Annotated in this window: 48 protein-coding genes and 1 tRNA gene (2 of these 49 cut by a window edge); 16 read left to right on the plus strand and 33 right to left on the minus strand. The window is 39.5% G+C overall.

Features of this window, described 5'->3' with window-relative positions:
• A protein-coding gene (gene asnB, locus I6F41_RS10560) for an asparagine synthase B (RefSeq protein WP_086996100.1) crosses the window boundary here: on the plus strand, window positions 1–1,483 show its 3' portion. It extends 191 nt beyond the left edge of the window; 1,483 of the gene's 1,674 nt are visible here — the last part of the coding sequence; its start codon lies off the left edge, out of view; its stop codon occupies window positions 1,481–1,483.
• On the plus strand, window positions 1,467–2,306 hold the full coding sequence (locus I6F41_RS10565; RefSeq protein ID WP_197108365.1) for a PhzF family phenazine biosynthesis isomerase: 840 nt from the start codon (window positions 1,467–1,469) through the stop codon (window positions 2,304–2,306). Before asnB ends, I6F41_RS10565 begins: the two co-directional genes overlap by 17 nt.
• A 4-nt stretch (window positions 2,307–2,310) precedes the next feature.
• On the opposite strand, the gene egtD is transcribed toward I6F41_RS10565, so the two are convergent.
• Window positions 2,311–3,297, minus strand: coding sequence for an L-histidine N(alpha)-methyltransferase (egtD, locus tag I6F41_RS10570; protein ID WP_197108367.1), 987 nt, complete (start codon window positions 3,295–3,297; stop codon window positions 2,311–2,313).
• Window positions 3,294–4,568 carry an ergothioneine biosynthesis protein EgtB gene (gene egtB / locus I6F41_RS10575; protein WP_197108369.1) on the minus strand — a complete coding sequence of 425 codons (1,275 nt, stop codon included), beginning with the start codon at window positions 4,566–4,568 and terminating at the stop codon, window positions 3,294–3,296. The genes egtD and egtB overlap by 4 nt, the downstream gene beginning before the upstream one ends.
• A 496-nt stretch (window positions 4,569–5,064) precedes the next feature.
• Here egtB and I6F41_RS10580 point away from each other — a divergent pair, with 496 nt between their 5' ends.
• Window positions 5,065–6,645 (plus strand): BCCT family transporter, encoded by a 1,581-nt coding sequence (locus tag I6F41_RS10580; RefSeq protein ID WP_011328116.1) that lies wholly within the window; start codon window positions 5,065–5,067, stop codon window positions 6,643–6,645.
• A 90-nt stretch (window positions 6,646–6,735) separates the two neighbouring features.
• Here the strand turns inward: I6F41_RS10580 and I6F41_RS10585 are convergent, their stop codons facing one another.
• The 3 genes from I6F41_RS10585 to trhO form a co-directional block, all read right to left on the minus strand.
• Window positions 6,736–7,446 carry a 3'-5' exonuclease gene (locus tag I6F41_RS10585; protein ID WP_011328115.1) on the minus strand — a complete coding sequence of 237 codons (711 nt, stop codon included), beginning with the start codon at window positions 7,444–7,446 and terminating at the stop codon, window positions 6,736–6,738.
• 7 nt (window positions 7,447–7,453) lie between these two features.
• Window positions 7,454–9,349: a putative nucleotidyltransferase substrate binding domain-containing protein gene (locus I6F41_RS10590; protein WP_011328114.1), complete on the minus strand. Its 1,896-nt coding sequence runs from the start codon at window positions 9,347–9,349 to the stop codon at window positions 7,454–7,456.
• Window positions 9,350–9,506: 157 nt separating this feature from the next.
• Complete coding sequence (gene trhO / locus I6F41_RS10595) at window positions 9,507–10,514, minus strand: oxygen-dependent tRNA uridine(34) hydroxylase TrhO (protein ID WP_011328113.1); 1,008 nt, start codon at window positions 10,512–10,514, stop codon at window positions 9,507–9,509.
• A gap of 196 nt (window positions 10,515–10,710) precedes the next feature.
• On the opposite strand from trhO, the gene I6F41_RS10600 reads away from it, so the two are divergent.
• On the plus strand, window positions 10,711–12,033 hold the full coding sequence (locus tag I6F41_RS10600; protein WP_011328112.1) for a DEAD/DEAH box helicase: 1,323 nt from the start codon (window positions 10,711–10,713) through the stop codon (window positions 12,031–12,033).
• Window positions 12,034–12,035: 2 nt separating this feature from the next.
• Window positions 12,036–12,866 (plus strand): CvfB family protein, encoded by an 831-nt coding sequence (locus tag I6F41_RS10605; protein WP_058373336.1) that lies wholly within the window; start codon window positions 12,036–12,038, stop codon window positions 12,864–12,866.
• 65 nt (window positions 12,867–12,931) lie between these two features.
• Here I6F41_RS10605 and I6F41_RS10610 read toward each other — a convergent pair whose 3' ends face one another.
• From I6F41_RS10610 to gyrA, 10 genes are all read right to left on the minus strand, one after another.
• Complete coding sequence (locus tag I6F41_RS10610) at window positions 12,932–13,306, minus strand: hypothetical protein (RefSeq protein WP_197108371.1); 375 nt, start codon at window positions 13,304–13,306, stop codon at window positions 12,932–12,934.
• 93 nt (window positions 13,307–13,399) lie between these two features.
• On the minus strand, window positions 13,400–14,104 hold the full coding sequence (gene pyrF, locus I6F41_RS10615) for an orotidine-5'-phosphate decarboxylase (protein WP_011328109.1): 705 nt from the start codon (window positions 14,102–14,104) through the stop codon (window positions 13,400–13,402).
• Window positions 14,105–14,149: 45 nt separating this feature from the next.
• On the minus strand, window positions 14,150–15,286 hold the full coding sequence (lapB, locus tag I6F41_RS10620) for a lipopolysaccharide assembly protein LapB (RefSeq protein ID WP_086996072.1): 1,137 nt from the start codon (window positions 15,284–15,286) through the stop codon (window positions 14,150–14,152).
• Between the two features lie 2 nt (window positions 15,287–15,288).
• The gene (locus I6F41_RS10625) at window positions 15,289–15,570 is read right to left on the minus strand and encodes a lipopolysaccharide assembly protein LapA domain-containing protein (RefSeq protein WP_086996069.1); all 282 of its coding nucleotides are present in this window, start codon (window positions 15,568–15,570) and stop codon (window positions 15,289–15,291) included.
• Between the two features lie 22 nt (window positions 15,571–15,592).
• Window positions 15,593–15,880, minus strand: coding sequence for an integration host factor subunit beta (gene ihfB / locus I6F41_RS10630; RefSeq protein WP_011328106.1), 288 nt, complete (start codon window positions 15,878–15,880; stop codon window positions 15,593–15,595).
• 63 nt (window positions 15,881–15,943) lie between these two features.
• Window positions 15,944–17,611 carry a 30S ribosomal protein S1 gene (gene rpsA, locus I6F41_RS10635; protein ID WP_011328105.1) on the minus strand — a complete coding sequence of 556 codons (1,668 nt, stop codon included), beginning with the start codon at window positions 17,609–17,611 and terminating at the stop codon, window positions 15,944–15,946.
• A 95-nt stretch (window positions 17,612–17,706) separates the two neighbouring features.
• The gene (cmk, locus tag I6F41_RS10640) at window positions 17,707–18,417 is read right to left on the minus strand and encodes a (d)CMP kinase (protein WP_011328104.1); all 711 of its coding nucleotides are present in this window, start codon (window positions 18,415–18,417) and stop codon (window positions 17,707–17,709) included.
• A 105-nt stretch (window positions 18,418–18,522) separates the two neighbouring features.
• Window positions 18,523–19,800, minus strand: a complete 1,278-nt coding sequence (aroA, locus tag I6F41_RS10645) for a 3-phosphoshikimate 1-carboxyvinyltransferase (RefSeq protein WP_011328103.1) — start codon at window positions 19,798–19,800, stop codon at window positions 18,523–18,525.
• Window positions 19,800–20,882: a 3-phosphoserine/phosphohydroxythreonine transaminase gene (gene serC, locus I6F41_RS10650; RefSeq protein WP_011328102.1), complete on the minus strand. Its 1,083-nt coding sequence runs from the start codon at window positions 20,880–20,882 to the stop codon at window positions 19,800–19,802. Before serC ends, aroA begins: the two co-directional genes overlap by 1 nt.
• Before the next feature lie 324 nt (window positions 20,883–21,206).
• Window positions 21,207–23,906, minus strand: a complete 2,700-nt coding sequence (gene gyrA, locus I6F41_RS10655) for a DNA topoisomerase (ATP-hydrolyzing) subunit A (protein WP_011328101.1) — start codon at window positions 23,904–23,906, stop codon at window positions 21,207–21,209.
• A gap of 177 nt (window positions 23,907–24,083) precedes the next feature.
• Here gyrA and ubiG point away from each other — a divergent pair, with 177 nt between their 5' ends.
• The 6 genes from ubiG (at window position 24,084) to I6F41_RS10685 (ending at window position 32,282) form a co-directional block, all read left to right on the plus strand.
• Window positions 24,084–24,794 (plus strand): bifunctional 2-polyprenyl-6-hydroxyphenol methylase/3-demethylubiquinol 3-O-methyltransferase UbiG, encoded by a 711-nt coding sequence (gene ubiG / locus I6F41_RS10660; RefSeq protein WP_086996055.1) that lies wholly within the window; start codon window positions 24,084–24,086, stop codon window positions 24,792–24,794.
• The gene (locus tag I6F41_RS10665) at window positions 24,794–25,474 is read left to right on the plus strand and encodes an HAD family hydrolase (RefSeq protein WP_182683310.1); all 681 of its coding nucleotides are present in this window, start codon (window positions 24,794–24,796) and stop codon (window positions 25,472–25,474) included. Before ubiG ends, I6F41_RS10665 begins: the two co-directional genes overlap by 1 nt.
• A 412-nt stretch (window positions 25,475–25,886) precedes the next feature.
• Complete coding sequence (gene nrdA, locus I6F41_RS10670; RefSeq protein ID WP_011328098.1) at window positions 25,887–28,169, plus strand: class 1a ribonucleoside-diphosphate reductase subunit alpha; 2,283 nt, start codon at window positions 25,887–25,889, stop codon at window positions 28,167–28,169.
• Between the two features lie 67 nt (window positions 28,170–28,236).
• A complete protein-coding gene (gene nrdB / locus I6F41_RS10675; RefSeq protein WP_011328097.1) occupies window positions 28,237–29,367 on the plus strand; it encodes a class Ia ribonucleoside-diphosphate reductase subunit beta in 1,131 nt (376 codons plus the stop codon).
• Window positions 29,367–29,636 (plus strand): class I ribonucleotide reductase maintenance protein YfaE, encoded by a 270-nt coding sequence (yfaE, locus tag I6F41_RS10680; RefSeq protein WP_011328096.1) that lies wholly within the window; start codon window positions 29,367–29,369, stop codon window positions 29,634–29,636. The genes nrdB and yfaE overlap by 1 nt, the downstream gene beginning before the upstream one ends.
• Before the next feature lie 279 nt (window positions 29,637–29,915).
• Window positions 29,916–32,282 (plus strand): TonB-dependent receptor, encoded by a 2,367-nt coding sequence (locus tag I6F41_RS10685; protein ID WP_182683309.1) that lies wholly within the window; start codon window positions 29,916–29,918, stop codon window positions 32,280–32,282.
• Between the two features lie 230 nt (window positions 32,283–32,512).
• Here the strand turns inward: I6F41_RS10685 and I6F41_RS10690 are convergent, their stop codons facing one another.
• The 6 genes from I6F41_RS10690 to I6F41_RS10715 form a co-directional block, all read right to left on the minus strand.
• Window positions 32,513–33,133 (minus strand): FKBP-type peptidyl-prolyl cis-trans isomerase, encoded by a 621-nt coding sequence (locus I6F41_RS10690; RefSeq protein WP_011328094.1) that lies wholly within the window; start codon window positions 33,131–33,133, stop codon window positions 32,513–32,515.
• Between the two features lie 69 nt (window positions 33,134–33,202).
• Entirely contained in the window at window positions 33,203–33,589 is a 387-nt protein-coding gene (locus I6F41_RS10695) for a hypothetical protein (protein WP_011328093.1), read from the minus strand.
• Between the two features lie 50 nt (window positions 33,590–33,639).
• Window positions 33,640–33,730: transfer RNA gene (locus tag I6F41_RS10700), tRNA-Ser, on the minus strand.
• 151 nt (window positions 33,731–33,881) lie between these two features.
• Window positions 33,882–34,259: a hypothetical protein gene (locus I6F41_RS10705; protein ID WP_011328092.1), complete on the minus strand. Its 378-nt coding sequence runs from the start codon at window positions 34,257–34,259 to the stop codon at window positions 33,882–33,884.
• Between the two features lie 324 nt (window positions 34,260–34,583).
• Window positions 34,584–35,132, minus strand: coding sequence for an NAD(P)H nitroreductase (locus tag I6F41_RS10710; protein ID WP_182683308.1), 549 nt, complete (start codon window positions 35,130–35,132; stop codon window positions 34,584–34,586).
• A 220-nt stretch (window positions 35,133–35,352) separates the two neighbouring features.
• A complete protein-coding gene (locus I6F41_RS10715; RefSeq protein WP_182683307.1) occupies window positions 35,353–37,314 on the minus strand; it encodes an oxidoreductase in 1,962 nt (653 codons plus the stop codon).
• A 316-nt stretch (window positions 37,315–37,630) separates the two neighbouring features.
• Here I6F41_RS10715 and sppA point away from each other — a divergent pair, with 316 nt between their 5' ends.
• Window positions 37,631–39,496 (plus strand): signal peptide peptidase SppA, encoded by a 1,866-nt coding sequence (gene sppA / locus I6F41_RS10720; RefSeq protein WP_182683306.1) that lies wholly within the window; start codon window positions 37,631–37,633, stop codon window positions 39,494–39,496.
• A gap of 71 nt (window positions 39,497–39,567) precedes the next feature.
• A complete protein-coding gene (gene ansA, locus I6F41_RS10725; protein WP_011328088.1) occupies window positions 39,568–40,578 on the plus strand; it encodes an asparaginase in 1,011 nt (336 codons plus the stop codon).
• Between the two features lie 83 nt (window positions 40,579–40,661).
• On the opposite strand, the gene gndA is transcribed toward ansA, so the two are convergent.
• A complete protein-coding gene (gene gndA / locus I6F41_RS10730) occupies window positions 40,662–42,035 on the minus strand; it encodes an NADP-dependent phosphogluconate dehydrogenase (protein WP_011328087.1) in 1,374 nt (457 codons plus the stop codon).
• A 337-nt stretch (window positions 42,036–42,372) separates the two neighbouring features.
• Between gndA and pyk the strand changes: the two genes are divergently transcribed.
• The gene (pyk, locus tag I6F41_RS10735) at window positions 42,373–43,809 is read left to right on the plus strand and encodes a pyruvate kinase (RefSeq protein ID WP_011328086.1); all 1,437 of its coding nucleotides are present in this window, start codon (window positions 42,373–42,375) and stop codon (window positions 43,807–43,809) included.
• 81 nt (window positions 43,810–43,890) lie between these two features.
• Here the strand turns inward: pyk and I6F41_RS10740 are convergent, their stop codons facing one another.
• The 10 genes from I6F41_RS10740 to thrS form a co-directional block, all read right to left on the minus strand.
• A complete protein-coding gene (locus I6F41_RS10740; RefSeq protein ID WP_089368227.1) occupies window positions 43,891–44,715 on the minus strand; it encodes a LytR/AlgR family response regulator transcription factor in 825 nt (274 codons plus the stop codon).
• Window positions 44,715–45,785 carry a sensor histidine kinase gene (locus I6F41_RS10745; protein ID WP_011328084.1) on the minus strand — a complete coding sequence of 357 codons (1,071 nt, stop codon included), beginning with the start codon at window positions 45,783–45,785 and terminating at the stop codon, window positions 44,715–44,717. Before I6F41_RS10745 ends, I6F41_RS10740 begins: the two co-directional genes overlap by 1 nt.
• 195 nt (window positions 45,786–45,980) lie before the next feature.
• A complete protein-coding gene (locus I6F41_RS10750; protein WP_011328083.1) occupies window positions 45,981–47,537 on the minus strand; it encodes a SulP family inorganic anion transporter in 1,557 nt (518 codons plus the stop codon).
• Between the two features lie 133 nt (window positions 47,538–47,670).
• A complete protein-coding gene (locus I6F41_RS10755; RefSeq protein WP_011328082.1) occupies window positions 47,671–48,129 on the minus strand; it encodes an Lrp/AsnC family transcriptional regulator in 459 nt (152 codons plus the stop codon).
• Window positions 48,130–48,223: 94 nt separating this feature from the next.
• On the minus strand, window positions 48,224–48,865 hold the full coding sequence (locus I6F41_RS10760) for an MBL fold metallo-hydrolase (protein ID WP_011328081.1): 642 nt from the start codon (window positions 48,863–48,865) through the stop codon (window positions 48,224–48,226).
• Window position 48,866: 1 nt separating this feature from the next.
• A complete protein-coding gene (locus tag I6F41_RS10765) occupies window positions 48,867–50,684 on the minus strand; it encodes a M14 family metallopeptidase (protein ID WP_086996030.1) in 1,818 nt (605 codons plus the stop codon).
• A gap of 273 nt (window positions 50,685–50,957) precedes the next feature.
• The gene (gene rplT / locus I6F41_RS10770; protein ID WP_011328079.1) at window positions 50,958–51,320 is read right to left on the minus strand and encodes a 50S ribosomal protein L20; all 363 of its coding nucleotides are present in this window, start codon (window positions 51,318–51,320) and stop codon (window positions 50,958–50,960) included.
• Between the two features lie 15 nt (window positions 51,321–51,335).
• Window positions 51,336–51,536, minus strand: a complete 201-nt coding sequence (gene rpmI, locus I6F41_RS10775; protein WP_004587840.1) for a 50S ribosomal protein L35 — start codon at window positions 51,534–51,536, stop codon at window positions 51,336–51,338.
• 212 nt (window positions 51,537–51,748) lie between these two features.
• The gene (gene infC, locus I6F41_RS10780) at window positions 51,749–52,309 is read right to left on the minus strand and encodes a translation initiation factor IF-3 (RefSeq protein ID WP_080516827.1); all 561 of its coding nucleotides are present in this window, start codon (window positions 52,307–52,309) and stop codon (window positions 51,749–51,751) included.
• Between the two features lie 61 nt (window positions 52,310–52,370).
• Window positions 52,371–54,281, minus strand: coding sequence for a threonine--tRNA ligase (thrS, locus tag I6F41_RS10785; RefSeq protein ID WP_089368226.1), 1,911 nt, complete (start codon window positions 54,279–54,281; stop codon window positions 52,371–52,373).
• 382 nt (window positions 54,282–54,663) lie between these two features.
• On the opposite strand from thrS, the gene I6F41_RS10790 reads away from it, so the two are divergent.
• Together I6F41_RS10790 and I6F41_RS10795 are read left to right on the plus strand one after the other, a co-directional pair.
• Window positions 54,664–55,110, plus strand: coding sequence for a DUF3010 family protein (locus I6F41_RS10790; RefSeq protein ID WP_011328076.1), 447 nt, complete (start codon window positions 54,664–54,666; stop codon window positions 55,108–55,110).
• Between the two features lie 182 nt (window positions 55,111–55,292).
• Window positions 55,293–57,026: an AMP-binding protein gene (locus tag I6F41_RS10795; RefSeq protein WP_182683305.1), complete on the plus strand. Its 1,734-nt coding sequence runs from the start codon at window positions 55,293–55,295 to the stop codon at window positions 57,024–57,026.
• An 85-nt stretch (window positions 57,027–57,111) separates the two neighbouring features.
• Here I6F41_RS10795 and hflX read toward each other — a convergent pair whose 3' ends face one another.
• Window positions 57,112–57,671: the final stretch of a GTPase HflX gene (hflX, locus tag I6F41_RS10800; RefSeq protein ID WP_011328074.1), read on the minus strand. It continues 793 nt past the right edge of the window; only the last 560 of its 1,353 coding nucleotides appear in the window; its start codon lies off the right edge, out of view — the gene reads right to left on this strand; its stop codon occupies window positions 57,112–57,114.

The raw sequence follows: 57,671 nt of genomic DNA on the forward strand, positions 1-57,671 counted from the left end.
TAATCCAGAAAAAACACATATTTTAGCGGTAAACGGTGAAATTTATAATCATAAAGAATTAGCGGCAAATTTAACCACCGATTTTACCTTTCAAACAGAATCTGACTGCGAAGTTATTTTAGCGCTTTACAAACAAAAAGGTGCCGACTTTTTAGATGATTTAAATGGCATTTTTGCATTTTGTTTATACGATGAAGAAAATGACAGTTACCTTATTGGCCGCGATCATATTGGTATTATTCCGCTTTACACCGGTCACGATGAACACGGTAACTTTTACGTAGCTTCAGAGCTAAAAGCCCTTTCACCAATTTGTAAGCACATTGAAGAATTTCCGCCTGGGCATTACCTAAGCAGTAAAGATGGCGAGCTTAAAGCGTATTACAAACGCGATTGGCAAAGCTTTGACGCCGTTAAAAATAACAGCGCAAAGGCCGAAGATGTTAAAAGCGCACTAGAGGCTGCCGTTAAACGCCAGCTTATGTGCGACGTGCCTTATGGCGTATTACTCTCTGGTGGCTTAGATTCGTCGCTTATATCGGCTATAACCCAGCGTTTTGCGGCAAAACGAATTGAAGATAACGACGAAAGCGATGCATGGTGGCCTAAATTGCATTCTTTTTCTGTTGGCCTTGAGGGCTCACCTGATTTAGCCGCGGCTAAAAAAGTAGCCGATATGATAGGCACTATTCATCACCCTATTATATTTACTATTGAGCAAGGTATAGATGCCCTGCGCGAAGTGATTTATCACATAGAAACATACGATGTAACCACTATTCGTGCCTCTACTCCTATGTATTTAATGGCCCGACAAATTAAAGCCATGGGTATTAAAATGGTGCTATCGGGCGAAGGGGCAGATGAACTGTTTGGTGGCTATTTGTATTTTCATAAAGCGCCGAATGCACAAGAGTTTCATGAAGAGCTTAACCGTAAAGTATCTAAACTGCATATGTTTGATTGCCTACGTGCCAATAAATCGATGGCAGCATGGGGAGTTGAAGCACGCGTACCATTTTTAGATAAAGAGTTTGTGGATGTGGCAATGCGTATTAACCCACAAGCTAAAATGTGTACAGAGGGAAAAATAGAAAAGCATATTTTACGCGAAGGCTTTGCAGATTATTTACCAGAGGAAGTATTATGGCGTCAAAAGGAGCAGTTTTCAGACGGTGTAGGTTATAACTGGATTGATACCTTAAAAGTGTTTGTAAACGAGCAAGTGAGCGATCAAGAGCTTGCCAATGCAAAGTTTAAATACCCTATAAATACCCCCGATTCTAAAGAAGCATATTATTACCGCGCTATTTTTGAATCTCACTTTCCTGGTGATGCCGCCGCTAAATGTGTGCCTTATGGCAAATCGGTAGCGTGCTCTACGCCCGAAGCGCTGGCATGGGATGCGTCGTTTCAAAATAATGCTGACCCTTCTGGACGTGCCGCGCTTATTCATAACGATGCGTATGCTAGCAAAAGCTAAGCGAATTTGCTTAGCGCCACACAAGCCTGCATGGCTTGTGTGGCGCTTTATAACACTCACATCGTCTCAAGCTGTTTTTTATAACCACACAGCTAACTTAGCCGGTTCAAGTGCTTTAATTGTTATTTATAAAAAGGGCTTAACCTCTAAATTGATGCAATATATTGCGTCAAAATCGAATCATCCTGCGACTGTATTTTTAAATCAAAATGAGATAACTCAACCTTATTGTAAAATTCGCTGGTTTAACCAAACAAATGAAATTAAGCGCTGTGGGCATGGCACTTTGGCTGCAGCTAACTTTTTACTTCATTATTTTTCTTATTGCCCACAGGTATTTATTACAAGCTGTAATGAGCGTTTTAAAATAAAAATTAACAGGCAACAAGCTCAGCTGGTATTAGCAAGTATTGAGTCGATAAAATCCCCCTGCTACTGTAAATTACAGCAAGTATTTTCATTATCAATAAAAGCCGCGTACAGCAGTGCCAATAAAAACGGTTACACCTTGTTATTGCTCAATGCACAAGACGATTTAACACGCTTACAAGTTGATTTTAAAGCCCTAAGTCACCTGCATAAAAATGCGGTTATTGCGCTAACAGTACAAAATACTCAAGCACAAAATGCCATTGCACATTTTAGATACTTTGCCCCGCAGTTTGGTGTAAACGAAGATACCGCAACGGGTTCAGCAGTATCGGTTATTGCACCCTTATTATTTAGACTATACGGTTTAAATAAAGTTACGCTTATACAGCAATCGCCTAATGGCGCGTTGTTAAACTATGAACTTAACAACGGCCAAGTTGTTATTTACTAATAATTTATAGCGGCCTTAATAGGCATAAGGCAAAGTAATTATTATCGTCTTGCCATGTTTGCTCTAAACTTAAATTAGCTTGTGCCGCAAGCTGTTTAAACGATTCTAGGGTGTACTTATGAGAATTTTCGGTATGAATACTTTCACCTTGTTTAAAATTAATTTGTTGGTTATTAATTATCACTGTTTGCTCGCAAAGGCTCACTAAGTGCATTTCTATGCGGTTATGCTGCTCGTTATAACGTGATTCATGGTTAAAATTGGCTAAGTTAAATGATCCATTTAGTTCGTCATTGATTCGTTGTAATAAGTTTTTATTAAATGCAGCGGTTACACCGAGTTTATCGTCGTATGCATCTAACAGTACTTGGCGCTGTTTTACCAAGTCAATCCCGATTAAAACATAGCCATCTACACCACATAAATGCTGAAAGTTTCTCATTATTTCAATGGCTTTAAGCGTGTTAAAATTACCTAAGGTGGAGCCCGGGAAATACACTAAATTAGTTTGGCTATCGAGGGCGGTTTCTTTAATAAGCTGTTTAACCATTGCGCTATCGGTAAAGTCGCCTAATAACGGATCAATAACCAGTTCAGGGAATAATGGCGATAAATGCGCTAATGAATAGTTAAGCATTTCTGTAGATATTTCGAACGGTACAAACGTTTTTACTTTGCTCATATGAGCTAATAAGTGGGCAATTTTTTTGCCTGAACCACAACCGGGTTCTATTATTGATAAGCTTTCAGGTAGGATTTGTGCAATCTCTTTTGAGTACCTTTCTAAAATAGCCAGCTCAGTACGGGTTACGTAATACTCTTGCAGCCTTGTTATTTGCTCAAATAATGCAGCCCCCTTGTCGTCATAAAAATATTTACAGGGGAGTGATTTTTGTTGCTGGGTTAAGCCACTTATTACATCTGTTAAAAACTCACAGTTGCTTATAGAGGTATTTATACTGCACTGCTTTATTGTTGTCATTTGGCTCATGTTTTATCCTTAGCGAGTCTTATACCACTACACATCCAGGCTTGATGGGGATAATAAAAGTTTCTGTAGGTTGTACGTAAATGATTAGCAGGAGTTAACACACAACCGCCACGTAATACCATTTGATTGCTCATAAACTTACCATTGTACTCTCCTGCCACGCCTGCAATTGGCTTAAAACCTGGGTAAGGTAAATAAGCACTGTTTGTCCATTGCCAGCAGCTATCTGTAAGCTGCCCAATAGCAGCGCTACTATCGGCCATATTTGGCAATAAAAGTGACGTGTGCGCTGTATTACTTGGTGCGTGTTGCTGGGCTGCATATTCCCATTCAAATTCTGTGGGCAGGCGTGCATTAACAAAACTTGCATAAGCGCTGGCCTCATAATAACTAACATGACAAACCGGCGCGGCTAAGTTAAGGGGTAATAATCCGTAATGGGTAAACTCAAACCACTCCCCGTTTATATAATGCCAATACAATGGCTGTGTTAAATTATTAGCCTGTATATGTGCCCAGCCGTCACTTAGCCAATGTTGCGGGTTGCTATAGCCTGAGCTATTAATAAAGCCTAAATACTCTGCATTAGTCACTAATCTATTAGCAAAGCTAAATGGATGAACCAGCACAGAGTGCTTAGGTTGTTCGTTATCGTAGGCAAATTGGTTTTCAGCATTGCTCCCTATATTTATAATTGCTTGGTCAAAGTTTATAAACTTTATAGCGGCACTGGATTGCTGGTTTGGTACTTGAGTTGGCTTTAGTGATTGGTACGCAGGAAATATTGGGTTAATAGAAAAGTTATACTTAATATCCATCAACATTAGCTCTTGGTGTTGTTGCTCGTGATTTAGGCCAAGAGTAATTATTTGCTCTATTTCTGGGGTTATTGCAGTATTTAACACGCTTATAACAGCTTCATCAATATATCGTCTGTATGCTATTACGTCATCAAGACTCGGCCTCGATAGGCTGCCTCTGTTACCCCGCTTAAATTGCTCACCAATTCCGTTGTAGTAAGAATTAAATAATATTTTAAACTCAGGGTTAAATACTTTGTAATTACGGCTATGAATGCAGAGTAAAAATGTTTCAAAAAACCAACTGGTATGCGCAAGATGCCATTTACTTGGGCTTACGTCGGCCATTGCTTGTAATTGACAGTCTTCTGCACTTAACGCACTAATGAGTGATAGGCTATATTTACGTACCGATTTAAAATGCTCAATAAGCTCATTTTTTCCAACTAAATGTTTAATATCATTAGTCATAGTCGCAATTTACTCCTTTAACTACTTTACTGTTAAAATATAACCTAATGTTAAGTCATATACTAAGTATTCCTAGATTAAAGGGGCGTTTATATTAGGCACCTTTAATTAGCAGCTTATTAGTATTTACATACTCCGTGACAGTAATTATTTACCTATGTGTTTTTATAATTCTGATTTCGGATAATATGCGCTGATTTATAAGTGTTCTCGTATATGTATTAGTAAATAGTAAACTAATTTAACAAGTTAGAGAGTGTTTGTTTTTTATACTTAAAAGCAACAAATATCATCATTTTGACTATAATATCAGCAGTCTAAATACAAAATCATTTACATTTAGTATTTAACTCATACACTAGTAAAGTTAATGATCAAAAATCAGATTAGTTAGTCTTCTAATTATTTGTGTTTAAACTAATATAATTACAAGACTAATATAATTAATTACGACACTGGGTAACATCCAGGGTTAGAACAACAAATGAGGTATTGCATGAGCGAAGAGCATGACAAATATAGTATTGATAGTACGGACTATACCGTAGGTCAAGACAACGTACAAAAATGGGGGTTAGATATACATAACTCTGTTTTCGGCATAAGTGCTGGTCTGATTGTCATCTTTTTGATCGCTATTTTAGTTACCGATCCACAAACAGCTAAGTCTGCACTTGATAGTATAAAAACAGATATTATTAATAACTTTGACGCCTTATTTATGTGGGCTGCTAACTTTTTCGTTATTTTTTGTTTAGCACTTATTGTATCGCCTTACGGTAAAATACGTTTAGGGGGAGATGATGCAGTACCTACTCACTCTCGCCTTTCATGGTTAGCTATGTTATTTGCTGCAGGTATGGGTATTGGCTTAATGTTTTGGGGTGTTGCAGAACCGCTTGCTTATTATACTGGCTGGTTTGAAACACCTTTAAATGTAGCTCCTAATACACCAGAGGCAGCAAAACTAGCAATGGGCGCAACTATGTTCCATTGGGGTCTACATCCGTGGGCTATTTATGCAGTTGTCGCACTTTCACTTGCGTTCTTTACTTATAACAAAGGCTTACCACTGTCTATCCGTTCTATTTTTTATCCTATTTTAGGTGATAGAGCGTGGGGATGGCCTGGCCACCTTATCGACATTTTAGCTGTGCTTGCAACACTCTTTGGTCTTGCAACTTCACTAGGGCTAGGAGCACAACAAGCCTCTGCAGGTATAGATCATGTATTTGGTACCTCTGGCGGTGTTGGTTCACAAATTTTAGTTATTATTGGGGTTTCACTTTTAGCTATTATTTCGGTAGTTAGAGGGATTGATGGCGGAGTAAAAGTACTTAGTAATGCCAATATGTTAATTGCCTTGGTTTTACTTGTGTTTGTATTTTTAGTTGGCTTTGCTGTTGCTATAGGTAATGTTCCTACTACCATAATGGGCTATGTAGAAAATATTATTCCTTTAAGTAATCCCCATGGTCGTGAAGATGAAACCTGGATGCATGGCTGGACTGTATCGTACTGGGCGTGGTGGATTTCCTGGTCACCGTTTGTAGGTATGTTTATTGCGCGTGTTTCTCGTGGTCGTACTATACGTGAATTTTTAATTGCGGTATTACTAGTGCCTACTGCTGTTACTATTTTATGGATGTCTATATACGGCGGTATTGCTATTGATCAGGTGGTTAATAATGTAGGTGAGCTAGGTACTAACGGCCTTACTGAAGTACCACTTGCTATGTTCCAAATGTTTGATGCATTACCTTTGTCTAACATTTTATCGTTTGTAGCGATTATATTAGTATTGGTGTTTTTTATTACGTCATCGGATTCTGGTTCATTGGTAATTGATTCGATCACGGCTGGTGGCAAAATTGATGCACCTGTACCACAACGTATCTTTTGGGCTGTAACCCAAGGTGCGGTAGCTGCCGCACTACTTTGGATAGGTGGAACTGAAGCTATACAAGCGCTGCAAGCTGGCGCTATATCTGCCGGGTTACCTTTTACTATTGTATTGTTGTTTATGTGTTTAAGCTTACTCTTGGGCTTACGTACTGAGCCTCGTACTAAAAAGTAACCGTACTTATTGCCCTTACTGGTAATTATAAAAAGTACTAATAAAAACGCCGCAAATTATGCGGCGTTTTTTATAGCTATAAAATAAAGTTTATATCCACAAATCATCTATCGGCGTATCTAAGCGATAATGATGACTCAGCTGCGCTTGTAACAACTCAGCTGTGGCCAATGCATCGGTTAGGGCATTATGGTTATTATACGCAGGAAGTGAGTAGCGCTTACGACAATCATTTAATCGCAACGAGCCTATTTTAGAGTTAAATAACCGCCCTATTAAACCCTGGCGTGCTGTTAATGCTCTTTTTTCAATATCCATAGTGTCAACTAACGCAAACTCTATGCCTTCGTGCAGCCTAAGTAACAACGCATTATTTAAAAATGGCCGCTCAATTGCTGCATAATGTACCACCACGACTTTACCGCTTAGCGCGGCAAGCAAAGGCTCAATAATACGATTAAAGTCTGGTGCATCATCAACCTCTGAGTGCGTAATACCATGAATGATTATTGATTCTTCATGTAAGTTTCTGCGCGGTTGTACTACCCAATGGCGGCTGTGCTTGCAGTATATTCGCTGTAAGTTAAAAGGCACTAAACCCACACTCACTATGTCATCTGCTTCGCTATCTAAGCCGGTGGTTTCAAAATCCATCGCTACAAATGGCACATCAGCTATTGCTGCAGCAGGCTGATTAAAAGCCGATGCATAAAACTGCTGTAACAAGGCATTTTCACTGCTATTTGCTAATTGCTGATACCTAAGCGACCAGTCAACTATTGCTTGCTTTTGCTTGCTCATAGAAAAATCACTTCACATTTGTATTTGAAATAAAGCTAAATTTTAGATAGTTTTGCGCTTTTTCAAGAATCGCAAATGCCTCTTTTAAATTACGCTGCTCAAACGGTGAAAGTTGATGCGGATCTAAATTATTATCGGGCTCTTCACCTTGCTCTATTTGTAATGCTTGATGACGAATTCGCATCATAGCTATATACTCCAGCGCATCTCGTAAATCTTGTGCTTTACCCTCGGGTAAACTTTTTGCGGCAATTATATCCTCAAGGCGGTCAAACGAGTTTTGTTTGCGTGAACCAATCGCTAATGCATGCACCCGTATAACATCCGAAAGTGGTGCGGTACCACGGCGTTTTAAGTTCATTGAGTGCTTATGCTGGCCGTTATGCTCTAAAACAAAACCTTTGAAGAACCCAAGAGGCGGCGTTCGATTACGTGCATTAGCAGCCATATTTGCCAAAAACACCCTATTTGCTTTACTTTGTTTAGCAACAAAGACTTTGAGCTCATCGGCCCATTTTGTTTTACCCCAAACGCCGTCCAAATCAAAAAATATAGAGCTGTGTAATAACGTTTGTGGTTTTGGTTTTGCTATCCAATCTGCAAATTGCTCAAACCATTGAGAGCGAGTTTTACGCCACTTTTTAAATGACGCCATAATTTCGCCATCACAATAGGTGTAGCCGCATTGTGCTAAACCATCACAAACAAAATCAGCAATGTTTTGAAAGTACTCGTTATGTAACTCATCGTTGTAACTGTCATCTAAAATAAGCGCATTATCTTGATCCGTTACTATCAGTTGCTCATCGCGCGCCATGGAGCCTAAAGCAATAAAACAATAAGGCACGGGAGCTGGCCCATACTTTTCTTCAGCTAATATTAATAACCTTTGCTTAAAAGTACGGCCAATCACTGCCATGGCTGTACCAACCATATGAGAGTTTGCATCTTCGTTAACCATACGCACAAATACATTAGGTAACTGGCGGGCATAATGGGTTAAGTCTTCCACTGATTGCTGGGCCAAAATACCACGCACTAATAACAAGCTACTTTGCGACTCGTAACGTAAAATATCAGACAGTGATATTACCCCAATCGGCCTGCGTTTTTGCACTACCGGCAAATGATGCAGGCTGTCTCTTAACATAGCTAATACAGCTTCGAAAACGTAGGCATTAGCATCTAAAATCACTAAGTTAGTAGACATAATGTGCTGTGCTTGAGTGTCAAACGACAATCCTGGCGCAACCACTTTATTACGTAAATCTCGGTCGGTAATTATGCCAACTACTTGGCCATCATCCTCTTCCGGGTCGTCGTTAACGGGCTTATTTATATCTGTAACCAGTACTGATGAAACCGCTTCTTCACTCATTAATTTAGCAACATCTTGCACCGTAGAAGTGGTTAATACTGTCACTACATCGCGATGAATAAGCGACTTTACTTTTGCTGTCGTTAAATCGTTACTGTCGGCTTGCTCAACAATAGCTTGGTGCAAACGTACATTGCCATCGGTTTCAAAGTAATCAGCAAATGCATCAAACTCATCGCAATAACGATTAAACAGTTCAACATTAATGCAGTAAACCAATGTGTCTTCTAGTGCAGTGGCCGGAAAACGCACTTTGCGGTTCATCAATAGGCCCATTTGGCCAAATATTCCACCCACGGCTAAACGATTATAAAGCTCGCCATTACGGCGATACATTTCTACCGAGCCGCTTCTTATAACGTACAAGTCGGCAATATCTTGGCCTAACTGTAAAATCTCTGTTTGCGCTCTAAAGTATGCAACTTCAACTTGTTGCGCCAGCTCGTTAAGCGCTTTAATGGGTAAATCGTTAAAAGGGGGATGCTGTGCTAAAAACTGCGCTATTTCTATTTGTTCGGCTTGCATAGTTGCTTCCTACATAGCGATATTATGATGTGTTTTATACTAATTTAATGCAATTGGTATTACCTAAAGACTAACATTACCAATCTTAGGTTAAAACATATAGTGGATACAAAAAAAGAGTCAATAATGACTCTTTTTAAATTAATTTAATAAAATATTATTTACTACGTTGTGCTTGTTTTTTAGCGTTTTTAGCCTCTTTACGTTGCTGTAAAATAGCTTGTGCTTCATTACCAATGTGGCCTTCGCCACGCGCTTGTGCAAGCTCTATTTGCTTTTGTCGCTCAGCAAAACGTTCTCTCTGCTCATCGCTTACATTATCAATACAATGGTGACACGACACGCCTTCCATATATTCAGCTTTTAACTTTTCGTCTTCGGTGATCGGCATACGACACGCATGACATTGGTCATACGAGCCTTTTTGTAAGTCGTGATTAACCGCTACACGATTATCAAATACAAAACATTCGCCTTCCCACATGGTTTCATCTTTTGGTACTTCTTCAAGGTATTTTAAAATACCGCCTTCAAGATGGTACACTTCATCAAAGCCTTGCTCTTTCATATACGCTGTTGATTTTTCACAGCGGATACCGCCAGTACAAAACATAGCTACTTTTTTATGCTTGCTTGGATCAAGGTTTTCTTTAGCCCACTGCGGAAATTCACGGAATGTTTTGGTGTTAGGATCAACTGCGTTTTGAAAGGTACCTATTTCAATTTCGTAATCGTTGCGGGTATCTATAAGTATCACTTCTGGGTCTGAAATTAATGCGTTCCATTCATTTGGCTTAACATAACTACCCACTACTTTTAGCGGATCGATGCCCTCAACCCCCATAGTCACAATTTCTTTTTTTAGTTTTACTTTGGTGCGGTAAAATGGGCATTCGTCATCGTAAGATTCTTTAGTAACAATGTTATTAAGGCTTGGCTGTTGTTCAAGCCATTTAAGAAGATTATCTATGCCAGCACGTTTAGCTGAAACCGTACCATTAATACCCTCAGAGGCGATTAGTAAAGTACCGCGAACTTCATTTGCCTCCATTACATCTAGTAATGGTTTTCTAAGCGCTTCAAACTCAGGTAATGCTACAAATTTATACAGTGCACACACTATAAAGTGCTCGCTGGTTAAATTGTCTTTATGAACAGCCGTCATATTTATTCCTATTTTGCTTTTTAATATATACCGAATCGTAAATCCGGCGCATCTTGGGCGCGTATTTTACGCTTTTTGTGATTAAATGCAAAAATTAGCCTTATAATTTGCATTTTACTGTTAGCCATACGACTCTGTGGGCTATAATGCGCCGATAGAATTAAGATATAACTTGCTCATTTTGGAGAAACACACCTTGCACTTTACTGATCTTGGGATTGATAATCGCCTTGAAACACAACTAGCACATCAAGGGATCACCCAGCCTACCGACATTCAAGCACATGCAGTGCCTACAGCACTTGCAGGGCATGACATTTTCGCCCAGTCTAAAACAGGGTCAGGCAAAACCTTGGCGTTTTTATTACCCGCTGTTCAACGAGTAATGAAACAAAAAGCACTCAGTAAACGCGATCCTCGGGTACTTATTGTTGCTCCGACACGTGAGCTTGCTACGCAAGTATTTACACAACTGCGTTTATTAATCGCAGGTACAAACATTAAAGCCGTAAAAATACTCGGCGGCGAAAATTTTAATGACCAAATTAAAGCGCTTAGAAACGATCCGCAGTTTGTAGTTGCAACACCAGGTCGTCTAGCCGATCACCTTACAAAGCGTACGTTACAATTGAGCGGTCTTGAGCTGCTTATTTTTGATGAAGCAGACCGTATCCTAGATTTAGGCTTTACCGAACAACTTAAAATGATTAATGACTTGGCCGATCATCGCCTGCGCCAAACATTATTGTTTTCGGCTACACTAGATCATGCACAAGTAGATGCACTATCACGCAACTTATTAAAAAAGCCTAAGCAAATAATGCTCAGCGCTGCAAACGAGCAACACTCAGATATTAAACAAAGCTTATATCTTGCTGATCATCTTGATCATAAAGAAGCCTTACTTGAGCACTTTTTGAATCAAGACGATGTTGGCCAATGTATTATATTTACAGCTACCCGTGCAGATACCAGCCGTTTGAGCGAAGCGCTTTGCGCTAAAGGTTTTAAAGCACAGCCATTAGCAGGTGATTTAGCACAAAATAAGCGTCTCGATATTATGGATGCGTTTAGCCGTGAAAACTTCAAAATATTAATAACCACAGATGTTGCGTCACGTGGCTTAGATTTACTCAGTGTTACCCATGTTATAAATTTTGATTTACCTAAACACGCTGAAGAATATGTTCACCGAATTGGGCGAACAGGTCGAGCTGGTTTTAAAGGCAGCGCACTGTCGTTAGTAGGCCCTAAAGATTGGCCAAGTTATTTAGCAATTAAAGCATTCTTAAATGATGAATTAAAGTTTGATAGCGTTGATGGTTTAAAAGCTAAATTTAAAGGGATTAAAGAAAAGAAACCAGTTGCAGTTTTAGCCACAGAAAAAACAGTAGCAGCTAAAAAGCCAGTGTTTAAACGCAAAGCTAAGCCTAAAAAACCATCTGCACCCATTAAAGCCCCTATTAATATTGATGGCGATACTCCTATGCGCCGTAGAAAAAAGCCTGAACAGGAATAATTATGAGTTACCTTGGAACCACACAAACCTTATTTGTAAAAGAAGTTAGTAACGAAGGTGCTTACCTAGACGGCCACGATTTAGGCGAAGTATTTTTACCAAAACAAGAAATAAAACATGAGCTTGAAGCTGGAGATAGCATTAGCGTATTTATATTTTTAGATAATGCTAATTTACCTACAGCAACAATTAAAAAGCCTCATGCACAAGTAGGTGAATATGCCCTACTGCGTGTTAAAGAAATTAATAGTATTGGTGCCTTTTTAGATTGGGGCTTAGAAAAAGATGTACTAGCGCCGTTTAATGAGCAAAAACCGCGTATGCAAGAAGGTCATTCGTATTTAGTGCGTTTGTACTTAGACAATGCCAGTAAGCGTATTTGTGCATCAAATAACTTTAATCGTTTTTTATCTAAAGATGAGCCGCAATACACCCATTTACAAGAAGTCGATTTGATCATAGCAGGTAAAACTGACATTGGTTACAAAGTCCTTATTGAAGAATCTCACTTTGGTGTTATTTTTTACAATATGGTATTTAAAAGCTTATTTGTAGGGCAAAAACTAAAAGGCTTTATTCAAAAAGTGCGTGAAGATGGCAAAATTGACGTTGTATTAGAAAAACCAGGTATGGCTAAAGTTAGTAATCTTGGCGATGTTATAATGGAAAAGCTAAAAGAGGAAGGTGGCGTTATTGCTTTAGGTGATAAGTCTGATCCTGAAACAATTAAGAAAATATTTTCGACCAGTAAAGCTAATTATAAAAAGGCAATTGGTGGATTATTTAAACTAGGATTAATAGAAATTGAAGCGAAATCCATTCGCTTAAAATAACAATTTATTATTATGCGTTGAGTGTAGCCTAAGTGCTGCACTTAGCGCTTATAACTAACCTTTCACTACCCAATAATATATTTATACGGCAAAGTACATTGTGTATATTGCTTAGAGTAATTGAGCACTTCTTCTTTATTTTGCAAATTTAATGGCGCTAAACGAAATACTTTATCTTCACATTCTCGTTTAAGGCTATCATGGCTATCTACACATTCGTGTGAAGTTACATGCTGTTGACTTAACCTATCCTCATTTTTATAACAAAGGTGATAAGCGTAATTTTGCAATGTTTGTTTAAAATCGAATATATTTACGGGATATATAGCAACAATATCCGTAACTGTCGTTACTCCATCATACACTTTACTAGAAAAAACATATTTGTTTACTGAAAATCCAGCAACAATAATCACTATAGAACCTAACATTAGTCTCAAAATAAAACCCTTACTGCATTTTGATTTTATTAATGTAACATAAAACAAACATCTCGCAAGGGTTCTGGCAATAAAGTCTGAACTTTTGTTAAATTATTCTATAGATTTATTAACATCTGCCAAAACAGCAACAGGATTGTCTGCTTGAGTAATTGGACGTCCGATCACCAAGTAATCGCTGCCTGCATCTATAGCTTGTTTAGGAGTCATAATGCGTTTTTGATCGCCAGCATCACTCCCTACTGGGCGAATACCAGGCGTTACTAGCTTAAAGCCTGCGCCTAACTCTGCTTTTAATTGTTGTGCTTCTTGAGCAGAGCAAACAACACCATCAAGTCCTGCTTCTTTTGCCAGCTTCGCTAAATAAATAACTTGCTCTTGTGGTGTTTTTTCTACGCCTAAACGCTTTAACTCTGTCTCATCCATACTCGTTAGCACGGTAACAGCAATTAATAATGGGGCTTTATCGCCAAATGGAGCTAGTGCTTGTTTAGCTTTGCTCATCATCTCAAAACCACCACTTGCATGCACATTAACCATCCATACACCCATTTTTGCCGCCGCAGTCACTGCTTTTGCCACTGTGTTAGGAATATCATGAAATTTTAAATCTAAAAATACATCAAAACCTAAATCAATTAACTCTTTTACAAATGCAGGGCCAAAGTAAGTAAACATTTCTTTGCCTACTTTAAGGCGACATGAATCGGGTGATAGCTGTTTTACAAAGTCTAAAGCGGCTTGCTGATCATCGTAATCGAGTGCAATAAGAATTTTTTTTGATTTTTCGAAAGGCATAACTATCCTACTTTATAGCGAAAGTGTTATTTGAAAACTAAAAGATTAAAATCCGTCTAAGCCCTTGCTTGGTACAGTAGTTTCCCAATGCTTACAAGAAGGACAATTCCAATAAATTGTATAACTAGTAAAGCCACAATGCTGACATTGAAAGTCTGGTTTGGTGGCAATATAAGAAGTGACCAGTTTATCTATTTGGTCGAGCACCTCTTTAGTATTTTTATCTTGAGCGCCCATTAGTTGTAATAAAAAACTAAACCCGCGTATGGTTGGTTGGCGCTTTAAGCTATCAGTTAAAAACTCAAAAGCTTGCTCTGTATTACCTTGCTCTAACAAAGCTTGGCAATGTTGTATTTTTATTAGCACGCCACCTTTGTCGAGTAACTCACTGATCAGCTGATGAAATTGATGAGTTAAATTTAGATGCTTATAACAATGTGCTAATTTATCGACAAATAAAGGAGCAAAAAATGTAAATTGGCAAATTAATTCGCGCCAATAGTAAATTGCCTTTACGTAGTCTTCTTTAGTATATGCAGACAAACCAAGTTCATATAAAGGACGTATCGCTTTATGATTCAAACTAATGGCTTTGCGCATTAATGAGGGGTTATTATCACTTAACGCCAGCTCACAGTAAAAGTTAGCTATGGCTTTAAAGTGTTGTTCTTTTGAAAATAATTCACTATGCGCTTCAAACATATTAATCCCTTTTTGCCACTCTCGGGTTTGCGAATATAGAGTGATAATAGGATCTAATGCTTCACTGTGGTCCATTTTAACAAGCCAAACTAAATGCTCTTCGGCACTATCTAATAGCCCAGCCATAACATAATCTTCTGCTAATTCTAAACGACTAGCAGCAGCTTGTTGCTCATTAAGGCTTGGATGTTTTAAAAGGAGTTCGTGAATTTTTATTGCGCGGTCTAGCTCGCCTCTACGGCGAAACATAGTTGCAAGCGTTGAATAATGTTCAACCGAGTCAGCTGCAACTTCTAGTAAATTAATTAAATGTTCAAGGCCTTGATCTTCTTCCCTGTCGAGTAAAAACTTTAAGCCTTTACTATATTCAGAGGTGATCTGCCGATTAAATTGATGAGCTTGATTTTTAGCACTGTTTTTTCCCATTATCCAGCCGTAACCGGCAGCCACAGGAAGTAGTAAAAATAACAGCTCAATCATAATTATGAGTCTTTATCAGCAGCAGGCTTTTTTTTACTTTGTTCAGGTGCTAACTGTTTTTTTAAACGATAATTTTGCCACTTAAGTTGTGAAAATAATTTAAAGCTTACAAAACAACCAATTACAACACCTAATAAAAAGCAAATACTTATTATAACGGCTAAAGGCAATGTATTGCTGGCTATAATATAGTTTATTTGTACTAATTGTGGATTTTGAGAACCCAATACAAATGCACTGATCAAGCAAAGTGCAACCAGAATAATTTTTAATACCTTAAACAAGTACCCTACTCCAATAAGTTAACTAGGCAATGCTCTCGTTTACACGATCACGTAATTCTTTACCTGGTTTAAAATGTGGTACATGTTTACCATCTAGCTCTACTGTTTCGCCAGTCTTAGGGTTACGACCGGTACGTGGAGCGCGATAATGCAAAGAAAAACTACCAAAACCTCTGATCTCAATACGATCTGAAGAAGATAATGAGCCGGCCATTTGTTCAAGAATTTCTTTTACTGCATTTTCAACATCTTTCACTGGAACGTGTGCGTGTTGCTGTGCAAGTGTTTCTATCAGTTCTGACTTAGTCATAGCATTTCCTTAAAAGAAATAATGGAAGGGCATAAACTGCCCTTCCAATTAAAGACTGATTAATTAGTCTTTTTGTGCATTTGCGAAAGCAGCAGCCATTGCGTTTTCAAACACTGGCTCGTCTTTCTTAAGCTTTTCTATTACTTCTTTCTCTTCAGCTTCGAAAAGAGCTTTAACAGATAAGCTTAAAGTGCGGTTCTTGCGATCAACACCAACATATTTAACTTCAATTTCGTCGCCTACAGAAACAACAGTAGTTGCATCTTCAACGCGCTCTTGAGCGATATCAGCTACACGGATGTAACCTTCAACGCCTTCGATAAGTTCAATAGTTGCGCCTTTAGCATCAACTTCAGTCACTTTACCTTTAACAATAGCACCTTTTTTGTTTGCATCAAGGTAGTTATTGAATGGGTCAGCTTCGATTTGCTTAACACCTAGAGAGATACGTTCGCGCTCTGGGTCAACTTGCAATACGATAGCAGTGATTTCGTCGCCTTTCTTGAATTCACGTACAGCGTCTTCGCCAGGTGTATTCCAAGAAATGTCTGAAAGGTGTACAAGACCATCAATACCACCGTCAAGACCGATAAAGATACCGAAGTCAGTGATTGATTTGATCTTACCAGTAACTTGGTCGCCTTTGTTTTGTAGACGAGCAAATTCCTGCCAAGGATTAGCAATACATTGCTTAAGACCAAGAGAAATACGACGACGTTCTTCGTCGATTTCAAGAACCATAACTTCAACGCTGTCGCCAAGGCTAACAACTTTTGAAGGATGGATGTTCTTGTTAGTCCAATCCATTTCAGAAACGTGAACTAAACCTTCAACGCCTTCTTCGATTTCCACGAAACAGCCGTAATCTGTAAGGTTAGTAACACGACCAGAAAGTTTAGAACCTTCTGGGTAACGACCAGCGATAGCTGCCCATGGATCTTCGCCAAGCTGTTTAAGGCCTAGAGATACACGAGTTTTATCTTTGTCGAATTTAAGAACTTTAACTGCGATTTCGTCGCCAACATTAACGATTTCTGAAGGGTGCTTAACACGCTTCCACGCCATATCAGTAATGTGTAGTAGACCATCAACACCACCAAGGTCAACGAATGCACCGTAGTCAGTAAGGTTCTTAACGATACCTTTAACTTCTTGGCCTTCAACAAGGTTAGCAAGAAGCTCTTCACGTTCTTGTGAGTTTTCAGATTCGATAACTGCACGACGTGAAACAACAACGTTGTTACGTTTTTGATCAAGCTTGATTACTTTAAATTCAAGCTCTTTGCCTTCAAGGTGAGTTGTGTCACGTACTGGACGAACATCAACAAGTGAACCAGGTAGGAAAGCACGGATTGAATCAACTTCAACTGTGAAACCGCCTTTAACTTTACCGTTGATAACACCAGTAACAGTTTCTTGCTCTTCACATGCTTTCTCAAGACGGATCCACGCTTCGTGACGCTTCGCTTTCTCACGAGAAAGGATAGTTTCACCGAAACCGTCTTCAATTGCATCTAGTGCAACATCTACTTCGTCGCCAACAGCAACTTCAAGTTCACCAGCAGCATTTTTGAACTGCTCAGCAGGGATAGCACTTTCTGATTTAAGACCAGCATCTACAAGTACAATGTTGTTCTCGATTGAGATTACTGTACCTTTAACGATAGAGCCTTGCTCTGCTTCAAAACCCTTTAAGCTTTCTTCAAATAACTGCGCAAAATTTTCTGACATACGAATATACGTCTCTATATATTATACCAATAAGCAACCATGCTGCATGGGGTTGTTAAAATAGCACTGGCATCCTGCTGGTGCATAAAATGTGTTTAGCTTCGTTTAGGAAGCCGACCTTCAGAGATAGCCGTATCCAATAAAGTTAATACCTTATCATATACTTGCTGTGCATTAAGCTCGCTAGTATCAAGCTCAATAGCATCCTCTGCAGGCACAAGTGGCGCAACGGCACGATTCATATCGCGATCATCACGCTCTTGAATGTCTTTTAATAGACCACTCAGTGTAACATTAAGACCGCGAGCATTCAACTCAACAAAACGTCGTTTGGCGCGTTCTTGTGCACTGGCGGTTAAAAATATTTTTAGCGGTGCATCTTTAAAAACCACAGTACCCATATCACGACCATCAGCAATTAGACCTCGTTCAGTTCTAAATGCGCGTTGGCGACGTAATAACGCTTCGCGTACGCGAGGTAGTGCTGCTACTTTTGATGCTGCAGCCCCTACTTCTTCGTTACGGATTGTAGTGGTTACATCCTCACCTTCTAAAACAACCTTTGCTGCATTAGTTTGACTATCTACCAAAAACTGCACATCTAAGTTAGCAGCTAAGGGAACTAATGCATCTTCGTTATCTAATGCGATTTGATGGTGAAGTGCCGCTAGAGATAAAACGCGGTAAATTGCGCCACTATCAAGTACATCCCATCCCAACTTTTCGGCTAACAAGCGACAAACAGTTCCCTTACCTGAACCACTTGGGCCATCTACGGTGATCACGGGCATTAATAACGCCTGCATTTAAACCTCCTACAATGCACACCTAAGTAAACCGCAATATTATACGTCAGTTATTTAAATAGATCGCTATTAGTGTGTAACTTTTTATTAATTAACATCAAAAACCTACTCACTAACTGATGCTAATACATTGAAAAATGTCGGAAATGTTTTATAAGTACACTTAGGATCATTAATCGTGATTGGCTTTCCACCTACGGCAACCATAGCAAAACACATGGCAATGCGATGGTCATCGTAAGTATCAATTGCTACATCGTTAAAGTGTTTCGGGGGAGTGATTTCTATAAAATCGTGCCCTTCTACAACTTCTGCGCCCACTTTTCTGAGCTCAGTTGCCATAGCGTGTAGTCGATCGGTTTCTTTTACGCGCCAATTATAAATATTACGAATAGCCGTTGGCCCTTTAGCGAACAGAGCCACAGTGGCTAATGTCATTGCTGCATCAGGTATGGCATTTGCGTCAATATCAACACCGTTTAATTGGCCTTTACGAACAACTAAACGCTCATCATACCAATCTATTTTAGCGCCCACTTGTTCCATTACTTTAGCAAAGCCAATATCGCCTTGCACCGATTTAGCACCGACACCTTTAATTTCAATTTCGCCACCGGCAATTGCAGCTGCAGCTACAAAGTAAGATGCAGAAGACGCATCGCCTTCAACCATAATACGTTCAAGTGACTGGTACTGTTGACCACCTTTTACGGTAAAAGTTGCATAATTACTATGCTCAACTTCTATTCCAAAGCGTGCCATTACATCAAGGGTAATATCAATGTAGGGTTTAGATACTAAAGTGCCTTTAATCGTTATTTTGGTATCACCATTAAACAGTGGTGCAGCCATTAGTAATGCAGTTAAAAATTGACTTGATATACTGCCGTCAATTGCAACTTCACCACCGTTAATTTGCCCACCTATAATTTTAAGCGGTGGGTAATCTTTATTTTTGCTGTAAGTAATATCACCGCCAAGTGCTTGCAGCGCATCGACTAAATGCCCTATTGGGCGCTCTTCCATGCGTGGCTCGCCAATCAGTTCGTACTCACCTGCAACCGCAGCAAGTACAGCGGTTAAAGGACGGTAAGCTGTGCCTGCATTACCTAAAAACAAAGGCTCTCTGGGGGTTTTAAATACCCCACCAACACCTTGTACTGTAGCAACTGTTCGCTCTTGGTTTAAACTAACGTTAACACCTAATAATTGTAACGCGCCCAACATATGGCGTATATCGTCGCTATCAAGTAAGTTTTCAACAACAGTAGTGCCATTTGCTAATGCCGCTAATAACAATATACGGTTTGATAAGCTTTTTGAACCCGGCAGAGTGACGCTGCCATTAACACGCGAAATAGGTTCTAAGCGTAATTGTTCCATTAGCTATTTTCCTTTGCAAAAGCAGCCATAAAATCAACAAGCGCTTGCACGCCCTCAAGTGGCATTGCGTTGTAAATACTGGCGCGCATTCCACCTACAATTCTATGGCCTTCGAGTGCTAGCAAGCCTGCTTCGTTTGATTGAGCAACAAACTTACTGTTTAAGCTTTCATCATTTAACCAAAAAGGGACGTTCATACGCGAGCGACTATGCTTAGCTACTTTATTAGAATAAAAATCAGAATTATCGATAAAATTATAAAGTAGTTCAGCTTTTGCAATATTTTGTGCTTCCATGGCTTTTACACCACCATTTTGCTCAAGCCATTGGAATACTTCAGCCGCTAAATACCATGCAAATGTTGGTGGCGTATTAAACATACTGCCCTGCTTGGCCTCTAGTGCATAATCTAAAATACCTGGTTTAGGAAGCCCTTCACGTGCTAGTAATGTTTTACGTACGATAACGATTGCAATGCCCGAAGGACCTATATTTTTTTGTGCGCCAGCGTAAATTAAATCAAATTGATTAACGTCAATTTCACGCGATAAAATAGTTGACGACATATCTGCGATAATTGGCGCTGTTGGATGACTCGGTACATCAAAAATCTCTAAGCCATCAACGGTTTCGTTAGGGCAATAGTGAATGTACGACGCATCTGCAGGCAACTGCCAGTCAGCCACTGCTTTAATCGAAAATTGACCATCGGTATCGTTACGAACATCGATAGCGGTAGTTTGGGTAAACTTATTTGCTTCATCCGTTGCACTTTTTGACCATACGCCGTTTTCGCAGTAAACCGCTGATTTATTTTCCTGATGTAAATTTAATGGCACAGCACTAAATTGACCGCGACCGCCACCATGCATAAACAGCACTTCAAATTCATCGCTAATATTCATTAAACGACGCAGGCTCGCTTCACATTTTTTAGTGAGCGCTAAAAACTCTTTACTACGGTGACTCATTTCCATCACCGATACACCCAAACCTTGCCAATCTATAAATTCTTGTTGTGCTTTTTTCATTACTGCTGGCGGTAACATGGCCGGCCCCGCACAAAAATTATACTTACTCATTACCTTTTCCTCATTCCAGTAATTAAAAAATTATACACCCGATTACCATTCAATCAGGTTATACACATTAAATTAAAGCTGTGATCATTAAGTGGGCTATAGCCTCACTCATAGTATTAAAGCCTTCATTACCTATAAAGCTGCATTAATGCAGCAAACAGAGCAATATAAAACAATTACTGAGAACAACTATATATATAAATTAACGTCTTGCAATTGAGTCTTTTTGCTATTGTAAAAATTATTTTATTGCGCAGTATTATTAATATTAATTTTATTCAACACCATTAAAAAAAGCGGCCAAGGCCGCTTTTTTAATCTCAATTATTCTGAAGGAGGATTATCATCCGCTACTTCATCAATAACCGTATCAACTGTTTCGACGTCTTCGATATCAATTAAGTCACTTTCGGTAACTTCAATCTCTTCTATACGTTGTAAACCAACTACTTGCTCTTCGTCAATAGTTCTGATCAAAATAACACCTTGCGTGTTACGTCCAACCGTAGAAACTTCATTAACGCGAGTTCGTACTAAGGTACCACGATTTGAAATAATCATTATTTCATCGTTATCGTCAACTTGTACAGCACCTACAACCGCACCATTACGCTCACTTACTTTAATAGACACTACACCTTGAGTCGCACGACTCTTCGCTGGGTAGTCTTCAAGTAAAGTACGTTTACCGTAGCCGTTTTCAGTCACGGTTAAAATAGCACCATCTGTTTTAGGCACAATTAACGATACTACGCGTTGTCCTTCAGGCATTTTAATACCACGAACACCTGTAGCTGTACGACCCATAGGACGAACACCTTTGAAGCGAATCTCAGGGTTACCTTCTTCGTCTAGTACTGGGTTACCGTTTTCATCAACAACCGTTGTTTCTTCTGCTTCTTTAAAGCGTACTACTTTACCTGCATCGGTAAACAACATAATTTCGTTGCTGCCATCGGTAACATCAACACCAATTAGGCTATCGCCTTCATTTAGGTTAACCGCAATAATACCGCTTGCACGTTGACGACTGTATGCCGTTAGTGGTGTTTTCTTCACTGTACCAAATGCGGTTGCCATAAAGATGTATTTATCTTCTGCATACTCGCGTACTGGCAATATAGCGGTAATACGTTCATCTGCCTCAAGTGGCAATAAGTTAACAATTGGTTTGCCGCGCGCTGCACGACTTGCAAGTGGTAACTGATACACTTTAAGCCAATATAAACGACCAGCCGTTGAGAAACACAATATAGTATCGTGCGTATTAGCAACTAATAAACGTTCAATGAAATCTTCATCTTTCATCTTCGTTGCCGATTTACCTTTACCACCACGACGCTGCGCTTCGTAATCAGACAGAGCCTGATACTTAACATAACCTTCGTGAGAAAGCGTTACTACTACGTTTTCTTCGGTAATTAAATCTTCAAGGCTGATATCGTGTGCTGCGGCATTTATTTCAGTACGACGCTCATCACCATATTGCGCTTTAATTTCAACTAACTCATCGCGAATAACTTCCATTAAACGCTCTGGTGTTGCCAAAATATGTAAAAGCTCAGCAATTAAATCTAATAACGATTGGTATTCAGTTAGAATCTTTTCGTGTTCTAAACCCGTTAGCTTATGTAAGCGTAAATCTAGGATTGCTTGAGCTTGTTGCTCAGAAATAAAGTATTGACCATCGCGAATACCTAACTCAGCAGCTAACCAATCTGGGCGGGCAACGTTGTCTTCGCCTGCTTTATCAAGCATGGCTTTTACGTTACCTAATTCCCACGAACGCGCTGTTAAAGCAACTTTTGCTTCAGCAGGTGTTGGTGAATTACGAATAAGCTCAATAATTGGGTCGATGTTTGCCAGTGCAATTGCTAAACCTTCTAGCATATGTGCACGGTCACGCGCTTTGCGTAAATCAAAAACAGTACGACGAGTTACTACTTCACGGCGGTGAATAATAAACTCTTCAAGCATTTCTTTTAAATTAAAGCACTTAGGCTGGTTGTTAATTAACGCAACCATATTCATACCAAACACAGTTTGTAACTGCGTTTGCGCATATAAATTATTTAAAATAACTTCGCCTACGTCACCACGTTTAATCTCAATAACGATACGCATACCGTCTTTATCTGATTCATCACGTAGTGCACTAATACCTTCAATTTTTTTATCTTTAACCAGCTCGGCAATTTTTTCAATTAGGCGCGCTTTGTTAACTTGATAAGGTATTTCGTGAACAATGATAGTTTCACGATGCGTTTTTTCATCTACTTCTATTTCAGCGCGGGCACGCATGTACACTTTACCACGGCCAGTTAAATAGGCTTGCTCTATGCCTTTTTTACCGTTGATAATTGCAGCAGTTGGAAAATCTGGGCCCGGGATATAATCCATTAACTCTAAAATAGATAATTCAGGGTTTTGAATGAGTGCTAAACAGCCATTTACCACTTCAGTTAAGTTATGAGGTGGAATGTTTGTTGCCATACCTACCGCAATACCCGATGAACCGTTTACTAATAAGTTAGGAACTCTGGTTGGTAAAACGTCAGGGATTTGCTCAGTGCCGTCGTAGTTAGGAACGAAATCAACCGTTTCTTTTTCAAGATCGGCTAATAATTCATGCGACATTTTTGCCATACGTACTTCTGTATAACGCATTGCCGCTGCTGAATCACCATCAACCGAACCGAAGTTACCTTGACCATCTACTAGCATATAACGCAGTGAGAATGGCTGTGCCATACGTACTATAGTGTCGTAAACAGCACTATCGCCGTGTGGGTGGTATTTACCGATTACGTCACCGACAACACGTGCCGATTTTTTGTAAGGCTTGTTCCAATCATTACTAAGCTCGTTCATTGCAAACAAAACGCGGCGGTGAACAGGTTTTAAGCCATCACGCACGTCTGGTAATGCACGTCCTACAATTACGCTCATTGCGTAATCTAAGTAGGAGTTTTTTAACTCGTCTTCAATATTGACTGGCAGAATGCCATGGGCGAGATCAGTCATTGATATCACATTCCTTCAGTATCAGCTCTTAAACACCCACTATTAGGTATCAAGAGAATTTGTTATTATTGCTAAAGAAACATGCTACCACAATTTATTTAGATTTACAGGCGCAAAACTTTGCGATTTACCAATTTAGCCCTATATAATGCCCCCAGATTGACGAGGAAGTATTTTATGACCGAACATCAAAATGTAGATCACGCAGAAATTGCAAAATTTGAGGCCATCGCAGAGCGGTGGTGGGATTTAGACGGGGAATTTAAACCGCTTCACGAAATAAACCCCTTACGTTTAGACTTTATAGCTAATAAAACTGGCGGTTTATTTGACAAAGAAACACTAGATGTAGGTTGTGGCGGCGGTATTTTAAGCCAGAGCATGGCGCGCATGGGGGCAAAGGTAACTGGAATAGATATGGGGCAAGAGCCTTTAACTGTTGCCAAATTACACAGCCTAGAGACAGGCGTACATGTAGAGTATATTAAAGTACCTGCTGAACAATATGCATCCGAGCACCCTGCTCGCTTTGATGTAGTAACCTGTATGGAAATGCTGGAGCATGTACCCGATCCGGCTTCTATTATTCATGCTGTTGCAGAGCTTGCAAAACCCGGCGCTGATGTGTTTTTTTCAACACTTAATAAAACCCCTAAAGCCTATTTGTACGCCATTATTGGTGCAGAAAAGCTATTAAAAATGGTGCCTGAAGGCACTCACGATCACAAAAAGTTTATTAAACCAGCACAGTTAATTGCCTGGGCTGAACAAGCGGGTTTAAAAGTGCGCGCCAGTGCTGGGTTATCTTATAATCCATTATCTAAGCAGTACTCGCTTAATACCGACGTAAGCGTAAATTATATTCTGCATTTTGAGAAGTTAGCGTAATGGTCAGCTCTCAATCAACGTCACCTACTATAGAGTACGATGCTTTTTTATTTGACTTAGATGGCACTTTACTCGATACCGCTGATGACTTAGGTGCAGCTTTAAATACCGTACTGCGTTCGCAGCAATTAGATACAGTAAGTCGTGAGGTATATCGCGCTGCAGCATCTAATGGCGCAGCAGCCTTGTTAGAGGTCGGTTTTAAAGATAAATGGGGTGAGCAACCGCAAGCACAACTCGTTAAGCAATTAATTGATGCCTACGCGGCTAACATAGCCAAACACACCACGTGCTTTGCTGGTATTGAGCCACTACTTATCGAACTGGAGCGAAAAAACATCAAATGGGGGATCATGACTAACAAACCCGGATTTTTAACCGACCCTTTAGTGGCCGCGATCCCTGCTTTAAAAAATGCCTGCGTGGTTATCAGTGGCGATACTTTAGCTGAAGCTAAACCTTCGCCTTTACCTTTACTACATTGTGCCAAGCTAATGGGCGTTGCACCAAATCGTTGCTTGTACATTGGCGATGCTTTGCGTGACATTCAAGCAGGTAAAGCGGCAGGTATGCACACCGCAACCGCACTTTGGGGTTACGTGCCTAACTTAACCGAAGTTTTGAGCTGGCAGGCCGATTTTAATTGGCAAAGCCCTATTGAAGGTTTTAACCATATATAGTGCTATGTTAATTATTAAACACTATATATTGTGATTGTGTTAGTTTTCACACAAAGCCTGCTGATAAAAAAAGCAGTCAAAATATATTTTTAAAAAGCGTAAATTTAGTAGATCCTTAGTTGATTTTTGTAAATTTCAACTTAACCGAATGTTCGAAGGTTAATGCTTACTAACACAAATGTGTTATCCCGACGTTATCCACAATTAGGGGCAATTCTGTCCCTTGCAAAACAACGCGGACCACACTATCTTGTGATCTCTAATTTGAACAACACCAGATATTGTGGCTAAATGTTATTCAATAAAATCGCCTGAATTGGTGTAAACAATAATAAATGAATAGATACTCTGTTATTTTGGAGTATTAATCATTGGTCAAAATACTTAATTTCCAAGGAATACAGGCAAAACTATGAACCAACAGTTATCTGTAAGCAAACGTGACGGCCGTAAAGAGCCACTTGATCTTGACAAGATCCATCGCGTTATTGAATGGGCCGCCGAAGGGTTAAATAACGTTTCGGTTTCGCAAGTTGAATTAAAATCACACATTCAATTTTACGACGGTATTCGTACTAAAGATATTCACGAAACCATCATTAAAGCTGCAGCCGATCAGATTTCAAAAGAATCTCCTGATTATCAGTATTTGTCAGCACGTTTAGCTGTATTCCATTTACGTAAAAAAGCGTATGGCCAATTTGAGCCACCACGTTTATTTGATCATGTAACAAAAATGGTTGGCGACAAACGCTACGACGCTCACCTACTGGTAGATTACACCGAGCAAGAGCTTGACGAATTAGACGAATACCTAGATCACAGCCGTGACCTTAACTTTAGTTATGCTGCGGTTAAACAGCTTGAAGGTAAATACTTAGTTCAAAACCGTGTAACCGGTGAGATTTATGAAAGCGCGCAGTTTTTATATATTTTAGTCGCAGCTAGCTTGTTTGCTGACTACCCTCGCGATACACGTATTGCGTATATAAAACGTTTTTACGATGCGATTTCATTGTTTAAAATTTCACTGCCTACGCCAATTATGGCAGGTGTTCGTACGCCAACACGCCAGTTTAGCTCGTGTGTATTAATAGAGTGTGGCGACAGCCTTGATTCAATTAACGCCACCTCGTCTGCAATTGTTAAATACGTATCGCAACGTGCCGGCATTGGCATTAACGCAGGTCGCATTCGTGCACTGGGTAGCCATATTCGCAATGGCGAAGCGTACCATACGGGTTGTATTCCTTTTTATAAGCACTTTCAAACAGCGGTTAAAAGCTGTTCGCAAGGCGGTGTACGTGGCGGCGCAGCAACCTTGTTCTACCCGCTTTGGCATTTAGAAGTAGAAAACTTGTTAGTACTTAAAAATAACCGCGGGGTTGATGACAACCGCGTGCGTCATTTAGATTACGGCGTACAGTTTAATAAACTAATGTACTCGCGTTTAATTAAAGACGACTACATTACCTTGTTTAGCCCCTCTGATGTGCCAGGCCTTTACGATGCATTTTTTGAAGACCAAGACGAGTTTGACGCGCTTTACGTAAAATACGAACAAGACGAATCAATTCGTAAAAAACGCATTAAAGCTATTGAACTGTTCTCAATGTTTGCGCAAGAACGTGCAAGTACCGGTCGTATTTACTTACAAAACGTTGACCACTGTAATACGCACAGCCCGTTCATTGCTAAAGTGGCACCTATTCGCCAATCTAATTTATGTTTAGAAATTGCATTACCAACTAAGCCGTTGGATAACGTAAACGACGAAGAAGGCGAAATTGCGCTATGTACACTCTCTGCATTTAACTTAGGGGCTATTGAGTCACTAGATGAACTTGAAGAATTGGCTGAGCTTGCTGTACGCGCTTTAGATAACTTACTTGATTTTCAAGACTACCCAGTACCGGCTGCAAAAAATGCCACTATGGGTCGTCGTACTCTAGGAATAGGCGTAATTAACTACGCATACTACCTAGCTAAAAACGGTAAGCGTTATTCAGATGGCAGCGCAAATGCACTAACGCACAAAACATTTGAAGCGATTCAATACTACTTAATGAAAGCATCAAACGAGCTTGCTAAAGAGCGTGGTGCATGTCCTAAGTTTAACGAAACAACCTACTCTCAAGGTATAATGCCAACAGATACGTACAAGCGAGATCTTGACAAAATTTGTGATGAGCCACTACACCTTGATTGGGATGCATTACGTGCCAGCATTAAAGAGCACGGTATGCGTAACTCAACAGTAAGTGCGCTAATGCCATCAGAAACATCGTCGCAAATTTCTAACGCAACAAACGGTATTGAGCCACCACGTGGTCATATTAGCGTTAAAGCAAGTAAAGACGGTATTTTAAAGCAAGTTGTACCTGAATATGAACGTTTAAAAGATAACTACGAGTTACTGTGGGATATTCCTTCAAACGATGGTTACTTACAACTTGTGGGTATAATGCAAAAATTTATTGACCAGTCTATTTCGGCCAATACAAATTATGATCCTGGTAAGTTTGAAGGCGGTCGCGTACCGATGAAAGTCTTATTAAAAGATTTGCTTAGCGCCTACAAATTGGGTGTTAAAACCTTGTACTATCACAATACCCGCGATGGTGCATCTGATGCACAAGAAGATACACCGGATCTTGAAGATGATGATTGCGCAGGCGGCGCGTGTAAAATTTAATTTTTGAGTTTTTATTTTAAGCGGGCACTAAGCCCGCTTTATTCTGATAGTTTTTTGAGTGATAAACATGTCTTATACTACCTTTAGTCGTAAACATAATAACCAAATGGAAGAGCCAATGTTTTTTGGCCAAACCGTTAACGTATCTCGTTATGATCAACAAAAATACCCTATTTTTGAAAAACTAATTGAAAAGCAGCTTTCGTTTTTTTGGCGCCCAGAAGAAGTAGACGTAAGCAAAGACCGCTTAGACTTTCAAGCATTACCTGATCATGAAAAGCATATATTTTTAAGTAACTTAAAATATCAAACATTGCTTGATAGCGTACAAGGGCGTTCACCAAACGTGGCCCTACTACCTATTGTATCGCTACCAGAGTTAGAAACATGGATAGAAACGTGGGCGTTTAGTGAAACGATTCATAGCCGCTCGTACACGCATATTATTCGTAATGTTACCCAAGCACCTGAACTTATTTTTGATGACATAGTTAGCAATGATAAAATTAGTGAACGTGCCGATGCGGTAACAAAATACTACGATGATTTAATTAACTCAGTGTCGCTTTACAATTTATACGGTGAAGGCAAACACGAGATTAACGGTAAATCTGTTGTTGTTAATTTATTTGAGCTGAAAAAGAAACTTTACCTGGCAATGATGTCGGTAAATATTTTAGAAGCGATTCGTTTTTATGTCAGCTTTGCCTGCTCGTTTGCGTTTGCTGAGCGTGAATTGATGGAAGGTAACGCTAAAATAATCAAGCTTATTGCCCGCGATGAAGCGCTACATTTATCTGGCACTCAGCATATTTTAAATATTATGCAAGACGGTAAAGACGATCCAGAAATGGCGATTGTTGCCGCGCAGTGCCGCGACGAAGCAATTAAAATGTTTGTGGACGCTGCAGAGCAAGAAAAAGAATGGGCCGAGTACTTATTCAAAGATGGCTCAATGATTGGCTTAAATAAACACATTTTATGTCAGTACGTTGAATACATTACCAACGCTCGAATGACAGCCATTGGTTTTCCTGCACAGTTTAAAAACAACAGTAATCCTATCCCATGGATAAACTCTTGGTTGGTGTCAGATAACGTGCAAGTAGCACCACAAGAAGCTGAAATTAGCTCCTACCTTGTTGGTCAAATAGACTCGCAAGTTGATGCCTCTGAATTTGGTGACTTTGATTTATAATGACTGATCGACCTACTGCAAGCATTACGCTTGCAGATAACAGCCAGTGCATAGAATTTAGCACTGGCTGCCCTTCTGTTTTACACTGCCTAGAATCTCAACAGATAGAAGTGGCCTTTCAATGCCGCGAAGGCTATTGCGGTGCCTGCAGAGCGACTTTAGTGTCAGGTAAAGTTGATTATAATGAAGAGCCTCTAGCGTTTGTACGCGACGGCGAAATACTGCTGTGCTGCTGCAAACCTAATGGCGACATACATATTAAACTTTAACTTCAACTTCATTTAAACCAAACAGTCTAAAAATCACTCTCTAATCAGTTTTAAGTACTTTTAAACCACTTAGTTTAAAAGTACTTTTTAGCCCTTTATAAAAAGCATATTCATAAACTAAATTAACTAACCTTTATAAATCCTTAATAATCAAAGTCTTGAAGATTTCCTTGCTAATTAATTACTAAAATCGATAAGGTTATACTATAACATCATTGAACCGTCGCTTTTGTAGTGTTATATTATATCACAACATAACAACCACGAACTTAAAGACTCATGACTAAGCTAACATTAATTTCTTCTGCAATTTTTTCTGTTTTATGCTCTCACTCTGCACTTGCTGCCACTGTTAATGGCAAAGTAACAGATGAAAAAAATCAACCTATTGAAAACGCCACTATTCATGTACACGGTAAATCTCAAAGCGTTAAAACCAACAAGCTTGGCGAGTTTGCCATTGAGCTTGATGCGAGCGGCCAGCTGCATATTAGCAAAGATAACTATAGCGATTCACGCATTACGGTAACCGAGTCATCAAACAATATTGCAATTGCTTTAAAGCCAACCTCTATTGAAACTGTAGTTGTGTTTGCATCGGCCTTGCACAAAAGTAGCTTAGAAATGATTTCTCCGGTAAATGTACTCTCTGGTGATGAGCTAAGAAACAAGTCAAAGCCAACGCTTGGCGAAACCCTAAAAGGCTTACCGGGAGTTAACGCGAGTTATTTTGGCCCTGTTTCATCAAGCCCAATTATTCGTGGCTTAGATGGCCCTCGGGTTAAAATTATGCAAAATGGCTTAGACAGCAGTGATGCATCGCGTATTGGCCCTGATCATGCTACTTCTAGCGACAGCTTAGCTGCTGAACAAATAGAAGTACTACGTGGCCCAAGTACCCTACTGTATGGCTCTGGTGCTATTGGTGGTGTGGTAAACGTAGTTGATAACCGCATTCCTACGAGTAATATAGATGAATTAACCGGTGCAGTAGAATACAGTCACGATTCGGTATCCAACGCGAATACCTACGCTGCAAAGTTAGAGACGGGTTATAATAATTTTAACTTTCATTTTGATGGCACTAAACGCAGCGGCGATGACTATCAAACACCACGATTTAACCAGCTTCACGAAGATGGTGATGTTGAAAGTAAAGATTCTGTAGAAAACACCTTTATCGACAGTGAAACCGTTAACTTTGGTACTAGCTACGTAGGTGAGCATTTAACGGTTGGGTTTTCTTACGGTAAAATAAAAACGGATTATGGTATTCCAGGTCATGAGCATGATCACGGACATGAACATGATCATGCAGCCGACGGCGATGCCCATAGTGATGAAGCACATGAAGAAACACCTGTTTTTGCCCAGTTAGAGCAAGATCGCTGGCAAGGTCTATTAAGCTATGCGCTACATAATAATTGGATTGAAACCATTAATTTGCGCTTAGGCTATACAGATTACTTACACAGTGAAATTGAAAATGGTGAAATAGGCACTACATTTAAAAACAAAACCACTGAAGCACGCTTAAACGTAGAGCATAAGTTTGCCAATTGGCATGGCATGGTGGGTTATCACTACAGTGATTCTGATTATGATGCCAACGGCGAAGAAGCATTTACGCCAGCCAGTGTAACGACCACTAATGCTTTATATTTATTAGAAGAACGTGAGTTTGGTGATGTAACTATTGAGTTAGGTGCGCGAGTTGAAGACTATAAAATAAAAAGCCAAATAGCAACGCATCAGCATAGCCATGATGACACGCAAACAAGCAATGCTGAAGTACTTGACTACACTAAAAGCTTTACTAACCTTAGCGCTTCAATGGGTGCTATTTGGCAATATACCCCTGGATATAGTATGGCAATGAGTCTTTCACACTCAGAACGTGCCCCGCTCTCTGCAGAGCTATTATCTAATGGCTTACACATTGCAACTGGTACCTATGAGCTTGGCCTAGGCTATCATATTGAAGACGGTGAAGCGCATTTTGAACCCGAGAATATCAAACAAGAAACCTCAACCAATATTGATTTAGGTTTTAGACGCTTTAGCGGTGACTTTGGTTACTCTGTAAACTTTTTTTATAATGATATTAAAAACTTTTACTTTCAAGAAAATACTGGCTTAGTATTTGATGAAGAACATGGTTTAGAAGCGGCTGATAACGGCCACGACCATGGTGTGGCGGTGTATCAGTTTACCAGTAAAGACGCCGAGCTGTATGGCTTAGAGTTTGATGCGCATTATAAAGTTAACGCAAGCACCTTGGTTAAAGTATTTGGTGACTCTACGCGAGCAAAACTCAAGCAAGACGATGAAAACTTACCTCGTATCCCTGCTAATAAATTAGGCTCTGAGTTGCAATACAACTTAGGTAATTGGCAATTCGCATTAACCGGTACCCATTATTTTTCACAAACCGATATTACCGCCTATGAGACTAAAACCGATGGTTATACTTTATTTGATGCACAAGCTAACTATCAGCTAGATTTAGGTAACCTTGATACACAACTGTATATCAACGTTGATAATATTACTGATGAGCTTGGCTTTGTACATAGCTCATTTATTAAAGACACCGCCCCATTACCAGGTAGAAGCTTCCGCTTTGGTATTCGCGGCTACTTTTAACAATATACTTTAATTACCGCTAATCATTAATAAGCCCCTTGCTATGCTGGGGCATATTTATTGCTTGCTAAAGTGCAGTGTTTTATATCCTATTTATACATATCTCACTTTAAATACTTTTCACAAAAAGAAATAAATGAGCAATAGAAAAAGTTAAATATACCGGTAAGACACAAAAAAACCGCATTCAATTTAATGAATGCGGTTTTTTATTTATTGCTTAAGAATACTTAAGCAATAATTTCGTGTAACTCAACATCAAATACTAGTGTTGAGTAAGGTGCGATTGCAGCACCGGCACCACGTTCACCATAAGCAAGGTCATGAGGAACGTAAAGACGCCATTTAGTACCCGCTGGCATCATTTGTAATGCTTCAGTCCAGCCTTTGATCACGCCACCTACTGGGAATTCAGCAGGTTGACCGCGCTCGTATGAGCTATCAAAAACAGTACCGTTAATTAATGTACCGTGGTAATCAACACGTACTGTAGACTCAGCTGTTGGCTTGTCGCCTTCACCTGTAGTAATTACTTCGTATTGAAGACCTGATTCAGTCACTGTGATTTCAGGACGTTTTGCATTTTCTTCTAGAAATGCAATGCCTTCAGCAGCAAGTACTTGTGATTCTTGCTCGCGACGAGCTTGAATTTCTTCATTGATTTTTTCAAAAGCAGCTTGGATCTCAGGGATCTCAACTTGAAAAGCGCTACCTGCGTACGCATCTTTCATGCCTTCAAACACTGAATTTAGGTTTAAGCCTTCAAAAGGATTAGACTTAAGTTGCTCACCCATTTGTAAGCCAATACCGTAACTTGCTTTTTCAGCATCTGTAGTAAAATTATCTGACATAATGTGTTTTTCACGTTTTGTTAGTTAAAAGACGCGACTATGCTATCACAAAATAAACCCGCTTTGGGGCTAGTTTTTGCTGTGTTTTACTTTAATTAGGCCAACAATATAGGTACTCACTGGTAAACTGCATAAAATTCCAGCAAGTAGCGCTAAAGTGAGTAATCCACTAGCACCAAATAATAAAAATGGAATTACCACAAGCCCAACTAAACCTATAAATACTGAGCCAATAACTGGCCAAAATTTATCGTATTTAGTAATTAAATGAGCCACTAAAATATTAAAACCGAGGGCATAAACAAAGGCGGTAATAACAGGGTTATTTGGTTGCGCATCAAGCGCCATTTTGACTAATAAACTTATTGCACTTTGATAACAATAAGCAAACACAATCCATAATAAAACGTGTTTAATTAATTGCTGTGAGGTTGAAAGGTTAGTTGATTTTGACATACAAGTTCCACAAAGCAAAAAACCGCCAATAAGGCGGTTTTTTTAAATAATGGTGGAGAGATAGGGATTTGAACCCTAGATGGGCTATAAACCCATGCCGGTTTTCAAGACCGGTGCATTCGACCACTCTGCCATCTCTCCGCACGGCGCGAATAATAGGGGTAAATGACAAACTTGTAAAGGCTTAAAAGCATAAAATCGTTAAAAATAATTTTATGCTTAAAATTAAAGCAATGTATTTAAATACCAATTATTAATTTAGCAACAGCTAAATTTAACAAAGGAGTTTATTTTAGTAATATTGCTTTGGTCTGCGTGCAATCCAAGAACAAAGCAAACACACAAATAAACTTAAAGTTAAAAATGTTGCACTTTGAAATATTAAATCAAATCGATTTAAATCATCACTAGGCACTACTACAACCAAAAATGCAGGCAATACGGTGAGCAATAACACATAACAACATATTTTAAATGCACGACCAAAGTCATAGCGTTTAGATTGTTGCATCCACCAGGTTAAAACAACTAACACACCCATTGATGAGGCAACAATAAAATGTGCTTTACTGGTACTCATTGCAACATAAAGGGTTATAAAAGCACCTATGGCGCCCCAAAAAGACCAGGCTAGCCAACTTTCTTTTTCACGTAAAAATAAATTTCCCATTAATTTCGTCTTCTTTATCTTTGTTTTTATTAAGACTTTCCATACTTTATCAAAAAACAATCGATTAAAAAACAAACTGCAGAAGGAGTTTTATAGATTACGCATCCTAGCACTTCTCACAGCTAAACTACTTAACCTGAACTCTGGTTAAGGTATTTACTAACACATTTAATAATAATGATATTTAAACTTATTTTCTCTAGCGTTGAAAATAGCTGCTAGAGATAGATTTATTATAAAGAGTTCTGGTCACTTACACATCCACTCTAACATACAAGCGTTAATGGTGTATGAGTATAAGTAGGGCAAAAAGTTCATCTTATTTTATAAGTAGCTGAAAAAATCAACAGTTTTATGACGAGGCGACTTTTTACAATCAACAGCCGGTGTGCCTAAATACAAATAGCCCACTATTTCGTCTTGCTCATTTAATTTTAATGCCTGTTTAACTGCAGGGCTTTGCGCAAAAAAACCAGTTCGCCAAATACCACTAAGCCCTTGTGCAAAAGCCGCTTGTTGCATAGCAAATACGCTACACCCTGCGCTTTGTATTTGCTCAATTCGCGGAACTTTTGGGTGTTCTTGATACTTTGCTATAGCAATAATAATCATAGGCGCGCGCAACGGGTGCTCTTTAGTGCGCTCAATCATTTTTTCGGCTTGTTGCTCTGCAATTGCACTTTGCTGAAAAATGTCGCCTAATTTATGGCGCGCATCGCCTTGTACAACAATAAATTGCCAAGGTGCAATACAACCATGGTCGGGAACACGTAGCGCGGCTTGCTGGATCACCGCGAGTTGTTCTTCATTTGGGCCTGGCTCTGTTAATTTGGCGTCAGATTGACGGGTCAATAATAATTCAATCGCGTTCATAACCATCTCTCAAAATAAAAGCTAGCATAGCATTGATTTAACATAGAAAAATAAAGCGCTGTAATATCAGTGCTTATTTTAGCGAGAATAATAGATAAACAGCCTAAGCTGTATATTAACAGGCGGGATAAACTTATACCCCGCCTAAATAGCGGGGTATAGTATGCAGTAGCCAATTGGTTATAACAAGTTAGACTAGCCTATTGGCTAAGCCAAAATGTTATATTTCTCTGGCAATTTGCAGCGCTTCATAAATAGCACGTTTAGCATCAATTGCGGTGGCAAGCTTAGCGCCCCCAATAACATGCACTTTGGCGTTGTCGCTTTGCTTTGCCAATACTTCATTATTAGAAACCTGACCAATACAGGCAATCACAGTATCTACAGCTAATACTTGCTTATCTCCTGCAACTGTAATGGTTAAACCATTTTTATCAAAACTATGATACTGACAATCAGCAATTTGTTTAACGCTATGTTGCTTAGCTACTTGGCGATGGATCCAGCCTGTTGTTTTACCCAAATCACTACCAAAGCGACCTGCACTGCGTTTTAGCATGTACAGTTGGCGAGCATCTTTATGGGGTTTAGGTTCGCACTCAATACCCCACTGGCTTTTAAAGTCACTAATACTTTGCGACTTTTGCTCGCTTAAAAAAGCCACCATATCAAACCCGATTCCACCGGCGCCTAATATAGCAATTGACTTACCTAACTCTACTTCACCACGAATAACTTCATCGTAGGCAAATACGCGTTTACCATCACTGCATTCAATACTTGCCTCACGCGGCCTTACCCCTGTGGCAAATACAATGTCATCATAGTGTGCAAGCATGCTGTCGTTGTATGCTTTACCTAACTCAACCGTTACGTTTAAACGTTCAAGCTCATTAGTGTAATACGCTAAGGTATGATTAAAGTCTTCTTTCCCAGGTATTTGCATGGCTAAATTGAATTGCCCACCCATTTGCATTTTTTGATCTATCAGCGTTACTGTATGGCCTTTTTCTGCCAAATAACAACTTGATGATAAACCCGCAGGCCCTGCACCAACTACTAATACCTTTTTAGCTTTAGTCGTTTTTTCTAGTGGGTAGTCGAGTTCAAAAGCCGCTTGTGGGTTAACTAAACAAGTAGCACGTTTGCCTTTAAATACGTGATCCAGACACCCTTGGTTACACCCTATACAAATATTAATATGCTTTGATAACTGATTATTATATTTATTAAAAAACTCCGGATCAGCCAGTAATGGCCGCGCCATCGAAATTAAGTCGGCATCGCCTGCGTTTAGTATTTCGTTAGCTATTTCTGGGGTGTTAATACGGTTTACCGCGATAACGGGTACTTTAATTACATCTTTTAAGCGTTTTGATGCTTCTTTAAACGCCCCAGGCGGAACCATACTTGCAATTGTAGGAACTCGCGCTTCGTGCCACCCTATTCCTGTATTAAAAATATCAACACCCGCTTTTTCAAGTTCAAGCGCTTGAATAGTTACTTCTTCAGGGGTAGAACCATTAGGAATTAAATCCATTACCGACAGTCTAAAAATAATTAAAAACTGCTCCGATACCTTAGCCCTAACCGCTTTAACTATTTCAACGGCTAAACGCATTCTATTTTCTAAACTGCCACCAAACTCATCATCTCGTTTATTCGTATGCGGTGCCATAAACTCATTAATTAAATACCCTTCAGAGCCCATTACTTCTACGCCATCGTAGCCTGCTTTTTCAGCCATGTAGGCTGAATGTGCAAAGTCTTTAATAGTTTTTTTAATTGAGCTTAACGACATTGCCTTTGGCTTATAAGGACTTATAGGTGCTTTAATTGCGCTCGGAGCTTGATTAAAAGGGTGATACGCATAACGCCCGGCATGAAGTAGTTGCAAACATATTTTACCACCATGCTTGTGTACTGCATTGGTGTAAGCACGATGTTTAAAAACATCGTAATAGCTATTAAAGGATGACGAAATAGGCGTTAATTTACCGCGTAAATTTGGGCTATAGCCCCCGGTAATTAACATGGCAGTACCACCTTTAGCACGTGCTTCGTAAAAAGCACGTAGGCGTTTGCGGTTATGCCAACCTTCTTCAAGACCGGTGTGCATTGAGCCCATTACTAAGCGGTTACGTAATTGTGTGTGTTTTAATTGTAATTGTTGTTCTAACATCCTGTGCCCCATTAACTGGTCTAACCTGTGTGCATTGATCAATTCTGCTTTAATACCGACCAATAAGCAATATCTGAACTTAGTATTTTAATAAACTGTTGCACATTAGGCTAACAATACCCATTTTTCGGCTATTACAAGCCTACTTTTTTAATTTCAAAAAGTGCAACTGAAGTTTATATTGATAAAAATGTGAATAGCAACAGTGGCATAATTAGCTTTATAAATACTTCGTTACGATTTAGCAGTTAAATTTATTTATATTCTGAGCTAAGATGCTTGTAATGTATTAGTTGTACCAAATTAAGGATCTATTTTGATTGCAAAAGTATTTAAAGGTATTTGGACTGGGATAAATTTTTCTCGTCGTTTAATACTCAACATTTTATTTTTATTACTGGTTATTGTTTTTATTGTGTCTCTTTCAAGTGACGGCGATAAAATAATTGTAGAAAATGGCTCAGTACTTAGACTAAATCTTAACGGCCCTATTGTTGAAGAAAAAACCTATATAGATCCTATTGAAGCAGCAATTAGTGATGCTACTTCAAACGCTGAATCACCGGGTGAAATTTTACTCGATGATATAGTTGAGGTTATTAACGAAGCCGCAAAAGACGACCGCATCAGCATAATACTGTTAGATTTACAAGAAATGCCAAAAGCGCATTTAAATAAATTAAAACAAATTACCAAGGCACTTGAAGCATTTAAACAAACGGGTAAAAAGGTTATTGCCTCTGGTTATTACTACACTCAAGCTCAATACTACATTGCAGCACATGCAGATGAAGTCGCTATGCACCCTTATGGCAGTGTAGCAATTGAAGGCTTTGGTATGTACCCACTGTACTTTAAAGAAGCACTTGAAAAGTTAAAAGTAACGCAGCATATATTCCGTGTTGGTACGTTTAAATCGGCAGTTGAGCCGTTTATTCGCAATGACATGTCGGATGCAGCTAAAGAAGCTAACCGCGTATGGTTAACAGCACTTTGGAATGAATACAAACAAGATGTTGCTGCAGTACGTCCTTTTGATGAATCAAACTTTGACGAAACCATGGATGTATTTTTAGCAAAAATGACAGCTGCAAATGGCGACGCGGGTCAATATGCGCTAGATAATCAATGGGTCGACACATTAAAAACCAATCAACAAGTTCGCCAACAGTTAATTGATTTAGTTGGCGCTGATGAAAAAGGCAAAACTTTTAAACAAGTTTCATTTCGTCAATATTTAAGCCTAGTTAAGCCCCCTGTTGTATTTGATAACCCAATGACAGAAAAAGTCGCGGTAGTTGTTGCTAGAGGTACAATTGTAGATGGTGAGCGCAAAGCCGGCGAAATTGGCGGCGACTCTACAGCTGCACTACTGCGTAATGCACGTTTAGATGACAAAGTTAAAGCCGTAGTACTGCGCATTGATTCGGGTGGCGGCAGTATGTTTGCCTCTGAAGTTATTCGCGCTGAGGTGTTAGCACTTAAAGCAGCAGGTAAACCTGTTATTGCTTCAATGAGCTCTGTTGCAGCTTCTGGCGGTTATTGGATTGCTTCAGCAGCGAATGAAATTTGGGCTGCGCCAAGCACAATTACCGGCTCTATTGGCGTATTTGGCACCTTTATGACCTTTGAAAACACCTTATCTAACCTTGGTGTTTACTCGGATGGCGTGGCAACAACCGACATGGCTGGGTTTTCTATTACTCGCCCGCTTGATGACAAAATGGCGCAAGTAATTCAAATGAGTGTTGAGGAGGCCTACGGACGCTTTTTAGATGTGGTTGCAGATGCACGTAACATGACACCTGAGCAAGTTGATAATATTGCGCAAGGCCGTGTATGGATCGCAGCAAAAGCACAAGAGCTAGGCTTAATCGATAAACTAGGTGATAAGCAAGACGCAATTAAAGCGGCAGCAGCACTTGCTAAACTAAATCATTACGATGTTAAAACGATTAAACAAAGCTTGAGCCCGCAACAAAAAATGATTCAAGATATTTTAGGTAATGCGTCGGTTAAATCTATGCTTGGCAGTAACAACGCAACAACCTCGGTTCTTGCAACGCAAGCTAACTTACAAAGTGTGGTTAAGCGTTTAAGTAGTGAAATAGATAACCTTAAAGATTATAACGATCCACAAGGTGTTTATGCGCGCTGTTTAGCTTGCTCTGTCGCACAATAAAAGTGCATCTGCCTTTATAAGCAGCTGTATTTAAAGTTATACTAAGCCCAGTTATTTTACTGGGCTTTTTTATGAAACGTAAACGCATTTACATCGCTTACACTGGCGGTACAATTGGGATGAAAAAATCGAGTCGCGGCTATATTCCTGCAGAAGGGTTCTTAACTCAGACTGTGGTCAATAATGCAGAATTTAACCGTGAAGAAATGCCACTTTTTGATATTCACGAGTATTGCCCTTTAATTGATTCCTCTGATATGACGCCTGCTCACTGGCAGTTAATAGCAGATGATATAAAAAACAAATATCAAGACTATGATGGCTTTGTTGTCCTCCACGGCACCGACACTATGGCGTATACCGCCGCCGCCTTATCTTTTATGTTTGAAAACTTAACTAAGCCTGTAATCGTTACCGGCTCACAAATTCCCTTGTCGCAATTGCGCTCAGACGGGCAAGTGAATTTACTCAATGCTATGTACTTAGCAGCAAACTACCCTATTGCTGAAGTAAGCTTATTTTTTAATAATCAGTTGTTTCGTGGTAATCGAGCCACTAAAGCCCATGCCGATGGATTTGATGCATTTGCCTCACCAAACCTTGAACCTTTAGCGCTTTCAGGTATTAATATTCAACTTATAAAAGGCCAATTAAGCCCCTATGTTGAAAACGATTTACAAGTAACCCCCATTACAACGCAGCCTATTGGTGTGCTGCATTTATATCCGGGTATTAGTACCGAGGTTGTGAAAAGCTTAGTAAACGGTAGCATTAAAGCATTGGTATTATTAAGTTTTGGCGTGGGCAACGCACCACAAGATCCTGAATTTTTAACTATTTTAGAGCAAGCCAGCAAGCGCGGCGTTATTATTATAAATTTAACCCAATGCATAAAAGGTCATGTAAATATGGGCGGCTATGCAACGGGTAACGCGCTCCTTAATATAGGTGTGATCAGTGGTTACGATATGACATTAGAGGCTTGCTTAACTAAGCTGCATTACTTATTAAGTCAAAACCTTGAAGTAGAGACAATTCGCCATTTAATGCAAGACAATTTACGCGGTGAGTTAACCCGTTAATTTAGCGGACTTAAAATTAAAAAAGCACGCTAAATTTAGCGTGCTTTTTTGTCGTTTTAATAATTAACCTGCACTCTGGTTGATTAACGTACTTTCGCGTCAATCTCAACTAGGTCTGTTAAATGACACACTTCACCTGTATGGGTTTTAACCCCATGCTCACCAAAGTAATCACGCTGGGCTTGTACTAAATGCCCATTACTTGGAGTGGTTAATGTAGCAAAGTAAGTTTGCGATGAGCTAAGCACCGGAAACGCTAAGCCTGTCATCATTGCTTGGCCTGTTATTTTACGCAGTGCAAATACTTCTTTATCAAGGGTGTCAATAAATTCAACGCCTTGTGCAACACTATCTAAATAATCAGCACGAATAATACAACCCGCACGCCATGTTTGCAGTGTTTTAGACAAATCTACTTTCCACTGATGCGTACGCGACGCGCCTTTAATTAAAGCCAAACCTTGGCGATAAGCAAGTAAGCTCGCTAAGGTAAATGCATCTTTAAGCTCAACTAAGTCAATTTCAACTTTAGTGGTTGCTCTATCGGCGTAAGTCATCTCTTGTGCAGCAGTTGTGTCATAAACATTCGTTAAATGACGTGCTTGCACTGCAGCTACTAAAGACGGTACTGCAATACCAAGCTCTAATGCATTTTGCGCAGTCCATAAACCTGTACCTTTAGCGCCCACTTTATTATCAATTAAGTCCACAAGTGGTACATTATTTTGATTTTCAAGTGACAATATGTGGCTAGAAATAGACAATAAGTAGCTGTTTAAATGCTCTTGCGACCATTCGTCAAAAATTTCTGCTACTTCTTTAGGTGAACGCCCAGTGCCATGACGCAGCAATTGATACACTTCAGCAATAAGTTGCATTAGCGCATATTCAATGCCGTTATGAACCATTTTTACAAAGTGACCACTGGCTGATTGGCCCACACGAGCGAAACATGATTCACCCTTATAACTTGCAGCAACCTTTGTAAACCATGGCTCGACACGCTCCCAACCACCTTCAGATCCGCTTGCCATCATTGCAGGACCATGACGAGCACCTTCTGCGCCGCCTGAAATCCCCATAGTGGCAAACTCAAATTTATTTTGGTATTTAAGCTTGCGGTTAATACCGTCTTTATAATTACTGTTACCACAGTCAACTATAATATCGCTGCACTGTACGCCAGCTTCTATGAGCTCACTGCATACAGCATCAACCAACTCGCCCGCAGGAACAAGCAACAAAATAGAACGCGGTGCTTCTAAACGTCTAACCATGTCTCCTAAATCAGAAACAATGTGCAGCTTATCAGCTAAACCTTCTGACTTAGCGCAGCTCAATAACTCTTCACCCGCATGGGGGTTTTTGTCATAAGCGACCAGCGTTATGCCCTTTTCAATTAAGTTTAGGGCAAGGTTTTTCCCCATAACGCCTAACCCTACTAATGCAACTTGCATTTAGTGCCCTCCTCGGTAACAACTAATTGGTTAGTTAATTTAAATAAATACTTTGGCACGTGTATTATATCATGAGCAAAAAAATATACTTTTATCACAATGTAATTATATCAAACAACAGCGGACTCAGGGGGAGAAATAGTCGCTAGATTAAAAATTTATAGATCATTGACGCCCCCTGACACCGGTGTCATAATGATCGCACATTCATTTTGTATATAATAGTGGCAATACAATAAAAATTGCCCATAACTAAAACTTTACCTGCTAATGGTAACTGCTTTATAAAACAAAATAACCGTCAATCTGCTTAAAATTAAGCATACAGGAGAATTAAATGCTAAGACGCACAAAAATAGTCGCGACACTAGGGCCTGCTACTGATAGAGATAACAACTTAGAAAAAATTATTTGCGCAGGTGCAAATGTCGTACGTTTAAACTTCTCGCACGGTGTGGCACAAGATCACAAAGACCGCGCCCAAGCGGTACGCGAAATTGCTAAACGCTTAGGTAAACATATTGCTATTCTTGCTGACTTACAAGGCCCTAAAATTCGTGTTTCTACCTTTAAAGAAGGTAAAGTAACCCTTGCTGTTGGTGCCAAATTTACCCTTGATGCAAAAATGGAGTTAGGCGAAGGCGATATTAACGCTGTTGGTATAGATTACAAAGAACTACCTAACGATGTAAGCGCTAATGATTTACTGCTGTTAAACGATGGCCTTATTCAGCTACGCGTTAACGAAGTTGTTGGCCACTTAGTACATTGTACTGTAACTGTTGGCGGTGTTTTATCTAACAATAAAGGGATTAACCGTTTAGGCGGCGGCTTAACTGCGCCGGCATTTACAGAAAAAGACAAAGAAGACCTACTTACAGCTGCAGAAATTGACGTTGACTATATAGCCGTTTCATTCCCACGCAGTGGCGATGATATGCGCTACGTACGCTCACTGGCTGAAGCCGCAGGTTCAAAAGCGCAGTTATTGGCAAAAATTGAACGTGCAGAAGCCGTTGAAACACAAGAAGCCGTTGATGATATTATTCTTGCGTCTGATGCGGTGATGGTTGCCCGCGGTGATTTAGGTGTTGAAATTGGTGATGCCGCGCTAATGGGCAAGCAAAAACTCATTATTCGCCGTGCGCGCTCATTAAACCGTACCGTTATTACTGCGACGCAAATGATGGAGTCGATGATCGACAATCCAATGCCAACACGTGCTGAAGTAATGGATGTTGCCAACGCAGTGCTTGATGGTACTGATGCCGTAATGCTTTCGGCTGAAACAGCCGCGGGGGATTATCCTGAAGAAACCGTTGCAACTATGGCGCGAGTTTGTTTAGGTGCTGAGTCGCAAAAAGAAACGCATGTTTCTAAACATCGTTTAGACAGTCGTTTTTCAAGTAATGCAGAATCTATCGCCCTTTCGGCTATGTATGCAGCAAACCACTTAGATTCAGTAAAAGCAATTGTTACCTTAACTGAATCAGGTAGTACGGCTAAGTTAATGTCGCGTATTAGCTCAGGTTTACCTATTTACTCGTTATCTCGCCATGCCAGTACACTAGGACAAACTGCGCTATACCGTGGTGTTTATCCAGTATTTTTTGATTCTACTAAAACTGAAAAAGACGGCATGGTTAAAGCGGCACTTGCAACACTTGTTGAACAAGGTGCTTTAGAGTCTGGTGATACAGTTATTATTACTCACGGTGACTCTATGGAAACTGTGGGCGCAACTAACACCATGAAAATTGTTACTGTAAGCTAATATTTAATACAGTAACTTAAATACAAAAAGCGAGCTAAGCTCGCTTTTTTTGTATCTACTCTGCAATCACTAACTGAAATATTAACTCGCTAATGCTGCTTTTACTTTATCGCGGTAGCTACGGCTTACTTTAAGCTCTTGACCGTTTTCAAGTACTAATAAATATTCACCACTTACTTGAGTGACCAATTTACTGATTTGTTTAGTATTTACAATTGCACTGCGATGCACGCGTACAAACAACTGCGGATCAAGCTCTTGTTCAAGCTCTTTCATGGTTTTACGTAATATATGCGTTTGCCCATCTTGGCAATGTAGGCACATATAATCACCCGCAGCATCAACCCATTGAATAGTAACAACTGGCACACGAATTATTTCGCCCTGCTCTTTTACGGCAAGCGACTCTGGGTAACGTCTATCCGTTAATGTGTCGCCTGTGGCTAATTTTTTAAGTATTTCTTCGCAATTATTACCTGTGATCCCAGCGACAAAGCTTGCTAGTTTTTTCTTATGGGCGTTGTCTTGCTGCGTTTTTAAATAAGTATGCACTTTTTCTACCGCCTGCTTAAGTCTGTTGTCATCAACGGGTTTTAAAATGTAATCTAAAGCATGTATTTCAAATGCTTTAACTGCAAACTGATCAAAAGCAGTAACAAAAACAATAGCTGGTAATACTCGTGTACTTTCGCTTAACGCGCGTGCAACTTCAAAACCGTTCATACCAGGCATTTGAATATCTAAAAAAATGAGATCTATTTTTTGATTTTTACATATTTCAATCGCATCGGCACCGGAACTACATTGTTTGATCACTTCAATGTCAGCAAACTCTTCAAGCCTTACAGCTAAGCCTCTACGTGCTAATGGCTCATCATCAACTATAAGTGTTTTTATTTTTATCATTACTTTACTGCCTTCTCAAACGGTACTCGCAGATTAACTTTTAACCCACTTGGCGTATTATGCGATAATACAAACGAATAATTATTTTCGTAGAGCGTTTTTAATCTATCCTTGGTATTTGCAACGCCTACACCTTGAGCATTTACCAACTGACCATTAATTAGTTCTGTTCCTGGTCCATTATCACCTACTTCAAGTAATAATTCATTAGCAAACACTTGCGCCTTAATATCTATTACACCGCCCTCTACTAAGTGTGCAATTGCATACTTAATCGCATTTTCTATAATAGGTTGTAAAATCAAGCTCGGCACTAATGCCTGCTTTGCTTGCTCACTAATTTCTATATTTACTTTTAAGCGTTCATCAAACCGCACTCGCTCTATTTCTAAATAAAGCATTAAGGCATGTAACTCTTGCTCTAGCGGCACTTTTTTAATTGGATCTGTATTAAGTGTATAACGTAAAAAGTCGCTTAATTTTGACACCATTAAATTAGCATCTTTGTTCTCTTTTACCAAAATTAATGTAGAAATAGCATTGAGGGTATTAAATAAAAAGTGCGGATTTAACTGATACCTAAGCATTTTTAATTGAGCTTCGTGCGCCATGGTAGTGGCTTTTAGTGCTTTTTGACGCTCACTTTGTAATAGCTGGTAATACTTAACGCCAAAGTATAAACCACTCCAACATAAAATTATGTATACCGAATCTAAGCCTTGCTGCAGGTAGTAAAACCATTCTTCTGGCCGATAGCCATGGCGGTATATTTCCCATAAATTAAATTTTTGTACCACAGCCCATAAAGTCCCCGTAATATAGGACGCGCTAAATACAACCAGCATTAATACCCAAGGTGAAGCATGCCAAATTTTTCGGTAAATATAGCGCAGCGGCACTGTCATTAAACAGCCTGCGTAGGCATTTAATAAAATAACAAATACGTAAATATCGCGCATTTCAAATACTTTAGAGCCGATATAATTTACCAAGGCGTAACCAATCCAGCCTGCTACTTGCAAGAGCCAAAAAAAACGCTGTCTGTTATCAATCAAAGATTGCCAATTCAAAATAAATTATTACCCTATGTATTTGTCACTATTATATCGAGTTATGTAAACGCTTAGCACTACCAACCATCTTGCTTTTTAAGAGCCTTGCCGCAAACAGGTATTGATCGCATCTATAGTTACGCATAAAAAAGCGAAAGGAATAAACCTTTCGCTTTTAACGTATTTATTTACTAAATTATTGCTTAATTTAAATTAAGCAAGCTTATCTGATACCACTTTATAGGTTGGATCTTCAATTACATTAACTTGAACTAAATCGCGTGCTTTATGCAGCAGTTGCGTACAGTCTTTACTTAAGTGTCGTAGGTGTAATTTTTTGCCTGCTTTTTTATATTTATCAGCTAAGCTGTCAATTGCCTCAATGGCACTGTGATCGGCCACACGACTATATTTAAATTCAATAATAATATCGTTAGGATCGTTCTTTACATCGAATAATTCAACAAAGTTTTTAACCGAACCAAAAAACAGCGGTCCATGTAATTCATATACTTTAGCACCTTGTTCATCAATATAGTTGGTTGTGTATATATGCTTTGCATGCTGCCAAGCAAATACCAATGCCGATACAATCACACCCACACACACTGCAATGGCTAAGTCGGTAATAACGGTAACACCCGACACTAATACAATTACAAATGCATCAGACAGTGGTACACGCTTCATCATTTTAAAGCTTGCCCATTCAAAAGTACCCAACACCACCATAAACATCACACCAACCAAAGCAGCCAGTGGGATCATTTCAATTAAACCTGAGGCAAAAATAATAAACGCAAGTAATATTAGCGCAGCACTAATGCCCGATAAACGCGAACGCCCACCTGAGTTAATATTGATCATTGACTGACCTATCATGGCACAACCGCCCATAGCACCAAACATGCCACAGGTAATATTTGCAGCGCCTTGGCCTATACATTCTTTGTTACTATGCCCACGCGTTTCTGTTATTTCGTCAATTAGGCTCAGCGTTAATAAAGACTCAATTAAACCAATTGCCGCTAAAATAAGTGCATAAGGAAAAATAATAATAAAAGTATCTAGGGTAAATGGCACCATAGGAATATGAAATTCAGGTAAACCGCCAGCAATCGTTACCGCTTCATCGCCGGTCATCCCTTTTAGGAAATCAAGTACAGTGTGCGCTTCTAAATCAAAGCCAATAACCAAGGCTGTAACTGTTACAATAGCAACTAACGACGATGGGATTGCTGTAGTTAATTTAGGTAAAAAATGAATAATAGCCATGGTTAGTGCCACTAACCCCAACATAATATACAGAGGATTCCCTGTCATCCATTGCTGACCGCCCATGCCATCGGGAACTTTAAACTGCCCCAACTGAGCTAAGAATATAACGATGGCTAAGCCGTTCACAAAGCCAAGCATTACCGGATGCGGCACCATACGAATAAACTTTCCGAGCTTAAAAACTCCAGCCAGTATTTGCAGTATGCCCATTAGCAGCACAGTGGCAAATAAATATTCAACCCCATGATCAAATACTAAACTTACCATAACAACAGCTAAGGCACCGGTTGCGCCAGAAATCATGCCAGGGCGACCACCGAAAATAGCCGTAATTAAACCAACGATAAACGCGGCATAGAGTCCAACTAAAGGTTCTACATTTGCAACAAAGGCAAACGCAACAGCTTCTGGGACCAAGGCTAATGCCACGGTTAATCCAGATAGGATATCGTTTTTAGCAGAGCTTGGCGCTTTGCTGAGTAAGTTAAACATTGAGTTCCTCAAGTGTTTTCATAGACGGGTAACAAAAAAAAGCGCTGAATTCTATCAAATTAGCGCCCAGTTAACAATTGTCAGTAGGGCATTAACGCTAAGTAATAAGTACTTAGCGTTAATAGATATTTGGTTACAGAGGTAGAGCGGTACTGCGTTTAACGCAAGTCATGGTCACATTAGAATGTACTTCTTGAACGTACTCTAAGCTAAGCAAGTTATCACGTACAAAGTGCTCATAGCCCTCAATACCTTGTGAAATAATACGCAGCATAAAGTCCATGGTGCCTGCCATAGTGTAACATTCCGTTACTTGATCGTAACTCAATATTAGTTTTTCAAATTCAGCAAGATTCTTTTTACCATGATTCGATAAACGCACGTGAGCATAAACCAGCATATCAAAGCCCAGCTTTTTCTCATCTAAAAGTGCAACTTTACTTTTTATGTAACCATCTTGCTCTAGCTTAGCAATACGGCGCCAACAAGGAGATTGCGACAAACCTACTTTATCTGCTATTTCAGCGGTTGATAAACTAGCATCTTGCTGCAAAAGTGCCAAAATTTGGCGATCTACGTGATTTAGAGACATTTTATTTCTTATTTATCAGATAAACTGGCTAAATTATACATGTGTTTTAAAAAACAGTCTGCTTGTTTTTGGCAAAAAAATTATTTACTCAGCATTAACCAAACTGCCCACTTATAAAAGGATTGTTCTGTTTTTCGTAGCCTACGTTCGTATCGCTGCCATGCCCTGCAAGTATGCGGGTATTATCGGGGAGCGTCATTATTTGCGTTTTAATTGAGGTAATTAACTGCTGAGCATCTCCTTTTGGGAAATCCGTGCGCCCTACTGAGCCTTTAAATATTACATCACCCACAATAACACACTGCTGTTGTGGCTGATAAAACACCACATGACCAGGAGTATGCCCAGGGCAATGCCTTACGATAAAGCTCAACTCCCCAACGCGTATTATATCGTCGTGTGCTAGCCACTCATCTGGATAAAAAGCAGTAACCGCTGCAAAACCAAACATTTGTGCTTGCATTGGTAAATTTTCAAACCAAAAGTGCTCATCTTTATGTGGGCCAATTATTTTTACGCTATAGGTATTACGCAAGGCATCAGCCGCACCAACATGATCTAAATGGCCATGCGTTAACCAAATTGCTGTTAACGTTAAATCGTGCTGTTTTAATGCCGCCACAATTTTGTTGTAATCGCCACCAGGGTCTACTACCACAGCTTGTTTGCTTTGCGAGCATGCAATAATGCGACAGTTTTGTGCAAAAGCAGTAACGGGTATTGTAATTATATGCATCTTAAATTTCTTTATCTTTTTGCTCAGCAAGTACAATGTCTTCTTCAAAAGACATTAATATTGGATATTTTAAATAAGCTTGATCGTAAAATGGGCTCTGCTCATATAACCAATTTAAGCGCGCATCGGCATCTTTGGCAAATACCTTATCGTCATTAATCTTTTTATCGAACGCGAGCGCTAATTTAGGATTATTTTTGAGCATTTGGCGGGCATAAGGAATTAATGCATAGTTTTCCATGTACTCAGTACGCTGAAAAATAGTATTAAATTCGCCCCACGCAAAAAATGAGTCAGGCGCTTCGGGGTGTAATAAATGCACCGCCAACTCGCCTGCTTTTTGCTGCGTGTTCACTTGATACCAGCCATTTAAATCAACATTAATTGCAGCAACATAATCAAAGTTTGCCGAGACTCTAAATCGCCCTTCAAAGGGGGCTTTATCAAAAGTGTAATCTTTTACTTTCGCTACTTTTAATGGTTGAGTATTTACCCCCTCAAGCTGAGTAAGCTCCACACCATGCAATTTAAGTTTTGCTACAAGGTCGCTATACACTGGCGGAATAAAGAATGCTTTAGGTACTTCAACTGTATGCAGCACCTCTTTTTGCCAATAAATAGGAAGATTAGTGTAGTCTTGCTTATTACCTAAATATTTAACTTCTACTTGCCCAGAAAGTGCATTTTGTTCTCGCGCGTAACTTATGCCTTTAAATTCTATTTCGTTTGCTTGCTCAGCATAGCCGCGCTTAACACTAAGTTGCTTAGGAATAAATGCTTGCTCTTTTTTTACCGCAGCTAATAATTCATTACTATGCTCAGCAAGCGCACTTATTGCGCCATCTAAAAACACATACGTCCCCAAAACTCGTTGTTTATAGGGTTTTAATGAATGGTTTTCAACGAGAATGGTCGGTAATGACTTTAAGTCTCCCCAGCCGTTAGAGTATCTTGGCGTAGCCACCCAACCCGCTAGGCCACTTTTAAACTCGCGCTTGTCCATAACAAATACCAGTGGTCCTGGTATATGTCCTTGCGATACCAGCTTTTCATCTATTAAAGGTTTAAAAAGTTGATTGAGTGTATCTGATACCGCCGGCGACTCGCTAGCAAACACCGGATTGTAGCCATAGGTTACATCGTATTGATAATCTGCACCGTCGGTTACATGTACATCAATATACAAATTAGGGTTGTAGTCGTTAATTACTTTTAAAACACTTTTAATTTCTGGTGTATCGAGTTTAGTAAAATCACGATTTAAATTTAGATTATTGCCATTGGTTCTAAAGCCCATTTTTACCGGACCGCGCTGATTAATACGGTTAAATGCACTACTGCGCTCGTGGCCATCTACGTTTAAAATAGGAATAAATAAAATATTAACGTTTTTTAATATATCGCGGCGCTTACCTGTTGCTATATCTCTGAGCAACATAAACATGGCATCTTTACCGTCAATTTCTCCGCCATGAATACCGGCTTGAACAAAAATGGTTGGTTTAGTATCGTTTGCTATTTGACTGGCTTGAAAATACCCTTGCTCGCTGGCAATCAACATTTTTATAGCCCGTTGGCTATTGCTGTAACCAATTGTTTGAGCTTTAAATTGCGTTGGGTTCGCAGCAACCAGTCTGTCTACAAAAGCCATCGTCTCGGCATAACTTGGTGATGCTTCACCAGAGGAAAGTTCAAAGTCAGTGGTCAGTGGACCTGCTTTTTGCATTAGGGATATGCTTTGCCCTTGCCATGGCAACAAAGGAGGTAAATGGCTGTCATACGCCACACTAGCTGATAAAACCAATAAACTTGCAAACATAAAATTCTCTAACAAACGCCTTAATTAAATAAATTATATCAATTAAACATTTTTATATGATGAAAGTGCGGTGATTCAACAAAAAAAAGCAGCCAATAACATTTAGCACTTTGTTTGTGTTTAGCGAATTATTAAGGGGAACAATAAATTTACTAAAATTCAATATACTATGCAGTTTATACTAATGATAAAAGCAAACTGCGGAATAATTACTATACGCCGAACACAAAAAAAGGAGCCATAGGCTCCTTTTTAATACTTATATAAAAAAGCTTAAGCGGCCGCTAGGCCTTCTTTTGCTTTTTCAACAAGCGCTGCGAATGCAACTTGGTCATAAACAGCGATATCTGCAAGGATCTTACGATCGATTTCTACAGATGTCTTTTTAAGACCACTGATAAAACGGCTGTAAGACAGACCATTTTGACGTGAAGCAGCATTGATACGTGCAATCCATAATTGACGGAAAGTACGTTTCTTCGCACGACGGTCACGGTAAGCGTATTGACCCGCTTTAGTAACAGCCTGGAAAGCTACACGGTAAACACGTGAACGTGCTCCGTAATAACCTTTTGCTTGTTTTAAAACTTTTTTGTGACGTGCACGTGCGACAACGCCGCGTTTAACTCTTGCCATTTCTAAAAACCCCTATTAAGCGAACGGTAACATACGTGAAACTAGACCATGGTCATTTTTATGAACCATCATCTTAGGACGTAGGTGTAACTTACGCTTAGAAGTTTTCTTAGTCAGAATATGACGAAGATGCGCTTGTTTACGCTTGAAACCGCCAGAAGCAGTCTTTTTGAAACGCTTAGCTGCGCCTCTGTGACTTTTTAGCTTATAAGCCATTGCAATAACTCCAAATTGTATTGCATTTAAATTAGTAAGCAGGCGTGAGATATATTGCTATAGCTCCACTTTCAGGCCTAACTTACTGCCATGTTCCGGTGAAAACCCAGCATAAATGCTGCAATCTTACTTTAAAACCGGTTAACTCAGGTGAATATTTACATATTACTTGCAGACCTGAGCTATTTTCGGTGCGTATTATCGCTTAAAAATTATTTTTTAGCAACAGGCGCCATCATCATAACCATTTGGCGACCTTCAACGCGATTAGGGAAAGACTCAACAACTGCAAGCTCCTCCAAATCGCCTTTGATACGGTTTAATAATTCTATACCAATTTCTTGGTGAGCCATTTCACGACCACGGAAGCGAATCGTAATTTTAGCTTTATCGCCAGCTTCTAAGAACTTACGTAAGTTGCGCAGCTTAACCTGATAATCACCTTCATCCGTACCAGGACGGAATTTGATTTCTTTTATCTGGATTTGCTTTTGCTTCTTCTTCTGCTCTTTTAGTTCTTTGCTTTTTTCAAAGATGAACTTACCGTAGTCCATGATTCTACAAACAGGCGGCTCAGCGTTCGGGCTAATCTCTACAAGATCAACACCCGCTGCATCAGCCATAGTTTGCGCGTCTTTTAATGACTGAATTCCAGCTTGCTCGCCGTCAATGTCAATTAAGCGAACTTCTTGAGCTGTAATTTCTTCGTTAATACGATTTTTTTGGGCTGTTTGTTGCCCTTTCTTGCCGCCTCTAATAGTACGTTCCTCCAAGAATATCAATAATAGTAAGCGTGTAATTGGCTGTTTGTAAATGCCTTACACGCTCGATTTTTTATTGTCGACTTTTTATCTCTTCGCTAATTTTAGCTACAAAGTCATCAACATTAAATTTGCCAAGGTCTTCACCTGTGCGGGTACGTACTGCTACTTCTTGTTGTTCAACTTCTTTATCGCCAACAACAAGTAAGTAAGGAATACGCTTAAGTGTATGCTCTCGGATTTTAAAGCCAATCTTCTCATTTCTCAAGTCAGCAGTGGCTCTAATTCCAAGTTTATTTAATTTTTGTACAACTTCTTTAACATAATCGGCTTGTTTATCGGTAATATTCATAATTACCACTTGCTTTGGCGCAAGCCACGTAGGGAATAAACCAGCGTATTCTTCAGTTAAAATACCAATAAAGCGTTCAATAGAACCTAAAATAGCACGATGTATCATAACTGGGGTGCGGCGTTCGTTATTTTCAGCAACATAAGTTGCGCCTAAACGACCCGGTAATGCAAAGTCTAGTTGCACTGTACCACATTGCCACGCTCTGTCTAAACAATCGTACAAAGTAAATTCAATTTTAGGGCCGTAAAATGCGCCTTCACCTGGTAGGTAATCAAATTCAATCTCGTTTAGTTTAAGTGCTTCGGCTAATGCCAGCTCTGCTTTATCCCACATATGGTCTTCACCAATACGTTGCTCTGGACGTGTTGAGAGCTTAACCACGATTTTTTCAAAACCGAATGTTTCATATGTATCATAAACCATCTTAATACACGCTGAAACTTCGTCCATTATCTGCTCTTCGGTACAGAAAATGTGCGCATCATCTTGGGTAAAGCCACGTACGCGCATTAAGCCATGTAATGCACCCGATGGCTCGTTACGATGACAACAACCAAACTCAGCCATACGTAGTGGTAAATCGCGGTACGATTTTAAACCTTGATTAAATATTTGTACGTGACCTGGGCAGTTCATTGGTTTAATCGCGTATTCACGCTTTTCAGACACTGTGGTAAACATAGCATCTGCATATTTTTCCCAGTGACCTGATTTTTCCCATAACGAACGATCCATCATCATTGGACCTTTTACTTCTTCGTAATCGTATTCACGTAGTTTTTCACGCACAAACTCTTCAAGCTCACGGTAAATGCTCCAACCATCGTTGTGCCAAAATACCATACCTGGCGCTTCTTCTTGCCAATGCCATAAATCAAGTGCTTTACCAATACGGCGGTGATCACGCTTTTCAGCTTCTTCAAGGCGTTTTAAATACGCTTTAAGTTGCTTTTTATCGCCCCACGCTGTGCCGTAAATGCGTTGTAGCATTTTGTTTTCTGAATCACCACGCCAATATGCACCCGCTACTTTCATTATTTTGAAGTTTTGGCAAAATTTCATGTTAGGTACGTGAGGGCCACGACACATGTCTACATATTCTTCGTGATGATATAACCCTGGACGGTCATCTTTAGCGATGTTTTCATCCAAAATTTCTATTTTGTATGTTTCACCACGCGCTGCAAATACATCGCGTGCTTCTTGCCAGCTTACGGTTTTTTTAACTACATCGTAGTTTGTTTTAGCAAGTTGCAACATACGCTTTTCAATCGCGTCAAGATCATCTTGAGATAACGACTGTTCCATATCAATATCGTAATAAAAGCCGTTATCAATAGTAGGACCAATTGCCATTTTTGCATCTGGGAAAAGCTGTTTAACTGCATGCCCAATTAAGTGTGCACACGAGTGACGAATAATTTCTAAGCCGTCGTCGTCTTTTGCGGTGATGATTTCAAGGCGCGAATCTTCACTTATTAGGTCACATGCATCAACACGCTCGCCATTAACACGGCCAGCAATGGTCGCTTTAGCGAGTCCTGGGCCAATATCGTTGGCAACATCTAGCGTACTTACTGGGTTTTCAAAACTACGTTGACTTCCGTCAGGGAGAGTAATAACTGGCATTATAAATCCTTGCTACAGTGGTGACACCTACAATGTATCACGTGTATTTTTTAAATTAATTAAATGAGAATGACTCGACAACGCTCTTACGAATAAGCATTGACTATTTTTCGCCAAATTTGGCTAATGTAGATGCTGAGTCTGCTCAACTACAAAAAAGATATTGTCGCGTGCAACGCTACTAATTACAAGTTTAAAGCGGCTAAAACACCTGCTATTTTGTTATAAAGGCTAAATTAATAATGTTTCGGCGCAGATTTTATTGCATCAATATAATAAATCTAATCGCCGTTAAATTTACAACTGACTTAAGTGCTTACTCTCGCAATTTAATGGATGTTGCGTATAATACTGGGTAATTAAGTTATATTAGAGAATAGTAATGAGAACATGTGGTGTAGATATTACCGGTAGTGATGTACTACTTTGTATTTTAAGTAAAGATAATGACGTATTTGATATTCGCGACGTGCGCCAAACACGCTTTACCTTAGGTAACGGTAACGACACAGAAGTAATGCGTAAGTTTCAGTTTGATTTTGCCAAGCTAATGCAAGATTACCAAATTGATTCTGTTGCAATACGTCAACGTGCTCCAAAAGGTAAATTTGCTGGTAGTGCTAATGGTTTTAAAATGGAAACCGCGATTCAGCTAATCGAAAACCTTGATGTAAAATTATTTACAACAACCGAAATTAAAGAGCAAGTTAAACGCAACCCTATCCCCATTGATTTTGAGGATACCGGTCTTAAAAAGTATCAAGAAAATGCTTTTGTAAACGCTTACGTTTATATTATGAAAAAAACTTACCGCAGCGACGAAATGTAACCTCATTTAGTAGTTGCTAAAAGCGCGTACTTACAGTGTAAGGCGCGTTTTTTTTACTTTATTTTTGCTTATTTCATTTTCAGCAACAAACCTAAGACATTAGTCTACCCCCCTTCCCTTTGTCGACAATATATGTTTATTTATCATTCAAGCAATTCATATCTACTGATACGGAGAATGACATGAATGTAACAACAAAAGCGGTTAAAGAAATAGAAAAAACAAACCCTATGCCGCTATTGCAGAGTTATTTTAAAGGAATACAAAGTACCCCATTAACCAAACAAACCATAGGTGACTACTTCGACAGCATTGTCGACAATACCCCCGACGCATTAGCCGTGGTTGTGCACCATCAAAACATTCGCTTGAGCTATAAAGAATTTCAGCATCAAGTTAATCAATTAGCAATGGGTTTACTTGCACTGGGTATTAAGCCTGGAGAAAGAGTAGGTATTTGGTCACCAAATAACATCCAATGGTGTTTAACTCAGTTCGCCACCGCTAAAATTGGCGCAATTATGGTCTGTGTAAACCCAGCTTATCGCCCCAGCGAATTGCAGTACGCTTTAAACAGCGTTGAGTGCACCACCTTAATTACTGCTTCCGAATTTAAAGGCAGCAACTATCTGCAAATGCTACAAAGTTTGGCGCCAGAGCTAGCAGAGTGCGAAAAAGGTCAGCTTAATGCCGCTGCTCTTCCCACGCTTAAAAACGTAATTAGAATTGGTGATGAAGCAAGCCCTGGCATGTTTTCATTCGCTGAAGTAACCGCACTTGCAACTCAAGAACATAAACAGCAGTTAGATTCAGTCGCCGCAACTCTTAATTGCAATCAAGATATCAATATTCAATTTACGTCTGGCACCACTGGCAACCCCAAAGGGGCAACGCTTACCCACAAAAACATTTTAAATAATGCGTTATTTGTTGGTGAAGCCATGCACATAACCAATAAAGATAAAATATGCATACCTGTGCCACTTTATCATTGCTTTGGTATGGTACTTGGCAGTTTAGTGTCTATGAGCAAAGGGGCTACAGCAGTTTATCCTGGGGATGCATTTGATCCGAAAACAACTCTCGAAGTAGTACAAAATGAGGGCTGTACAGCACTGCATGGTGTACCGACCATGTTTATTAGTGAGCTTGAATTAAGTAACTTTAATGATTACGACTTAAGTACATTACGCACTGGTGTAATGGCCGGCTCTACCTGCCCAGAGCAAGTAATGCGCAAAGTACAAACTTTAATGAATATGCACGAAGTAGTTATTGCATATGGCCAAACTGAATGCAGCCCTATTAATAATATTACTGAAACCGACTCATCTATTGAGCGCCAAGTAACCACAGTAGGCCGTGCATTAGCGCATACCGAAGTTAAAATAATTGACGAGCTAGGTAATATTCAACCCGTAGGGCAATCGGGTGAGGTATGTAGTCGCGGTGCAGGTATTATGCGCTGCTACTGGAACGATGAAGAAAAAACCAAAGCGACTATAGATCAAGATGGTTGGCTGCATTCTGGCGACTTAGGGGTAATGGACAGTGAGGGCTTTGTTAGTATTGTTGGCCGCATTAAAGACATGATAATTCGCGGCGGAGAAAACATTTATCCCCGCGAAATAGAAGAAGTGCTTTATACCTACCCAGGTGTTCAAGATGCCGCTATATTTGGTATTAGCGACGAAAAATACGGTGAAGAAGTATGCGCCTGGATCCAACCAAAAGAAGATGCGGTTTTAGATGAAGAGCAAATACGGTTATTTTTAAAAGACAAATTGGCTTACTTTAAAGTGCCTCGCCATATTCGTTTTGTTGAAAATTACCCTATGACGGTAACCGGTAAACTGCAAAAGTTTAAAATGCGCGAACAAATGCAAGAAGAGTTAGCAGAAAAAGCATTTTCATAATTATCAACTTTAACAATGCGCAGCCTAAAACAGGCTGCGCTATTATTATAGCAAACGTGCACTAACTAACCTGAGTTCAGGTTAACTATAAATCAAGCATACGCTTTTTTAGCCTTTCTAAGTCAATCGCATTGGAGCGCACGGTGAGTTTAATATGGCTATATTCATATTCTTCTTTAATGACACTCATGGTCGAGCGAATTTCACCCACTATACCTTTGGCGGTGTAAGGAATAATAACCTCTTCTTCAATCATGTCGCTTTGTGCAGTATCAACAATGTACTTATGCAGTTTAGCTATATCAGCAGGGTTACGTGTTGATGTCATCATAGCATCAGGAAATTCAGCCATTAATGCTTGTTGTTGCGCATCGCTAAGTTGGTCTGATTTGTTCAGTACTAATAACTTTTTACTGCCTTGAACACCCACTTCTGCCAATACATTATGCACTACATCAAGTTGTGAGCGAAAAGACGCATCCGATGCATCAACTACATATAACAACAGCGACGCATCATGTGCTTCGGCTAAAGTTGAATGAAATGAAGCAACTAAATCATGCGGTAGTTTTTTAATAAAACCAACTGTATCGGATACCAATATGCGTGGTTGCGTTATTGGATACAAAGCACGAACTGTGGTGT

The organism is Pseudoalteromonas sp. SCQQ13 (assembly GCF_015864415.1).
GTDB classification, from domain to species: domain Bacteria; phylum Pseudomonadota; class Gammaproteobacteria; order Enterobacterales; family Alteromonadaceae; genus Pseudoalteromonas; species Pseudoalteromonas nigrifaciens.

Coding starts and splice junctions, on each gene's coding strand:
- I6F41_RS10565 (WP_197108365.1), top strand. CDS start 1,467: ATGCTAGCAAAAGCTAAGCGAATTTGCTTAGCGCCACACAAGCCTGCA.
- egtD (WP_197108367.1), bottom strand. CDS start 3,297: ATGAGCCAAATGACAACAATAAAGCAGTGCAGTATAAATACCTCTATA.
- egtB (WP_197108369.1), bottom strand. CDS start 4,568: ATGACTAATGATATTAAACATTTAGTTGGAAAAAATGAGCTTATTGAG.
- I6F41_RS10580 (WP_011328116.1), top strand. CDS start 5,065: ATGAGCGAAGAGCATGACAAATATAGTATTGATAGTACGGACTATACC.
- I6F41_RS10585 (WP_011328115.1), bottom strand. CDS start 7,446: ATGAGCAAGCAAAAGCAAGCAATAGTTGACTGGTCGCTTAGGTATCAG.
- I6F41_RS10590 (WP_011328114.1), bottom strand. CDS start 9,349: ATGCAAGCCGAACAAATAGAAATAGCGCAGTTTTTAGCACAGCATCCC.
- trhO (WP_011328113.1), bottom strand. CDS start 10,514: ATGACGGCTGTTCATAAAGACAATTTAACCAGCGAGCACTTTATAGTG.
- I6F41_RS10605 (WP_058373336.1), top strand. CDS start 12,036: ATGAGTTACCTTGGAACCACACAAACCTTATTTGTAAAAGAAGTTAGT.
- pyrF (WP_011328109.1), bottom strand. CDS start 14,104: ATGCCTTTCGAAAAATCAAAAAAAATTCTTATTGCACTCGATTACGAT.
- lapB (WP_086996072.1), bottom strand. CDS start 15,286: ATGATTGAGCTGTTATTTTTACTACTTCCTGTGGCTGCCGGTTACGGC.
- ihfB (WP_011328106.1), bottom strand. CDS start 15,880: ATGACTAAGTCAGAACTGATAGAAACACTTGCACAGCAACACGCACAC.
- rpsA (WP_011328105.1), bottom strand. CDS start 17,611: ATGTCAGAAAATTTTGCGCAGTTATTTGAAGAAAGCTTAAAGGGTTTT.
- cmk (WP_011328104.1), bottom strand. CDS start 18,417: ATGCAGGCGTTATTAATGCCCGTGATCACCGTAGATGGCCCAAGTGGT.
- aroA (WP_011328103.1), bottom strand. CDS start 19,800: ATGGAACAATTACGCTTAGAACCTATTTCGCGTGTTAATGGCAGCGTC.
- serC (WP_011328102.1), bottom strand. CDS start 20,882: ATGAGTAAGTATAATTTTTGTGCGGGGCCGGCCATGTTACCGCCAGCA.
- gyrA (WP_011328101.1), bottom strand. CDS start 23,906: ATGACTGATCTCGCCCATGGCATTCTGCCAGTCAATATTGAAGACGAG.
- ubiG (WP_086996055.1), top strand. CDS start 24,084: ATGACCGAACATCAAAATGTAGATCACGCAGAAATTGCAAAATTTGAG.
- I6F41_RS10665 (WP_182683310.1), top strand. CDS start 24,794: ATGGTCAGCTCTCAATCAACGTCACCTACTATAGAGTACGATGCTTTT.
- nrdA (WP_011328098.1), top strand. CDS start 25,887: ATGAACCAACAGTTATCTGTAAGCAAACGTGACGGCCGTAAAGAGCCA.
- nrdB (WP_011328097.1), top strand. CDS start 28,237: ATGTCTTATACTACCTTTAGTCGTAAACATAATAACCAAATGGAAGAG.
- yfaE (WP_011328096.1), top strand. CDS start 29,367: ATGACTGATCGACCTACTGCAAGCATTACGCTTGCAGATAACAGCCAG.
- I6F41_RS10685 (WP_182683309.1), top strand. CDS start 29,916: ATGACTAAGCTAACATTAATTTCTTCTGCAATTTTTTCTGTTTTATGC.
- I6F41_RS10690 (WP_011328094.1), bottom strand. CDS start 33,133: ATGTCAGATAATTTTACTACAGATGCTGAAAAAGCAAGTTACGGTATT.
- I6F41_RS10695 (WP_011328093.1), bottom strand. CDS start 33,589: ATGTCAAAATCAACTAACCTTTCAACCTCACAGCAATTAATTAAACAC.
- I6F41_RS10705 (WP_011328092.1), bottom strand. CDS start 34,259: ATGGGAAATTTATTTTTACGTGAAAAAGAAAGTTGGCTAGCCTGGTCT.
- I6F41_RS10710 (WP_182683308.1), bottom strand. CDS start 35,132: ATGAACGCGATTGAATTATTATTGACCCGTCAATCTGACGCCAAATTA.
- I6F41_RS10715 (WP_182683307.1), bottom strand. CDS start 37,314: ATGTTAGAACAACAATTACAATTAAAACACACACAATTACGTAACCGC.
- ansA (WP_011328088.1), top strand. CDS start 39,568: ATGAAACGTAAACGCATTTACATCGCTTACACTGGCGGTACAATTGGG.
- gndA (WP_011328087.1), bottom strand. CDS start 42,035: ATGCAAGTTGCATTAGTAGGGTTAGGCGTTATGGGGAAAAACCTTGCC.
- pyk (WP_011328086.1), top strand. CDS start 42,373: ATGCTAAGACGCACAAAAATAGTCGCGACACTAGGGCCTGCTACTGAT.
- I6F41_RS10740 (WP_089368227.1), bottom strand. CDS start 44,715: ATGATAAAAATAAAAACACTTATAGTTGATGATGAGCCATTAGCACGT.
- I6F41_RS10750 (WP_011328083.1), bottom strand. CDS start 47,537: ATGTTTAACTTACTCAGCAAAGCGCCAAGCTCTGCTAAAAACGATATC.
- I6F41_RS10755 (WP_011328082.1), bottom strand. CDS start 48,129: ATGTCTCTAAATCACGTAGATCGCCAAATTTTGGCACTTTTGCAGCAA.
- I6F41_RS10760 (WP_011328081.1), bottom strand. CDS start 48,865: ATGCATATAATTACAATACCCGTTACTGCTTTTGCACAAAACTGTCGC.
- I6F41_RS10765 (WP_086996030.1), bottom strand. CDS start 50,684: ATGTTTGCAAGTTTATTGGTTTTATCAGCTAGTGTGGCGTATGACAGC.
- rplT (WP_011328079.1), bottom strand. CDS start 51,320: ATGGCAAGAGTTAAACGCGGCGTTGTCGCACGTGCACGTCACAAAAAA.
- rpmI (WP_004587840.1), bottom strand. CDS start 51,536: ATGGCTTATAAGCTAAAAAGTCACAGAGGCGCAGCTAAGCGTTTCAAA.
- thrS (WP_089368226.1), bottom strand. CDS start 54,281: ATGCCAGTTATTACTCTCCCTGACGGAAGTCAACGTAGTTTTGAAAAC.
- I6F41_RS10790 (WP_011328076.1), top strand. CDS start 54,664: ATGAGAACATGTGGTGTAGATATTACCGGTAGTGATGTACTACTTTGT.
- I6F41_RS10795 (WP_182683305.1), top strand. CDS start 55,293: ATGAATGTAACAACAAAAGCGGTTAAAGAAATAGAAAAAACAAACCCT.